The sequence below is a fragment of the Mucilaginibacter ginkgonis genome (assembly GCF_009754905.2).
Classification (GTDB): Bacteria; Bacteroidota; Bacteroidia; order Sphingobacteriales; family Sphingobacteriaceae; genus Mucilaginibacter; species Mucilaginibacter ginkgonis.
The window spans coordinates 1,729,617-1,785,903 of record NZ_CP066775.1 but is presented as its reverse complement, the minus strand read 5'-3'; the positions used below and the strand labels follow the sequence as shown (position 1 = coordinate 1,785,903).

General features: G+C 44.3%; 59 protein-coding genes (2 of these 59 only partly in view). 24 read left to right on the top strand and 35 right to left on the bottom strand.

What is annotated here, in order from left to right:
* The 4 genes in view from GO620_RS08285 to GO620_RS08270 are tightly spaced (at most 56 nt apart) and all read left to right on the top strand, a layout consistent with a single transcriptional unit that may run on beyond the window.
* Nucleotides 1-383, top strand: the 3' portion of a protein-coding gene (locus GO620_RS08285) for a DNA-3-methyladenine glycosylase (RefSeq protein WP_157524152.1). It extends 220 nt beyond the left edge of the window; the window shows 383 of its 603 coding nt (coding positions 221-603); its start codon lies off the left edge, out of view; the stop codon is at nt 381-383.
* Nucleotides 384-439: 56 nt separating this feature from the next.
* Nucleotides 440-946: a pyridoxamine 5'-phosphate oxidase family protein gene (locus GO620_RS08280; RefSeq protein WP_157524151.1), complete on the top strand. Its 507-nt coding sequence runs from the start codon at nt 440-442 to the stop codon at nt 944-946.
* A gap of 43 nt (nt 947-989) precedes the next feature.
* Nucleotides 990-2,276, top strand: coding sequence for a kynureninase (kynU, locus tag GO620_RS08275; RefSeq protein ID WP_157524150.1), 1,287 nt, complete (start codon nt 990-992; stop codon nt 2,274-2,276).
* 1 nt (nt 2,277) lies between these two features.
* A complete protein-coding gene (locus GO620_RS08270; RefSeq protein WP_157524148.1) occupies nt 2,278-3,180 on the top strand; it encodes a histone deacetylase family protein in 903 nt (300 codons plus the stop codon).
* 427 nt (nt 3,181-3,607) lie between these two features.
* On the opposite strand, the gene GO620_RS08265 is transcribed toward GO620_RS08270, so the two are convergent.
* The 11 genes from GO620_RS08265 to GO620_RS08215 all read right to left on the bottom strand — a co-directional run bounded on the left by GO620_RS08265 (nt 3,608) and on the right by GO620_RS08215 (nt 11,138).
* Nucleotides 3,608-4,090, bottom strand: a complete 483-nt coding sequence (locus GO620_RS08265; RefSeq protein ID WP_198173527.1) for a 2'-5' RNA ligase family protein — start codon at nt 4,088-4,090, stop codon at nt 3,608-3,610.
* A 22-nt stretch (nt 4,091-4,112) separates the two neighbouring features.
* Nucleotides 4,113-5,492 (bottom strand): MATE family efflux transporter, encoded by a 1,380-nt coding sequence (locus GO620_RS08260; protein ID WP_157524144.1) that lies wholly within the window; start codon nt 5,490-5,492, stop codon nt 4,113-4,115.
* A gap of 42 nt (nt 5,493-5,534) precedes the next feature.
* Entirely contained in the window at nt 5,535-6,158 is a 624-nt protein-coding gene (locus GO620_RS08255) for an AlbA family DNA-binding domain-containing protein (protein ID WP_157524142.1), read from the bottom strand.
* 6 nt (nt 6,159-6,164) lie between these two features.
* On the bottom strand, nt 6,165-6,626 hold the full coding sequence (locus GO620_RS08250) for a GNAT family N-acetyltransferase (protein WP_157524140.1): 462 nt from the start codon (nt 6,624-6,626) through the stop codon (nt 6,165-6,167).
* Nucleotides 6,616-7,098, bottom strand: a complete 483-nt coding sequence (locus GO620_RS08245) for a PaaI family thioesterase (protein ID WP_157524138.1) — start codon at nt 7,096-7,098, stop codon at nt 6,616-6,618. Before GO620_RS08245 ends, GO620_RS08250 begins: the two co-directional genes overlap by 11 nt.
* Before the next feature lie 83 nt (nt 7,099-7,181).
* Nucleotides 7,182-8,057 carry a glutamate--tRNA ligase family protein gene (locus GO620_RS08240; RefSeq protein ID WP_157524136.1) on the bottom strand — a complete coding sequence of 292 codons (876 nt, stop codon included), beginning with the start codon at nt 8,055-8,057 and terminating at the stop codon, nt 7,182-7,184.
* Between the two features lie 4 nt (nt 8,058-8,061).
* Nucleotides 8,062-8,361 (bottom strand): HigA family addiction module antitoxin, encoded by a 300-nt coding sequence (locus GO620_RS08235; RefSeq protein ID WP_157524134.1) that lies wholly within the window; start codon nt 8,359-8,361, stop codon nt 8,062-8,064.
* 11 nt (nt 8,362-8,372) lie between these two features.
* Nucleotides 8,373-8,651, bottom strand: a complete 279-nt coding sequence (locus GO620_RS08230; RefSeq protein WP_157524132.1) for a type II toxin-antitoxin system RelE/ParE family toxin — start codon at nt 8,649-8,651, stop codon at nt 8,373-8,375.
* Nucleotides 8,652-8,674: 23 nt separating this feature from the next.
* Nucleotides 8,675-9,580 (bottom strand): sterol desaturase family protein, encoded by a 906-nt coding sequence (locus GO620_RS08225; RefSeq protein WP_157524130.1) that lies wholly within the window; start codon nt 9,578-9,580, stop codon nt 8,675-8,677.
* Between the two features lie 141 nt (nt 9,581-9,721).
* Nucleotides 9,722-10,777, bottom strand: a complete 1,056-nt coding sequence (gene aroB, locus GO620_RS08220) for a 3-dehydroquinate synthase (RefSeq protein ID WP_200230846.1) — start codon at nt 10,775-10,777, stop codon at nt 9,722-9,724.
* A 154-nt stretch (nt 10,778-10,931) separates the two neighbouring features.
* A complete protein-coding gene (locus tag GO620_RS08215; RefSeq protein ID WP_157524128.1) occupies nt 10,932-11,138 on the bottom strand; it encodes an RNA-binding S4 domain-containing protein in 207 nt (68 codons plus the stop codon).
* Between the two features lie 64 nt (nt 11,139-11,202).
* Here GO620_RS08215 and GO620_RS08210 point away from each other — a divergent pair, with 64 nt between their 5' ends.
* The gene (locus tag GO620_RS08210; RefSeq protein ID WP_157524126.1) at nt 11,203-12,408 is read left to right on the top strand and encodes a proline dehydrogenase family protein; all 1,206 of its coding nucleotides are present in this window, start codon (nt 11,203-11,205) and stop codon (nt 12,406-12,408) included.
* A gap of 18 nt (nt 12,409-12,426) precedes the next feature.
* Here GO620_RS08210 and GO620_RS08205 read toward each other — a convergent pair whose 3' ends face one another.
* The 4 genes from GO620_RS08205 to GO620_RS17210 form a co-directional block, all read right to left on the bottom strand.
* Nucleotides 12,427-12,708, bottom strand: coding sequence for a hypothetical protein (locus tag GO620_RS08205; protein WP_157524124.1), 282 nt, complete (start codon nt 12,706-12,708; stop codon nt 12,427-12,429).
* A complete protein-coding gene (locus GO620_RS08200; RefSeq protein WP_157524122.1) occupies nt 12,689-13,225 on the bottom strand; it encodes an RNA polymerase sigma factor in 537 nt (178 codons plus the stop codon). Before GO620_RS08200 ends, GO620_RS08205 begins: the two co-directional genes overlap by 20 nt.
* Nucleotides 13,226-13,380: 155 nt before the next feature.
* On the bottom strand, nt 13,381-13,764 hold the full coding sequence (locus GO620_RS08195) for a DUF1573 domain-containing protein (protein ID WP_157524121.1): 384 nt from the start codon (nt 13,762-13,764) through the stop codon (nt 13,381-13,383).
* A gap of 914 nt (nt 13,765-14,678) precedes the next feature.
* Entirely contained in the window at nt 14,679-15,326 is a 648-nt protein-coding gene (locus GO620_RS17210; RefSeq protein ID WP_157524119.1) for a bacteriocin fulvocin C-related protein, read from the bottom strand.
* A gap of 113 nt (nt 15,327-15,439) precedes the next feature.
* On the opposite strand from GO620_RS17210, the gene GO620_RS08185 reads away from it, so the two are divergent.
* Both GO620_RS08185 and GO620_RS08180 read left to right on the top strand, forming a co-directional pair.
* A complete protein-coding gene (locus tag GO620_RS08185; protein ID WP_244139484.1) occupies nt 15,440-16,762 on the top strand; it encodes an MFS transporter in 1,323 nt (440 codons plus the stop codon).
* A 2-nt stretch (nt 16,763-16,764) separates the two neighbouring features.
* Nucleotides 16,765-17,121 (top strand): VOC family protein, encoded by a 357-nt coding sequence (locus GO620_RS08180; protein ID WP_157524115.1) that lies wholly within the window; start codon nt 16,765-16,767, stop codon nt 17,119-17,121.
* A gap of 3 nt (nt 17,122-17,124) precedes the next feature.
* On the opposite strand, the gene GO620_RS08175 is transcribed toward GO620_RS08180, so the two are convergent.
* Complete coding sequence (locus GO620_RS08175) at nt 17,125-17,565, bottom strand: pentapeptide repeat-containing protein (RefSeq protein ID WP_157524113.1); 441 nt, start codon at nt 17,563-17,565, stop codon at nt 17,125-17,127.
* Nucleotides 17,566-17,667: 102 nt separating this feature from the next.
* Between GO620_RS08175 and GO620_RS08170 the strand changes: the two genes are divergently transcribed.
* On the top strand, nt 17,668-18,231 hold the full coding sequence (locus tag GO620_RS08170; RefSeq protein ID WP_157524111.1) for a DUF1543 domain-containing protein: 564 nt from the start codon (nt 17,668-17,670) through the stop codon (nt 18,229-18,231).
* Between the two features lie 5 nt (nt 18,232-18,236).
* On the opposite strand, the gene GO620_RS08165 is transcribed toward GO620_RS08170, so the two are convergent.
* The 5 genes from GO620_RS08165 to pxpB are packed head-to-tail and all read right to left on the bottom strand — an operon-like array spanning nt 18,237 to nt 24,458.
* The gene (locus GO620_RS08165; protein WP_244139483.1) at nt 18,237-20,783 is read right to left on the bottom strand and encodes a M1 family aminopeptidase; all 2,547 of its coding nucleotides are present in this window, start codon (nt 20,781-20,783) and stop codon (nt 18,237-18,239) included.
* Between the two features lie 4 nt (nt 20,784-20,787).
* Nucleotides 20,788-21,975: an NRAMP family divalent metal transporter gene (locus GO620_RS08160; protein ID WP_244139482.1), complete on the bottom strand. Its 1,188-nt coding sequence runs from the start codon at nt 21,973-21,975 to the stop codon at nt 20,788-20,790.
* Nucleotides 21,972-22,733 (bottom strand): LamB/YcsF family protein, encoded by a 762-nt coding sequence (locus GO620_RS08155; protein WP_157524107.1) that lies wholly within the window; start codon nt 22,731-22,733, stop codon nt 21,972-21,974. Before GO620_RS08155 ends, GO620_RS08160 begins: the two co-directional genes overlap by 4 nt.
* On the bottom strand, nt 22,730-23,728 hold the full coding sequence (locus GO620_RS08150; RefSeq protein ID WP_157524105.1) for a 5-oxoprolinase subunit C family protein: 999 nt from the start codon (nt 23,726-23,728) through the stop codon (nt 22,730-22,732). The genes GO620_RS08155 and GO620_RS08150 overlap by 4 nt, the downstream gene beginning before the upstream one ends.
* Nucleotides 23,709-24,458 (bottom strand): 5-oxoprolinase subunit PxpB, encoded by a 750-nt coding sequence (pxpB, locus tag GO620_RS08145; protein WP_157524103.1) that lies wholly within the window; start codon nt 24,456-24,458, stop codon nt 23,709-23,711. Before pxpB ends, GO620_RS08150 begins: the two co-directional genes overlap by 20 nt.
* 240 nt (nt 24,459-24,698) lie before the next feature.
* On the opposite strand from pxpB, the gene trxA reads away from it, so the two are divergent.
* The gene (trxA, locus tag GO620_RS08140; protein WP_157524101.1) at nt 24,699-25,019 is read left to right on the top strand and encodes a thioredoxin; all 321 of its coding nucleotides are present in this window, start codon (nt 24,699-24,701) and stop codon (nt 25,017-25,019) included.
* A 66-nt stretch (nt 25,020-25,085) separates the two neighbouring features.
* Nucleotides 25,086-26,003 carry a DUF58 domain-containing protein gene (locus GO620_RS08135; RefSeq protein WP_157524099.1) on the top strand — a complete coding sequence of 306 codons (918 nt, stop codon included), beginning with the start codon at nt 25,086-25,088 and terminating at the stop codon, nt 26,001-26,003.
* Between the two features lie 361 nt (nt 26,004-26,364).
* Here GO620_RS08135 and GO620_RS08130 read toward each other — a convergent pair whose 3' ends face one another.
* Both GO620_RS08130 and GO620_RS08125 read right to left on the bottom strand, forming a co-directional pair.
* The gene (locus GO620_RS08130) at nt 26,365-27,687 is read right to left on the bottom strand and encodes a sensor histidine kinase (protein WP_157524096.1); all 1,323 of its coding nucleotides are present in this window, start codon (nt 27,685-27,687) and stop codon (nt 26,365-26,367) included.
* A 5-nt stretch (nt 27,688-27,692) separates the two neighbouring features.
* On the bottom strand, nt 27,693-28,370 hold the full coding sequence (locus GO620_RS08125) for a response regulator transcription factor (protein WP_157524095.1): 678 nt from the start codon (nt 28,368-28,370) through the stop codon (nt 27,693-27,695).
* Nucleotides 28,371-28,515: 145 nt separating this feature from the next.
* Between GO620_RS08125 and GO620_RS08120 the strand changes: the two genes are divergently transcribed.
* On the top strand, nt 28,516-30,012 hold the full coding sequence (locus GO620_RS08120; RefSeq protein ID WP_157524093.1) for a glycoside hydrolase family 130 protein: 1,497 nt from the start codon (nt 28,516-28,518) through the stop codon (nt 30,010-30,012).
* Between the two features lie 78 nt (nt 30,013-30,090).
* Here the strand turns inward: GO620_RS08120 and GO620_RS08115 are convergent, their stop codons facing one another.
* The gene (locus GO620_RS08115) at nt 30,091-30,678 is read right to left on the bottom strand and encodes a DUF4142 domain-containing protein (RefSeq protein WP_157524091.1); all 588 of its coding nucleotides are present in this window, start codon (nt 30,676-30,678) and stop codon (nt 30,091-30,093) included.
* Between the two features lie 207 nt (nt 30,679-30,885).
* Here GO620_RS08115 and GO620_RS08110 point away from each other — a divergent pair, with 207 nt between their 5' ends.
* The gene (locus GO620_RS08110; protein WP_157524089.1) at nt 30,886-31,083 is read left to right on the top strand and encodes a hypothetical protein; all 198 of its coding nucleotides are present in this window, start codon (nt 30,886-30,888) and stop codon (nt 31,081-31,083) included.
* A 130-nt stretch (nt 31,084-31,213) separates the two neighbouring features.
* On the opposite strand, the gene GO620_RS08105 is transcribed toward GO620_RS08110, so the two are convergent.
* Nucleotides 31,214-32,068, bottom strand: coding sequence for a DUF6438 domain-containing protein (locus GO620_RS08105; protein ID WP_157524087.1), 855 nt, complete (start codon nt 32,066-32,068; stop codon nt 31,214-31,216).
* A gap of 157 nt (nt 32,069-32,225) precedes the next feature.
* Here GO620_RS08105 and mtaB point away from each other — a divergent pair, with 157 nt between their 5' ends.
* From mtaB to GO620_RS08085, 4 genes are read left to right on the top strand one after another with little or no spacing between them, the layout of a single operon-like run.
* Entirely contained in the window at nt 32,226-33,545 is a 1,320-nt protein-coding gene (gene mtaB, locus GO620_RS08100; RefSeq protein ID WP_157524085.1) for a tRNA (N(6)-L-threonylcarbamoyladenosine(37)-C(2))-methylthiotransferase MtaB, read from the top strand.
* A gap of 28 nt (nt 33,546-33,573) precedes the next feature.
* A complete protein-coding gene (locus GO620_RS08095) occupies nt 33,574-34,743 on the top strand; it encodes a prolipoprotein diacylglyceryl transferase (RefSeq protein WP_157524083.1) in 1,170 nt (389 codons plus the stop codon).
* Nucleotides 34,733-35,212 (top strand): GtrA family protein, encoded by a 480-nt coding sequence (locus tag GO620_RS08090; protein ID WP_157524081.1) that lies wholly within the window; start codon nt 34,733-34,735, stop codon nt 35,210-35,212. Before GO620_RS08095 ends, GO620_RS08090 begins: the two co-directional genes overlap by 11 nt.
* Nucleotides 35,181-35,969 carry an inositol monophosphatase family protein gene (locus tag GO620_RS08085; RefSeq protein ID WP_157524079.1) on the top strand — a complete coding sequence of 263 codons (789 nt, stop codon included), beginning with the start codon at nt 35,181-35,183 and terminating at the stop codon, nt 35,967-35,969. The genes GO620_RS08090 and GO620_RS08085 overlap by 32 nt, the downstream gene beginning before the upstream one ends.
* A 139-nt stretch (nt 35,970-36,108) precedes the next feature.
* Here the strand turns inward: GO620_RS08085 and GO620_RS08080 are convergent, their stop codons facing one another.
* The 3 genes from GO620_RS08080 to purB form a co-directional block, all read right to left on the bottom strand.
* A complete protein-coding gene (locus GO620_RS08080) occupies nt 36,109-36,492 on the bottom strand; it encodes a VOC family protein (RefSeq protein WP_157524077.1) in 384 nt (127 codons plus the stop codon).
* Nucleotides 36,493-36,624: 132 nt separating this feature from the next.
* The gene (locus GO620_RS08075) at nt 36,625-37,176 is read right to left on the bottom strand and encodes a NifU family protein (protein WP_157524075.1); all 552 of its coding nucleotides are present in this window, start codon (nt 37,174-37,176) and stop codon (nt 36,625-36,627) included.
* A 178-nt stretch (nt 37,177-37,354) separates the two neighbouring features.
* Complete coding sequence (gene purB, locus GO620_RS08070; RefSeq protein ID WP_157524074.1) at nt 37,355-38,698, bottom strand: adenylosuccinate lyase; 1,344 nt, start codon at nt 38,696-38,698, stop codon at nt 37,355-37,357.
* A 217-nt stretch (nt 38,699-38,915) separates the two neighbouring features.
* On the opposite strand from purB, the gene GO620_RS08065 reads away from it, so the two are divergent.
* Genes GO620_RS08065 through GO620_RS08050 form a run of 4 tightly spaced genes read left to right on the top strand, consistent with a single transcriptional unit; the run spans nt 38,916 to nt 45,492 of the window.
* Nucleotides 38,916-39,533, top strand: a complete 618-nt coding sequence (locus tag GO620_RS08065; protein ID WP_157524072.1) for a TetR/AcrR family transcriptional regulator — start codon at nt 38,916-38,918, stop codon at nt 39,531-39,533.
* Between the two features lie 18 nt (nt 39,534-39,551).
* Nucleotides 39,552-40,904, top strand: coding sequence for a TolC family protein (locus tag GO620_RS08060; protein WP_244139481.1), 1,353 nt, complete (start codon nt 39,552-39,554; stop codon nt 40,902-40,904).
* 30 nt (nt 40,905-40,934) lie between these two features.
* Entirely contained in the window at nt 40,935-42,041 is a 1,107-nt protein-coding gene (locus tag GO620_RS08055; protein WP_157524070.1) for an efflux RND transporter periplasmic adaptor subunit, read from the top strand.
* A gap of 22 nt (nt 42,042-42,063) precedes the next feature.
* Entirely contained in the window at nt 42,064-45,492 is a 3,429-nt protein-coding gene (locus GO620_RS08050; protein ID WP_157524068.1) for an efflux RND transporter permease subunit, read from the top strand.
* A 143-nt stretch (nt 45,493-45,635) separates the two neighbouring features.
* Here the strand turns inward: GO620_RS08050 and GO620_RS08045 are convergent, their stop codons facing one another.
* The gene (locus GO620_RS08045) at nt 45,636-46,187 is read right to left on the bottom strand and encodes a hypothetical protein (RefSeq protein ID WP_198173526.1); all 552 of its coding nucleotides are present in this window, start codon (nt 46,185-46,187) and stop codon (nt 45,636-45,638) included.
* Between the two features lie 136 nt (nt 46,188-46,323).
* Here GO620_RS08045 and GO620_RS08040 point away from each other — a divergent pair, with 136 nt between their 5' ends.
* A complete protein-coding gene (locus GO620_RS08040) occupies nt 46,324-46,806 on the top strand; it encodes a DUF4126 family protein (RefSeq protein ID WP_157524066.1) in 483 nt (160 codons plus the stop codon).
* Nucleotides 46,807-46,843: 37 nt separating this feature from the next.
* Here the strand turns inward: GO620_RS08040 and GO620_RS08035 are convergent, their stop codons facing one another.
* The 3 genes from GO620_RS08035 to GO620_RS08025 are packed head-to-tail and all read right to left on the bottom strand — an operon-like array spanning nt 46,844 to nt 49,209.
* Complete coding sequence (locus GO620_RS08035; RefSeq protein WP_157524064.1) at nt 46,844-47,446, bottom strand: bifunctional nuclease family protein; 603 nt, start codon at nt 47,444-47,446, stop codon at nt 46,844-46,846.
* Nucleotides 47,447-47,468: 22 nt separating this feature from the next.
* A complete protein-coding gene (locus tag GO620_RS08030; protein WP_157524062.1) occupies nt 47,469-48,446 on the bottom strand; it encodes an electron transfer flavoprotein subunit alpha/FixB family protein in 978 nt (325 codons plus the stop codon).
* Between the two features lie 25 nt (nt 48,447-48,471).
* Nucleotides 48,472-49,209, bottom strand: coding sequence for an electron transfer flavoprotein subunit beta/FixA family protein (locus tag GO620_RS08025; RefSeq protein ID WP_157524060.1), 738 nt, complete (start codon nt 49,207-49,209; stop codon nt 48,472-48,474).
* A 45-nt stretch (nt 49,210-49,254) separates the two neighbouring features.
* Here GO620_RS08025 and GO620_RS08020 point away from each other — a divergent pair, with 45 nt between their 5' ends.
* Complete coding sequence (locus GO620_RS08020; RefSeq protein WP_157524058.1) at nt 49,255-49,596, top strand: tetratricopeptide repeat protein; 342 nt, start codon at nt 49,255-49,257, stop codon at nt 49,594-49,596.
* Between the two features lie 9 nt (nt 49,597-49,605).
* Nucleotides 49,606-50,805 carry a chromate efflux transporter gene (gene chrA, locus GO620_RS08015; RefSeq protein WP_244139480.1) on the top strand — a complete coding sequence of 400 codons (1,200 nt, stop codon included), beginning with the start codon at nt 49,606-49,608 and terminating at the stop codon, nt 50,803-50,805.
* 227 nt (nt 50,806-51,032) lie between these two features.
* On the opposite strand, the gene dnaB is transcribed toward chrA, so the two are convergent.
* Nucleotides 51,033-52,583: a replicative DNA helicase gene (gene dnaB / locus GO620_RS08010; protein WP_157524056.1), complete on the bottom strand. Its 1,551-nt coding sequence runs from the start codon at nt 52,581-52,583 to the stop codon at nt 51,033-51,035.
* Between the two features lie 294 nt (nt 52,584-52,877).
* Between dnaB and rlmB the strand changes: the two genes are divergently transcribed.
* On the top strand, nt 52,878-53,642 hold the full coding sequence (gene rlmB, locus GO620_RS08005) for a 23S rRNA (guanosine(2251)-2'-O)-methyltransferase RlmB (protein ID WP_244139479.1): 765 nt from the start codon (nt 52,878-52,880) through the stop codon (nt 53,640-53,642).
* Between the two features lie 202 nt (nt 53,643-53,844).
* Here the strand turns inward: rlmB and GO620_RS08000 are convergent, their stop codons facing one another.
* On the bottom strand, nt 53,845-54,723 hold the full coding sequence (locus GO620_RS08000; RefSeq protein ID WP_157524054.1) for a bifunctional 5,10-methylenetetrahydrofolate dehydrogenase/5,10-methenyltetrahydrofolate cyclohydrolase: 879 nt from the start codon (nt 54,721-54,723) through the stop codon (nt 53,845-53,847).
* Between the two features lie 112 nt (nt 54,724-54,835).
* Nucleotides 54,836-56,287 carry the 3' portion of a translation elongation factor 4 gene (lepA, locus tag GO620_RS07995; RefSeq protein ID WP_157524052.1) on the bottom strand. It continues 336 nt past the right edge of the window, so only the last 1,452 of its 1,788 coding nucleotides appear in the window; its start codon lies off the right edge, out of view; it ends in the stop codon at nt 54,836-54,838.

Genomic DNA, 56,287 nt, shown 5'->3' with positions numbered 1-56,287 from the left:
ATGTTTATCTGTGTTATGGCATTCATGAAATGCTCAATATTGTGACATCAGTTGAGGATCAGCCGCACGCTGTATTGATACGCGCGGTTGATCCAACCATAGGTCTTGACGTTATGCGATACCGCCGTAATATGGCGGTCATCAAGCCTACTATTACTTCGGGCCCGGGTTCGGTTGCAAAGGCGCTGGGTATATCACGTAAGATCAATGCCATAAGCCTGCAAAGCGATGTTTTGTGGCTGGAAGACAGGGGTTTGTCATTCGCGGATGAAGAGGTGGCAACAGTGCCGAGGGTAGGCGTTGACTATGCCAAAGAGGATGCCTTATTGCCTTACCGTTTTTATGTAAAGGGCAACAAATATGTGAGCAAACCAAATCGATAATATTTTAAACTAAAAGTAAATATTGATGGTTGTATGAATAACAAACAATCACCAATATGGAATTTGAAGACGAACTAAAACGTTTAGAAAATATTGAAAAGCTGCGCAAATTGGTCGACAGCATACGCACCGGCATGCTCACCACTTACAATGCTGCAGAGGGCTTTCACAGCCGCCCAATGGGTACCGCCCAGGTTGATGTAGACGGCAATTTTTGGTTTTTCACCAATGAATTTTCTCCAAAAGTGCAGGAAATTTCTGTCGATAATACGGTTTCGATCACCTATTCAGACATCGCGCAAAATATATACGTCAGCTTAACCGGCGTTGCCACTACGGTGGACGACCGCGCGAAGATGAAAGAGTTGTGGAACCCGTATGTAGAAATATTTTTCCCCGACGGTATTGACGATCCAAAGTTGACCTTGTTAAAGGTTGAGGCGCAGAATGCCGAATATTGGGATAGCAGCGCCGGCATTATCGCTATAACATTTAAAAAGCTGGCTGCCGCCGTCACCGGAAAAAAATACGTAGAAGGCGAGCATGATAAGTTAGCCTTATAATTATACAAGCAGGTTCGGCCTGCTTTTTTTGTATAATTGGCACATGGAGTGGCACAATAGTTTGGCCTTCGCGCAAGATCAGGATATTAACGACGAGTTTGCAGCATTCAGGGAAGAATTCCTTTTTCCGCAGAATAACGGTAAGGATGTTATCTATCTGTGCGGTAACTCTTTGGGGTTGCAGCCGAAAGCTGTTGTTGAGGAAATAACAAAACAACTAAGTTCCTGGCAGCAACTGGGGGTAGAGGGGTGGTTTAACGGAAGTGACCCATGGCTGCAATACCATCGCAAACTTGCGGCACCTATAGCAAACATAGTAGGCGCTAAGGACAGTGAAGTGACGGTAATGAGTTCGCTGACCGTTAACCTTCACTTGCTGCTAGTTAGTTTCTATAAGCCCGCAAAGAAGAAATACAAAATATTGATGGAGGGCGGGGCCTTTCCGTCTGACCAATACGCCATTGAAAGCCAGGTTAGGTTTCACGGCTTCGACCCGGAAGATGCGATCATCGAGGTATTTCCCCCTGAAGGAGAATACACACTCCGGACAGAGGATATAGTCGCCGCTATTGAAGCCAATGCAGACGACTTGGCACTGGTGCTGTTCAGCGGCATAAATTACTACACGGGCCAGTTTTTTGATATCGAAACCATTACGCAGGCTGCTCATGAACGTGGTATTCCCGCCGGATTTGACCTGGCTCACGCTGTGGGGAACGTAAACCTAAAGCTGCACGACTGGAATGTTGATTTTGCCTGCTGGTGTTCATACAAATACATGAATTCCGGTCCGGGTGGTATCAGCGGAATATTTGTGCACGAGCAGCACCACAGAGACAGCACCTTAAACCGTTTTGCAGGGTGGTGGGGTTATAAGCTAAACGAGCGTTTTAAAATGACCCAGGGTTTTGTACCCGAGGCTGGCGCCGAAGGATGGCAGGTGAGCACAAGCCCCATTCTGCTGATGGCATCTTTACACGCATCTTTGCAGCTATTTGAGCGCGCCGGTAGCGTGGCAAAACTGAGACAAAAAGCTGACAGGCTAACCGCTTATCTGGAATATCTCATCAATGGAATAAATAAAGACCTGGGTACAGAACAGTATAAGATCATTACTCCTGCGCAGCAAAGCGCGCGCGGCAGCCAGTTATCGATCATTTGTAAAAGCAACGGTAAAAAGATATTTGACAAACTTCTAGATCAAGGCGTTATTGGCGACTGGCGCGAACCTGATGTAATACGCCTGGCACCGGTGCCGCTGTATAATACATTTACAGACGTGTACCACGCGGCGGAGATCATGAAAGAAGCAGCGTCTGCAACAGCCTGATATGCTTAAGATAGCCTTTGACCCAATATACGCGCATCCATTGCCGGAAGGTCACCGTTTCCCGATGCTGAAATATGAATTAATACCGGGGCAGTTACTGCATGAAGGGTTGATCACAAAAGACAACCTGTTTTCTCCCGACGAGCTCGACGAAGAAACGATATTGCGGACGCATGACCGCGAGTATTGGCATCAATTACGTGATCTGACGCTGAGCGCGAAAGAGCAGCGCAGAATTGGTTTTCCGCTTTCGGCTAAGTTGGTTGAGCGGGAGATACGTATTGCCAAAGGAACGATAGATGGCTGCAAGTACGCCTTTGAGTATGGCGTGGCATTTAATGTTGCAGGTGGTACACACCATGCCGGTACTAATTGGGGCGAAGGTTTTTGTATGCTGAATGACCAGGCCATAGCGGCAAATTATCTGCTGCATCATAAATTAGCGTCGTCGGTACTGGTCGTCGATCTGGATGTGCATCAGGGGAATGGTACAGCACAAATATTTGAGAACCAGCCGCAGGTTTTCACATTTTCTATGCATGGTGCTAACAATTTTCCGGCGCGTAAAGAACACTCGGATTTAGACATTCCATTGCCGGACGGCACCGATGGAGAAAGCTTCCTTACAATCTTAAAGGATACGTTACCTAAGCTTATAGCGCAACAAAAACCCGACTTTATCTTTTACCTGGCGGGTGTAGATGTTTTGGCTACGGACAAATTAGGTAAACTGTCACTAAGCAAAGATGATTGCAAAGCCCGCGAACGATTTGTGTTTGAACAATGCAAAGCAAATAATATCCCGGTACAGGTGAGCATGGGTGGCGGCTACTCGGCAGACATCAGAGATATCGTAAACGCGCATTGCAATACATACCGCGTTGCCGACGAGCTATATTTCTAGAAGCCAAATTCAATCAAACCGTCGCGCATTAGTCAATTGATTAGCACAAGCCGTGTGCCTGTATCGCCGCCGAGTGCAGTTACCGCTTTAATGACAGGGGTGGCGTCGCCAGTGGGGCGCTCAAAAGCAGTAATAAAGATTGTTCATATAGCGTTGTAAATCAGTTATATAGATTTTTTAGTTTTCGTTGACCTTATAAAAAACATCCATTTGAGCCATAAAATGACCCGCCATCGCCATAGTATCGCCATAGCGTCGCCAGGGGACAATGTAAGATCACCTGCACGTAAGTATAGGCTTTGTTGGAAACGCTTACCGTTATCCGGAGTGGAGAGATTTGCATCCACCGTTACAAACTGATAGATAAAAAGGCAAACTTGATTAGATGAACGTGCGGGCGTCGCTGCGCTCCTTGTAATGACACATTTTATTTAAACTCAAATCCCTGAACAAACCGCCACGGGCCGCCAAGGTATTCCCATAGCGCAAATCCGGTGGCAGTAATCTCGAATGGAGCAAAGCCTGCATCTATTTGTGTCAGTAATGTTTTTACGACGTCGGCGGTTACTTTATTCTGAATTGTAATATGCGGATGTAGCTTATGCCGGTCTTGCGGAATGAGCCACTGCTGCCACGATTGTTGCAGGCGCGCATGTATTGCGGCAAGCTGCCCACTCTTTATCTTGAATGCTACTCCATTACCGATACTAACCGGAGCTTCCACCAGCATGGCAAATGGCTGCGTCATAAGGGCAAGTTCTTTAAGCTGACCCACAATAGATGGTTCGTCTGCCGGCAATTGATGAAATAAAGTGAGGTGTGCGCCAAGGAAATTACGTTCCGGTGGAAAGTGTTGCTTCCTTAATGTGTTGAAATAGGCTTGAGCTTCATCACTGATGGTCAGCGTCAATATTAGCGGGTTTACCATCATCTTAACTATTTAAAGCAGCTATTTCTGCAAGGGCCTGTTGATGTTTAGCTATGCTTCTGAAACGGAAATATAACATCAAAGCGGCGGCTAACAAACCAAAAACCAATCCGTACCAAACTCCGGCCACACCCAATTTAAAATATAATCCTAATAGGTAACCAACCGGGATGCCAACAACCCAATACGCCAAAAAGGTGATAAACGTGGGAATATTAACATCACCCATTCCACGCAGTACACCAAGGCCAATAACCTGCGCACCATCAAACAATTGAAAAACTGCAGCTATCATTAACAGTTGGCCTGCAATAGCAATTACAGATCTGTCGGTGGTATAAATGTAAGGTAGCCATTGATGAAATACGGTGAAGATCAATGCTGTGATGGTCATAAATATTAACACAATGTGATAACTGGCAATAGCCGAAGCCCGCAAGTCTGTAAATTGCTTAGCCCCAAAATAATTGCCAGATTTTATAGCCGCTGCCGCTGCAACTCCGCTGGCCGCCATGTAGGTCATTGCTGCTAAGTTTAAAGCTATCTGATGCGCGGCCTGCGGCACAGCGCCCATTGTACCGATAATTATTGCCGCCCCGCTAAACGCGCTGATCTCGAAAGTATATTGCATGGCAACGGGCGCGCCTATTTTAAGGATCTTTGCGGCCCGCAACTTATTGAAACCGCCAACTACGAAATCTATAAGATAGGCTTTGAACTTTGCAGAACGTAATACATAAGCCGACATGACAATTGCCATGAGGCTGCGATCTATCAGGGTGCTGTAACCAACACCACGCACGCCCATAGGCTGTATGCCAAACATGCCTTTCACAAAGATGATCCCTAATACGATATTGATGATGTTACCCCAAATGGATATAAGCATGGCTTGCTTTGTAAAGCCAAGGCCTTCTGCAAATTGCTTGAATGTATTGAAGATAAGCAGCGGGATAATAGACAAACCCATGAGCAGTAAAAACGGCTTGGCTTGCTCAACCACGGCCGGCACTTGCCCTAAGTGACTGATGATGCTTTCAGCTCCAAAGTATATGAGTACAAATAGCAGAACCGCCGTTGCAATGTTTATCAACAAACTGGTTGACAGCAATCGCCCGCATTCAGCATAATTTTTTTGCCCGTTATATTGCGCGATAAGCGGAGTTATACCATAAGAGATGCCAATACCGATCATCATAATGACCGTAAACATACTGCTTACCAGAGACACAGCAGCTAACGCGATGGTCCCTGCAAACTGACCAACAATGATACTATCAGACGCGGCAACCAGCATATGCCCGAGTTGTGATATCACAACCGGGATAGCTAATTTTAAGTTAGGGCGGTAATGCGGCTTGTAGTGATCAAAGTAGTTTTTCATAATCAGGCAGGTATTGCCAAAGTTATGAAAACAAATGTGCCGTTAACTGGCTGTGTAAAACTCTTCCTTTTCTGTGGTGTGTACACGTATCACACCTGATAGTACGAGGTCAACCATAATGCGCTGCGCACGGCGCCGTCCCAGGTTTAACATCTTGCCATATTCGGTCAGTGTGATGCGCTCATTCTTCTCCAGGTATTCTAACAGCGCTTTTTCTTTAGACGAATACTCGATGAACACACCTTTATCTGCGCCCTGGCGCTTTAAAACATCCACCACGATCTTGCTGGCCAAAACGCTTTTATCTTTCACCCGCACGTATACCCACCATTTGCCATCTTCGCCTAAGGCATAATGCGGTTTGGTGTCGCTTTCTTCTATTTCTACAACCAGCACCAGTTTATCATCTACGTAGATCTCTTCAAAAATGGGTTCAAGCGCAGGCTTGGCATAAAAATGAGCGGCTTTCGTAAGCATGTAACGTTCTTCATCCTCAGACTTAACACCTTTTATGGTTCCATCGTCCAGGATGCCAACCAGCAGTTTGCCGCCTTTGTTATTAGCGAAGGAGACCATTGTTTTTGCGATCTTCTCGCAACTGGTTATTGTCTTTTTAAAATCCTGGGTAACAGTTTCACCCTCAAGGATCATTCTTTTTATGTTCATCTCCGCTCAGCTCCCTTGCTCAATATAAGGCTTATATTTCTCCATCCAAATCTCCGGTTTTGAGATTTCTGCAAACCCAAATTGCTTGTACAGGCCATGTGCATCGCGCGTAGCCAAAGACCATCTTCTAAGCCCCTGCAATTGCGGGTGGTTCACTATTTCATTGATCAGAAATTTGCCCAAACCTTTGCCCCGATAATCTTTCGCAATGAATACATCACATAAATAAGCAAAGGTGGCCTTGTCAGTAATTACCCGTGCGAAGCCTGCCGTGATATCTTCTTTGATAACGCCGAAGACCATTGAATTATTGATAGCGATGCCGAACTTTTCTTTTGGCATGCCTTGCGCCCAGTAGGATTCATTGATCATAAACTGATAAACCGCTTCAGTATCTATCATTGACAGATTATTAGTTACTGAATAGCCTTCGTGTCTAAGCTCTTCAAATGAGTTGTTATTTTCCATCTTCGGGTGCTAAAAAGTTAAGGTTTCGAATGTAAACTTCGTTAGTCACAGCGGCACAAACTTCGCCTGCTTTGTTTTTAATTTCGATGTCGAAAAAATAAGTGTGCTTGCCTTCTGTATTGATGATGTGCTCTATTTCGGAGATATGCGCGTCATCAAGGATTGCTTCAAAAAACAGGTCGGTGTTGCCGGGCTTTACAAACAGTATCTGCGATGATTTGCTCCACACCAATACGTTATAACCTTTTTTGATAAACACCTGGTGGACCATTACGGGATAAAATGGGTCGGTTGCCGAGAAAATGGTGCCGCCAAAAATAGAGTTGTTGTAATTGCTCGTAATCAGGCTTTTGTTGATCTTAACACGTGCTTGTTTAAAGTCGGCAGACAAGCTTTGTACCCAAATGCGCTGAAAGAAAAGCGGCGGATAGATGCGCAATAACCACTTGACCCAAAACGCCGACACAGACATGCAGGCAATATCAGCATTGCGATATAATTCTGCGAAGCGATGTTACTTTTTTACGCCGATGTGGATAAATAGTAAGGGGGTTGTCACAATTTAAAATGATTAGCAATCAGGTCAACGAATTCATCCCAATTATGAGCGTGCCCATTAACTCCCGCATGTGTACATATTCGCCCAAATACCTCAGCCGGAGTAGCTCCGTTTTCGCGTAAATATTTTACAGACGTGTCACCTGCCGATTTAGACAGCTTGTCGCCGGATGCATTTTTAATGAGCGGATGGTGGTAAAAAGCAATTTCTGCAAAATCAGGACGCCCTAATTGTTGAGCTAAGAATTGCTGCGCGAGTGTAGATTCCCAAAGGTCCTGCCCGCGGACAATAAGATCAACCCCTAAATGCAGATCATCAACCACCGAGGCTAGCTGATAGGAAGGATAATCATCTTTTTTTCGAACAATAAAGTTTTGCATGCCTTCCGGCAATTCGGCTTGGATGATGGTACTGTCTAATTGCTTTATTAGCAACTGACAATTGTCAGAAATTATCCGCCAATTGGCAGCTGATGTATCAAAACTTAGGTGCTTATTGCGGCAATCGCAAGCTGCTGGTGAATACGCGGTACGCGAGCATGTGCACGCGAAAAGTTTACCGTCATTTTTTAGTTGTTCAATGGCCTGATCATAGAGCCCTAGTCGTTTGGTTTGCGAAAAATGGTTTTCAAAATCAATTGCGTGTCGGGGGCCTTCTTGCCATTCAATACTTAAGAAATTTAAAGTTTCGAAAATGTCAGCAACAAAAAGCGGATTAGCCCTAACCTTGTCCAGGTCATCGATACGCAACAGCGTTTTTGCCTTATATTTTTTAGCGAGCCCTGCCGTGATTCCGAACGAGAGTATGTTTCCGATATGCAGGTAGCCGCTGGGCGTAGGGGCAAGGCGGGTTTTGGTGAATTTATAAAGCAAAATATCAGGCTGATTCTTTGTAGAACCGATGAATTTCTGAACGTTTTACTTTTCGTTCAGCATGCCATAATTCATAATTATTTTGCAAATTAACCCAAAATTGAGCCGTGTTACCAAAAGCCTCGGAAAGCTTTACAGCAAGTTCGGGACTGATGCCTAAATGACCGTTGATGACAGATGAAAGATTAGCACGGGCCATGTTTAAGCCTTTTGCAACTTCTGTTATTGTTAACCCGCGTTCAACAATAAACATCTCTTTTAATATTTCGCCGGGGTGAGTGGGGGGTAAATTCCTTTTAAGCATAGCCAAATGTTTTAATGATAATCGAGATAATCAACATCGAAGATATTACCATCGTCAAACCTAAAAATGATGCGATAATTAGCTGTCACTTTAATTGACCAAAAATCTTTTAAAGTACCTGTCAACCTGTGAACGCCCAAACCAAGTTGCTTAATATCTTCTTCAGAAGAAACCGCATCTAAAGCAGATAATATTCTCGCGATCTTACTTAATTGCTGCGACGGTAATTTTGCGCCATTCCCCGTTTGATAATAAAGGGTGAGTGCTTTGCTCGTTATCGTCTCGATCATAAATACAAATGTAATACGTAGTACTACATATTACAAGTTTGATTAGCAATCTCATATTCCCTTTGCAACACCTTAGCCGTTTGTGTGCTGCCGTCGTGGCTCCAGCCCGGCGGGTTAAAAATATAGTTTAATTTTTTGCCCAAACCAGGGGCCCGCTTTACATCATGGCTAAGGGCTTTCCACTCGTGGAAAATCGTATTCACTGCACCATTGTCTTTGAGGTTATGGGTCAGGCCATAGCGTATGGGTTCACTAAGGTTTTCTGCCCGGAACGTACCGAACATGCGGTCCCAGATGATGAGCATCATGCCCATATTTTTATCCAGGTAGGGGATATTTGAAGCGTGGTGTACGCGGTGATGCGATGGCGTGACAAATATCCACCCATACCACTTAGGCAAGTTTATCTGATACTGGGTATGTACAATGTTGCCGTAAAGCTGGGTGATCAAATAAGCATATAAAATGTCTATGGCATTAAACCCCATAAATGCCAATGGCAGGTAAAAGAACACGCGGTACAAAGGTTCAAAAACGGTCGACCTGAAACCGGTTGTCAGGTTAAAATGCTCTGACGAGTGGTGCGTAACATGCATGGCCCAAAACAAACGCACATAGTGTCCGGTATAATGCAGCACCCAGTAAAGCAGGTCCTGAACTACAACCAGCAAAAACCAATACAGCACAACGTTTTGTATTTGAAACAGACGGAAACGGTAAAAATATTGAAGTATAAAAAATGTAAATCCTTTAACAGAAAGATTAATAACAAACGCGATGATAGTAAGGTAAATATTGGTTAATGTGTCGCGGCGTTCGTAAAGTTTCTTGTTTTCGCGGTAGCTGAACCACATTTCTGCAAGGGTAAGAATAACCAGCAGCGCGACAAGCACCACCACCGCGTTTGTTTTACCGTCTAAAGAAAACATGCCCAAATAACGTTAAAAAAGGGGTAATTGTTAGTCATGATACAACATTAGATTGTCATTCTGAACGGAGTGAAGAATCTTATGCTCAAATGCACCGGCGCATAAGTCCTTCATTTCACTCAGTATGACAAGCGGGAAAAATCAAAGCCCTGCATAAAATTCCAAACTTTCGCGCAACTCATCTTCGCTGCAGATCTGGTCTATCAGGCAATTGCCGATGGACACTAATAAAGTACAATTAATTTTATTGCCTTCATTCTTTTTGTCCTTACGCATCAGGGTTATGATTTCGTCTGCCCGTTCGAGTTGCAAATTGTATTTAGGATACAGGCGCATCAATACGCCGACGATCTCGTCTAACTCATTTTGGCTCAGGCCACTCTTTTTACAGGAAAGCCAGCTTTCGCACACCATACCAATCGCTATCGCTTCGCCGTGGGTAAGCGAGCGTTTATCATTATCTAATGAAAACGTTTCGACAGCGTGGCCAACTGTGTGCCCAAAATTCAATGCCTTGCGGATCCCTTTTTCGTGCGGGTCAGCAATGACAACTTCATTTTTTATCTCGACTGACCGGTAAACTAATTCTGCAGATGGCAGCGACAGATCGCTGTTTTTCAAATCGTTCCAGTACGCCTGGTCTTTAATAAGTCCGTGTTTCAGCATCTCGGCCAGGCCGGAAAGTATTTGCCTTTCGGGCAGCGTACTTAAATATTCGTGTGCAATAAATACGGCTTTAGGTTGAGTGAACGTACCGATGATATTTTTAATGCTATCCAGGTCGACACCGGTTTTGCCGCCCACTGAGGCGTCCACCTGCGAAAGCAGGGTAGTCGGCACATTTACAAAGTCGATACCGCGTTTGTAAGTAGATGCGATGAAGCCACCCATATCTGTTACCACACCACCGCCGAGATTAATTAGCAGACTTTTACGGTCGGCGTTAAAATCGATGAGCATTTTCCACACGCCAATGCAAAAGTCCAGGTTTTTACATTCTTCACCGGCGCTCACTTCTATCAGATCATAAGTGCGACCCACTAATCTGACTTCAAGTGCAGGCAGGCAATGCACGGTAGTGATCTCATCTGTAAGGATGAAAAATTTTGTGTAGCTGCTGTTGTCAATGAAGCTGATTAGCTGGTTAAGGCTATTTTGAAACGAAATCTCGTACCCTATGCTGTTTATGTTGTTCACTCTTTTAGTGATTGGGTTATTAAGTTATTAGTTATTCCTAGCCTGTTTGTCATTGCGAGTACGTAGCGACGCGGCATACTATGAGCCCCACCTAAATCCTCCCCGGGAGGGAGGACTTCAAAAGCCCTCTCCTTCGGAGAGGGTTGGGTGAGGCTTACACCACCTCTATCTTTTGCCCGTTGTATTCTATTCTGTCGCCTTGTCTTACTTTCAGGCGTTTGCGGTAATCTACTTCGCCGTTATATTTTACTTCGCCTTCTGATACAACTATCTGCGCCTCGCCGCCTGTTTGTACCAGGTTGGTGGCTTTAAGTAATTGTATCAGCGGGATAAATTCGCCCTCCAGTTTAAACTTGATCATACCCGGCAAAAATAAACTATTCGCGTTATAATGGGTTATGATAATGCATTTCTAAATTTGCACCATGCCAGTTGAAAGTGACCCGGGCGCAATGCCCAAATCTAAATTATCGTTCGAGAACACCGAGATCGCGTTCAGGCATCTGAACAATGCCGGGCTTAACCGTGCTTACTGGCTTTTTAGGGCTATAAATATAAATACGCTGGTAAAAGTCGGTCCGCCCATTACCAATTTTGCTATGAAGATTGGCTTGCCTATAAAGGGAATTATTAAGGCTACCATATTTAAGCAATTTTGCGGCGGAGAAACCATTGAGGAGTGCACACCGGTTATACAAGAGCTGGCCGGCGGGAGAGTAGGGACCATATTAGATTACTCGGTAGAGGGTGAAGACGAAGAAGCTGTTTTTGACGAGACCCGCGACGAGATCATTCGTACCATTGTACGTGCCACAGGCGATAATGCCATCCCGCTTACTGTTTTTAAAGTTACAGGTGTAGGCCGCTTTGGTTTGCTTGAAAAATTGGATGCAGGCCGGGGCCTCACCGCCGAAGAAAGCGACGAGTGGCAAAAGGTACAGGCCAGAGTGCTGGCCATTTGCCAGAAAGCATCAGATGCCGGCGTGCCGGTAATGATAGACGCCGAGGAAAGCTGGATACAAAAAACGATCGACCATTTGGCGCTGGAAATGATGCGCCGTTTTAATGCAGATAAGTGCATCGTTTATAATACTTATCAGATATATCGTCACGATAAATTGCAGTCGCTTAAAGATGATTTTGCAGTTGCCGAAGAAGAAGGCTTTATGCTTGGCGCTAAGCTGGTGCGTGGCGCTTATATGGAAAAGGAGCGTAAACGCGCTGCTGAAAAAGGCTATCCATCACCTATACAGTCTGATAAAGCTGCAACCGATAATGATTACGACAAAGCCCTCGATTTTTGTACAGATCACATCGATAAGATCGCTTTTGTAGCAGGCACCCATAACGAACAAAGCTGCAGGGTACTCACCGAACTAATGGAGCGTAAGGGGATAGCACATGACAATAAAAACGTGTATTTCTCTCAACTTTTGGGCATGAGCGATAATTTAAGCTTTAACCTTGCCAGTGCCGATTACAACATTGCCAAATACGTGCCTTACGGACCGGTTAAAGCAGTGCTGCCATACCTTTTTCGCCGTGCACAGGAGAACACCGCCATTGCCGGGCAAATGAGCCGCGAACTGAGTTTGATAGTCAAAGAAAAGAAGCGCAGAAAGTTGTCGTAAGGTTTTCCTAATAATGGATTACTTAAACGGCTCGTCGTTAAACAAGCGCTTCACCCGTTCAGCGAAAATCCTGAAACGACTTTGCGTAAATAATTTTTGGTGAACGGTTTCCAGCTCAGCTTTTAGCTGTTTGCGGCTGTATTGCTTTATAAGGTGATAGGTGCGTGCCTGGGCTGTTACATTTTCCTCAAGCGACGGATTAATCAGCATATCTGCCTTGAAAAGCAAGGCATCATTTGGCTCCATATCGCCTTGCAGAAAAATTTCAGTTTCGGCTATCTTATTCAACGAAGTCCGCATATTGCAATTGTTTTTGTTTTACGGTGTCGCGCACTTTCTCTAAACACTTATATTTCTGCACAGTTGCCGATCTAACACCAGAGAAGCCAAATTGCCCGGCAAGTTCTTCGTGCGGCACTTTGTCATAGTAGAAAGCGCGGAGGAGCTCCAAACATTTCTTACCGGCTTTTTCAAGGAAATTTAGCACGCGTGTCTCAGACAGATCTTCACTTTCCTCTACAGGCAGATCAGTAATCTGTTCGATCGGCGTTGTCATCTTTTCACTGTTAAACTTGCGCAGCCAAAGGTTTTTAGCAACCCCCATCAGGTAAGCCTGCCGGTTATGCGGCTCTGTCTTGTTGTTCACAAAGTGCTCGTAATAAATTACAACCGCATCCTGAAAAATATCTTTTGCATCTTCAAAACTGCCGCCTCTTTTAGCCACATACGCGGCAACGGCAGGGAAGGTTTGTTTATAACACAGTAGAAAAAATTCTTCCCGTTGTTGTGCATCGACAGGAAAGGGATGTGCTTGCATAAAAATAGATTTTGGTGATGTGCATCTATGCTGCGAAATATCACCATTAAAGTGAAAATAAAAAAGGATGGCTTTAGCTATGCCAAATATGCAATGAGCGTCTTTTTTGCTAGACTTAGAATTTTAAGTTTTTAAATTGTGACTCGCAAAGTCTTTTAATTTACACGCATTTTTATAATAAGCGAATGTAGTATAGGTGTAGTATTGCTTTCCACAACCGCTCTCCGTTCAAGGTTGCCTCTTTCTATGATTTGATCACGGTTTACAGTAATTAAAATTTCGCCTTCTTGACCTTGCGAAAGAGAATCTTTGGTAAATTTTGCTACTGTACAAGAACAATCAGAGGCTATGTTTTTGATAACCAATTTGTGCCCACCACGGTTTTTAAACCTGAATGTTTTTGTTGTTATCTTATGCGTGCTATCGAGAACACCCATATTAACTGTTTGATACATGAATACGATTTTCGGGGGTTTTTCTTTACAGCCGCTTGCAATTATCACGGCCAGTGATATAAGACGGATTAATTTATTGCGCATTGTTAATAAATTTTAATGTGTTTTCCTTGTAGAAACTCTCATCAGATTCCTGAAATCCATCCTTAAATCTTAAAATTTTAAGATCGGGACCTATAAAAATTTCACGTGGGAATAGTGTTATACCCATTTTTTTTAGCAATACATTATCGTTTAAATAAGCATAAATAATTTTATCATCGTTTTCGTGCGTTAGATTCTCTTTAAAATATTTATAGGTTTCTGCAATTGATGGCGAAATGTAAACAATCTGCAAATTTGAAGGGCTTTCTTTAGAAAAGCGCTTTAAGAAATCTAATTTGATTCTACAAGGCCTGCAATCGCGATAACTAAAATCGAGTATGTAATACTTTTTATCATTAAACACCAAGTGGTTGCCTAAGGTATCTACTAGTTCATTCTCAATTTGTAAAATATCTTTTTGGTTTTGTTTTTCTTTAAAGACACTTGTTCGCATCTGGCTATCATCGGCAAAGTCCTTTTTAAAAAGATACCAGCAACACACAAATAATACAATTGCACCCGATATGCAAATGGCAGCCTGCTTAAAAAAAGCAGGCTGCTTAAATTGTGATGCCTGTTTGCCTAAAAATAATGCAAAAAGTACGTTTATCGTTTGTAATGGATACTTATATGGAAATGCGTAAGGGTTAGCGTATACCCCAAATACGGATAAAAAAAACACGGGCAAAAACAATAGTAATATCAGGTAATTAGTATTAACAGTGCCAAATACTTTAGTAAATATTATTATTGAAAAAAAATAAAGAAAAAAAAGCGATTGATTACTAGCTAACCTGTTATCTCGTATTATAGAAACTGACGCTAAATAAGCGTTTGCAAACATTATCGCGCAGCTTATTATTACGATTCCAACTATATAAAAAATTCTTGCATAAGGTTTCACAGAATCAAATTTAATAACAAAGACCATTGCAATCATATTGCAATAACGTCCCACAACCGGTGTCATGACTACAAGACCTGCCATAGCAGCCATATGCAGTACCGCACCAATCTGATTGCATACTGCAACCGCAACTTGCTGGCACATTCATTGTTTTAACAACAGCCTGTTGTATTGTAATATCTTCGCTACCCAATTTTACAAAGTCACTCTTATTAAAGATAATTATATCGCTCAACAAATACTTTAATTGAGCCAACGAAAAATGTTCTTTAGCACGAATTTTCCAATCAGCAAAAAAGAAACCGTTAGTATTGCGCACTAATGTATCAGTGAAAAAAACGGGAGTGACTTTTGCAACCACTTCTTTAATGAGTCCTAGCTGTTCCGCATTGAAAGCATGAGAGGAGATAGCATCTTGGAAGCGCGTATTCCAGACAGTGTACTTTTCGTAATCACTAAGCATTTTTACATAAGCAGATTTTCTTTCGCTGTAAGTTGGAAGACTTGTTACCTCTCGAATAAGAGCTGAGTTGATACTTTGTGTGGCAATCGTTTTTGAGGTGTTGACATCATTCGCAACATTGCTTTGTTGTTCTTTTTTACATGAGAAAAAAAGAACTGCGGTTAAGGCCGTTAGGATAATTTTTGATTTCATAATATTGTTTAGTTTAGAGAAACTAATATATATTATATATTAAAATCCAAATTTATTTTATTTTTTGCAGCAGCGCAATTGTTTTTGTCCGCCGCAAATTGATACTTTTAGCCATGCAGCCCGTCAAACTTACCAGGTCACAAATTATAAGGCAACAAGCCAAAGCCATTTTCGGCGGCTCTGTTGGTAACTTGGTGGAGTGGTACGATTGGTATGCCTATTCTGTTTTCGCGTTGTACTTCGGCGCGGCGTTCTTCCCCAAAGCAAATCAGACCGCCCAGTTGCTTAATACAGCCGGCATTTTCGCCATCGGTTTTTTAATGCGCCCTATTGGCGGGTGGATCATGGGCACTTATGCAGATAAAAAAGGCCGCAAAGCGGCCCTAACCTTGTCTGTTTTAATGATGAGCGGCGGCTCGCTAATGATCACCTTTGTGCCCAACTTCAATACCATAGGGATTGCCGCGCCTATCATCCTGGTACTTGCGCGCATGTTGCAAGGTTTAAGCATTGGCGGCGAGTATGGAACGGCGGCAACTTATCTGAGCGAGATAGCCCCCAAACATCGCAGAGGGTTCTACTCCAGCTTTCAGTACGTAACATCATGTTTAGGCCAGATCATCGCGTTAACGATACTACTTGCTTTACAGCGCATATTTTTAACCCCCGCGCAATTGGGCGAATGGGGGTGGCGCATACCTTTTGGCTTAGGCGCGTTGCTGGCTTTCTCTGCCATTTATTTACGCCGCAGTTTACCTGAAACGGAGTCATTTAAAAATGAAACCGTTGCCGAGTCGCGCAAAGGTAGCTTTGCAGAACTGTTGAAATACAAAAAAGAACTGTTATTGATCGTAGGCTTTACCATCGGCACAACAGTGGCGTTTTATACGTTCACAACTTATATACAAAAGTTCCTGGTCAATACGGCAGGCTTCACCAAGAATGAGTCGACCACCATTACCATGATCGCGCTTATTGTGTTCATGATAGCGCAGCCATTATCCGGATTGTTAAGCGATAAGATCGGCCGAAAAAGATTGATGGTGATTTACGGCGTTGTCAGTATGGTTACCACTTATCCTATTATGACAGCGCTTGGCCGCACGCATGATTTTTATACGGCAACCCTGCTCATTGTAGCGGCACTGGTTATCTTAAGTTTTTGCACTTCTATATCTGCCATCATCAAAGCAGAACTGTTTCCGGCCAACATCCGCTCGCTGGGTGTAAGTTTTCCTTATGCCTTATCCGTTGCGATTTTTGGCGGGACTGCCGAGTCTGTTGCCTTAAACTTTAAAGTAGCAGGCCATGCTGAATGGTTCTTCTGGTATATAACGGCCTGTTCTGTAGTATCGTTAATCGTCAGTGCTTTTATTCCTGATAGTGACAAGCATACTAAAATGGAAGATAATCATATAAGCCACATAACCCACTAAATATGAACCACATTAGCATTGTTTCAATCCCGGTAAGCGACCAACAGCGCGCTAAAGAATTTTATCTGAAATTTGGTTTTGAACTGATCATTGAGGCGCCTTTGGGCCCTGATCAAAAATGGGTACAAATGGCTTTGCCCGGCGCGCCGCATACGACAATAGCGCTGGTAACCTGGTTCCCCGAAATGCCCGTAGGCAGCCTCCGTGGATTTGTTATCCACTGCAACGATCTTGATGCCGAGCTTGCCACCCTTCAAAGCAAAGGCATAAAAGCAGAGCCGATAGACCAGACGCCATGGGGCAGATTTGCCGCCGTTATAGATCCAGATGGTAACCGCTTAAGCCTGCACCAGGAATAGACTTTATTTAACGGCGTTACGATAGGCTGCTAACAGGTCCGAAACCAGGATGCCGTTGATGGTCATTCCGGCCAGGTTGCAATCTTCGATCTTCGCGTTAGTGAGGTTACAGTTCGTAATGGTGAAAGATCCGAGGTAACAATCAGACATTGTACTATTATTTAAATTACAATCTTCAAACTTAACTGGGCGCTGTTTAAAGTTTGGGTCGTATGCAGGGTGACCTTCGGGAGGCCCGCCTACATTGTGGATGTACGCGCCGCCCATTTGCGCGCCTTCGATTTCCAGGTCGCTAAGGTTGGCATTAACGATCTTTAGATTGCACATGGCAACATCATTCAGGTCCCAATCGTTCAACATTGCGTTGTGAAATCTGGAACCGGAGAGGTTAGCCTCTTGCGCGAAGATACGCTTGCTTTGTTTTTTTATTTCGATGGTCTCCATAATTGGTAATCCCGGTGAGGCAATATCTTAAGGTAATTAAATTAAAACACGCTCTTCATCTTTTTAAAAGTAAGTAATTTGCCTGCATAATTTCAACCCGCAATGAACAACAAACTATTTATGCTGATGCTTGGCTGCTGCCCGCCGGGACGCCATACAGAACAACACGACATCTTTTTTAGCGTAGGCACCTCGTTAAAAGAACTGGTGCCGGGTATCATTAAGTTTTGGCCCGAAGCCAACGGACGCATCCATGTTGATGCCTGGCGCGAGGTAAATTATGTGGGGGGATATAAAATCGAGGTTGTCGAAAAAGGAAGCAACGAGCAGACAGGTAATACCGATGCTAAACTGTTCTTTATCAACCTTGGCGGTTATCAGCGTGGTTTATTTGACGAGCCGCATAAGAAGCTGGTTACTGTGCAGCCAAACATGAGCAAGGCTATTGCATGGGCTAAAGAGACCGAATTTTTCAAGACCGTACATTTCGAAGGCGCCAACTCGCATATCGATGATAAGTTTGGCGTAGACGTGGATGACATTTACGAAATAGAAGACATTTTGCCGGCTTGGGAAAAGCAACGGTTTACGCTGAGGATAACACCAACAGAAGAGCAAGCAGAAGATGAGATCCATCTTGGCTATTTTAAACTGGCAAATCTTTAGAGCGTTTACCTTACTAAAGTCTGCGCGCGCATCAGGTTATCTGTTGCTTGTTGAATTTTTGCTTTAAGTTTTGGGTTATAGTTTGGGTGGCTTGCTAAAAAGTCCTTCACGATACTAGCGGCCTCTTCGCTTTGGTAGCTGCTGAAAATGGAGGCCAGCCACGACTGCGGGAAAAACAGGTCGCCGGTTTGTTGTATCTCTTCTACCATATCCAAACTCTTTTGTAAATATTTCACAGAAATTGACTGCCGCAACGGGTGGTTAAGGTAACTTAAAGCCGCTGTAACCCAAGCTTCCTTCTGGCGGTTTTTCCGGTCGGCAAGGCTTGCAAAGAATGCGTCGCGTTCGCGCACATCCTGCGATAGTGCAGGCAGCATAAATTCCAAACGTTTTTTGCGCTCATCGTTCTTTACCCGGCCGATCTGTACAGGTAAGATGTCGTGGGCGTTATAGCCCTTTAACGCTAATGAAAGCGCCAGCGAGGTGTAGTCATCTTCAGTCAGTTTAACTCCTTCCGGCGCTTTTTGCGTTTCCCAAATGTTATGTATCTGTTTTAGCGCATCGCCCGAAGTATAAATATCCTGATATGCTTTGAACAATATTTTCTTATTGTTTGCTGCTGTTTGAATTGTCATTGCGTTCCATAACGCTTGCTCCAGACCGGCAGAAACAGCAGCGCGCTGCTGCGCAGTTAAAAACTCCCAATAGATATTGCCGAAATAATTTGTCAGCAAGCGCAGGCTGCTTTCGTTTGTTTCAGCAGTAAGGCCATTCTTGTAAAGTTCTAAAAGTTCGGCAGGTTTAAAATAACGGCCTGCCAGCATATTCTCATAATCACCAATGTAAAGCGATGACCTTTCTGTGGTGTTAGTGCGGTTATATAAACCGGCATTTGCCCCGGCATCATTCGGAAATAGTCCATAGCCATACCCGTCAGAATTATAGATAATGTACAACGGCTTTTCTAAACCAATGGCCTGGCTTACGCTTACCAGTTGCTTATCCATCTTTAGCTTAATCGGGCGTTTTGTATTGGCATAAACCAAGGTGACACTAAAATTTTGCGGCCAAATGCGTTCGGGTTTTTGTTCTGCGGTTTGGGTGATGTCAAAACCTGTTATTTGGTTCCCGCTGTAAGTAATGCGGCTATCAAAAACAGGCCGGCCCGGCTGGTTTACCCAAACTCTGTTCCATTTGTAAAGATCGGCCCTTGTATATTTGCTCAAAATGCCGATCAGGTTATCCCAGGTGGCGTTGCCGTAAGCATACTTTTTAAGATATTCCCGTATGCCGGCGCGAAAGTGCTCTTTGCCCATCAACAGTTCCAGCTGGCGCATCATAATGGGTGCTTTGTGGTAGATAATGTTACCATACAGCGAGCCGGCATCCTGCAGATTATCAAGCTGCTGGCGGATGGGATTTGCTCCCGCTGTACGGTCTACGGCGTAGGCAGCAGGGTAGTGGTCCTGCAAAAAGCGCAGGTTAAACTCATCTGTGCCCAGAACCTTCTCGCTTACCTTGTCGGCCATAAAGTTGGCAAACACCTCTTTCATCCACACATCATTGAACCATTGCATGGTCACCATGTCACCGAACCACATGTGCGCTGTTTCGTGTGAAATTAGCGTGGCACGGCTCAGAAACTGGTCGCGTGTGGCGCCCTCATCCAGGAAAAGGCTCGATGCTTTGTACTGCACCTCGCCCGGATGTTCCATGCCGCCAAATTGAAAATCGGGGATGGCAACAAAGCCAACTTTTTGAAAGGGGAAAGGTCTACCGGTCCAATTCTGTAAAAAGTTAATCGCGTTTTTGTGGTCTATAAAAACCGAATCTACGCTTAGCCTGATCTTCGCGGGATCGGTTTCCCGATACAAAAATTCCGCGTCGCGGTTGCCGATGTTTTGTTTCGCATAGGTATATTTCCCGGCCGTGAAAGAGAATAAATAGGTGGGTAACTTGTCGGAGTTTGCGAAGTGGTAGGTGACGCTTGTACTGTTTTCCCGGTGGTCTGTTTGGCGTCCGTTGGCTAAAACCTGCCAGTATTTAGGGACAGTAAGTGTCAACAGGAATCTGGCTTTCAGATCAGGCTGATCAAAACAGGGGAAGACGGATCGCGCATGATCTGGCACAAACAGGCAATACAAATATTCATTATTTCGGTTTAGCGAAGCATCGCCGGATGTAAACGACAACGCTACCCTGTTAGCACCTTTTACCAAGGCGTTCTTAGCTATTACGAGGTGTTCATTAGTTAAATTTATCATCGATGGCTTGCCATTTACCGTCAACGCCGTCAAGTTTTCTGCAGATTGTTTAAAATCCAATTGCAGCGGCTGACTGTTTTCTGTGAGGTTGAACGTCAGCACCTCTGTCCCGGTTAAAGCAACAGATTTTTCCGCCGGAATGTTAAATGCCAGCTTGTACTGAATGTTGCTAATAATTTTATGCCGGTAAGTTGCCAGCTTTAATGATACACCATTTTCTACAGGAACCTGCGCAATGGCCGCTTTAAGGATCAATAATGAAATAATAAGACAGGCAGCAAATTTCACGATCTTAACTTTTAATGATTTGTATAATAGCGCCATAGCTCATCCACGCCATCGTTAATGTCACGATAACGCCCAGCACGGTAAGCCAGAGAGGTTGGCGATAGTTGGCAACTATTTTACTAGCGTAAGCGGCCACCAGCATCGTTCCCAACGCCAATGGTAATATTAGTCCGTTAACGGCACCTGCCGCTACCAACAATTTTACCGGTTTGCCTACAACCAAGAATATAGCACAGGCAATAATTATAAAAGCGATGATAATGTGCCGGTTATATTTCAGTATAACGGGGCTAAAACTTTTGATGAATGATACTGATGTAAATGCCGAGCCAACAACAGAAGATATACCTGCAGACCACATAATGAGCCCGAAGAGTTTATACCCAATTTGGCCCGCCGATAGTTTAAATATCGACGCAGCCGGGTTAGCAGGGTCTAAAACGTTGCCGGCACTTACCACGCCAAGCGCTGCAAGAAACAATAATATGCGCATAACAGATGCCAATCCTATCGCGCTCAAGGCGCCCTTATTTATTTGCGGCAAGTTTTGGCGGCCTGTTAGCCCGGCGTCTAACAAGCGGTGCGCGCCCGCGAAGGTTATATAACCACCAACCGTTCCGCCAACAATGGTAAGCACCGCGGCAAAACTAAACTGAGTTGGGTTGACCGATCGTGCAGCGGCTTCCGTCAGGGGCGGGCTGCTTATGTAAGCAACATATAAGGCCAGTAAGATCTTTAGGCAGCCGAGGGTTTTGGCAAAGGTGTCCATCGCCTTACCGGCTTCTTTGTAAATGAAAATTCCAATAGCGATTATGGCGCTCATGATCGCACCCTGGCCAACACCTACACCGAGTAAAACATTCAACCCCAAGCCAGCACCTGCGATGTTGCCAATATTAAACGCCATGCCGCCAAGAAAAACTAAAACCGACAATGCATAACCAAGGCCGGGTACCAATTGGTTGGCGATATCTTGCGCGGGTTTATCAGCAATGCATATTACCCGCCATATATTTAGCTGGGCGACGAGGTCAAGCACTATTGACAGCAGGATCACAAAACCAAAACTGGCGCCCAGTTGCGCGGTGAACAACGCGGTTTGCGTTAAGAAGCCCGGCCCGATCGCCGATGACGCCATCAGGAAAACGGCGCCTGTGAGTACGCTCCAGTTAAATTTCTTCGCAGAGCTCAAATTCGCGGCGCTTTAATGGTAAGGCCCTCGGCTTTTAATCGTTCATTTATTTTTTTGGCAAATGGCACCGCGTGCGCGCCATCACCGTGCAAGCAAAGTGTATCGGCATTTAGCTTTACTATTTTGCCGGTTACAGAAACCACTTCGCTTTGCGTAACTATTCGCAGTACCTGCGCTATCGATGCCTCTTCGTCCGTAATCATGGCGTTAGGTTGCGAGCGCGGGGTAAGGGTGCCGTCGTCCTGATAAGTGCGGTCGGCAAAAACCTCCGACGCTGTTTTCAAGCCTAAGCTCTGTGCAGCAGTTAACATTTCGCTATTGGCCAAACCGTAGAATATAAGATCAGCATCAAAATCTTTTACTCCCCGGGCCAAGGCTTTGGCCAGCGCGGCGTCTTTCGCTGCCATGTTATACAAAGCCCCATGCGGTTTCACATGGTTCAGCTTGCCGCCCGCCGCTTGTGCAAAGCCCGCAAGGGCACCTATCTGGTAAAGGGTAATCTGGTAAGCTTCGTCTGCGCTTATTTTCATTTCCCTGCGGCCAAAGCCTTGCAGGTCTTGCAAGCCCGGGTGGGCGCCTATTGCAACGCCCTTTTGCACTGCCAGGGAAACGGTTTGCTGCATAACCGCCGCATCCCCGGCATGGTAGCCACAGGCAATATTTGCCGATGTAATATAATCCATCAAAATAGCGTCGTTGGGCATAGCGTAGTTGCCGAAGGCCTCGCCCATATCGCAGTTTAGATCTATAGAGATCATCCCGGTAAGTATTTAGTTTTTATAGCCAGTTGTAATTGTTTCAATTCTTCGTGCCGTTCAAGATAAAGCATTTCGGCTTCATGGCGGCTTATCTCTTTAAAATAGATATTGTCGCCGGGCTTCAGTTGGGCACATAGGGGTAAGTCTACCGCTGTAACCTGCGCAATGCGCGGGTAGCCACCGGTGGTTTGGCAATCGCCCATTAAAAGGATCGGGCTGCCATCATTTGCTACCTGGATTGTTCCGGGTGTAACCGCCGTCGAGATCATCTCCGCCTTGTTTGTGCTCACTAACTTTTCTCCTGCCAAGCGGTAACCCATCCGGTTACTCTCGGGCGTAAGCGTATACGGCAGTGACAAAAAATTTAAGATAGAGGTTGCGTCAAAGCGTGTAAATTCGGGTCCTGGCACAACGCGTATCAACTTCGTATCCGCAGGTGCAAACATATCGCGGGCTATGCTCCAGTTAGCACACTTAATATCCCTGCCTTTCAATGCAATTAGAATTGCTTCGCTCAATTCGCTTTTATAACCGATGGCCTTTAGCGCGTCACCTTTCTTTATCACCCGTCCGTGATACCCACCAAAACCTGCAACCAGGCACGTGCTTTTGCTACCCATAACCACAGGCACATCCCATCCGCCGGCTATTGCCAGATAAGTGCGGCAACCTTCCGTTTCAGGTATTGACGTAATTGCTGTTCCTTTGGGAATAAAGATGGGCTTGCCTGTGGGTAAAACGCGGCCCTCAACTTTAAAATTAAGTCCGCCTCCGCAATAAGCTACTATCAGATCGTTTTCTGCAGTGAACGTTGCGTCTGCGTAGGTAAATTCTATAACGGCATCATTCATATCGTTTCCACAGGCAATATTGGCAATTGCTGCAGATAACTTGTCCATAGCGCCGCTAACAGGCACACCATTGGCCAGATATTTAAAGCGGCCTAAATCCTGCACTGTACTTAGCAAACCCGGCTTATTGATCCTGATCTGCATACTGGTTGCCGGTTATAAAATTAAATTCGTCACGGGTAATTGGTTTAAAAACTACTTTATCGCCCGCCTTTAGCAAACTTGTTTGTTCGCCTTCGGCATTGAACATTGTTAGGGGCGTTCGCCCGATGATCTGCCATCCGCCGGGGCTGTCTAAAGGATAGATACCTGTCTGGCTCCCCGCTATCCCTACCGACCCTGCAGGTACAAATTTACGCGGCGATGCTTTTCTGGGTGTAGCCAATCGTTCATCCAACCCCATCAGGTACGCGAACCCGGGCAAAAAGCCTATCATCCCCACCGTATATTTTGCGCTATGATGTATGCTTATCACTTCATCCGCACTTAAACCATTAGTTTTAGCTACAAAATCCAGATCAGGACCAAAGTCGCCACCGTAGCATACTGGTACCTCTACTGTGTGAAAGTTGCCGGCTGCGTTTGTGCTTTTTTCAGCAATACGTTCCTTTATAAAATTCGACACTTTCTCAAAGCAGTCTACGCCCTGCATCGCCTGGTCGGCGATCACAATAACAGGATCAAAAAAAACTGATAGCGTAGTATAAGCCGGCACGGTGGAAATCAATCCGTCAAACGGCGACTGACAGACAAGGTTGTTTAAACGCTGCACATTTGCCAGCGCCTGGTTGCTGATCTGGTTTCCAAATTGCACCGTTAACGCGCCTTCACTAAGGTAATAGATCTGTATGTCAGCGTTGTTAGACCCGGCCATTGGCCGGTTAAGTTAGCCTAAAGATGGGTTTAAACCAAACAGACATGATGTTGAAACCTCATGTGGACATTTGTGCCTGATTTTTGTACAAATGTCAGTTACCGGCGGTAGTGGATAAGTTGCCTGTTGTGAAAAACTTTATCAGTAGTTTGTTAATTTATTTGTCAGATTGTCAGATATCCACTTGTGGCAAGCGTTTTGATTACTCTATATTTGTTGAACTTTAAATAAAAAAATATCATGGCTTTAGAAATTACAGACGCGAACTTCGATGAAGTTGTGTTAAAATCAGATAAACCGGTACTAGTAGATTTTTGGGCAGAGTGGTGTGGCCCTTGTCGTATGGTTGGCCCTGTTGTAGAAGAAATTGCAAAAGAATATGACGGCCAGGCAGTAGTAGGTAAAGTTGATGTAGATAGCAACCCCGGCATTTCTATGAAATACGGTATCCGCAACATCCCGGCTTTACTATTTTTCAAAAATGGCGAAATAGTAGATAAGCAAATCGGCGCTGTGCCTAAATCTGTACTTGCAGGCAAACTGCAAAGCCAGCTGGCATAAGCAATTAAAATAAATTGATATTAAAACGCTGTAACGTAAGTTACGGCGTTTTGTATTTTTAGGCAGATGGAACTCAGTGCAGAAAATCAGGTAAGGCAACTAGCTAACTTAGAATTATTAGCCAGGCAAGTGGTAGAAGGTTTTATAACCGGCCTGCATCAAAGCCCGTTTCATGGATTTTCTGTTGAGTTTGCCGAACATCGGCTTTATAACACAGGCGAGTCCGTCAAGAATATCGACTGGAAACTTTTTGCCCGCACAGACAAGTTGTTTGTAAAGCAATACGAAGAGGAGACCAACCTGCGCAGTTACCTTTTGCTGGATACCTCTTCTTCGATGAATTTTCCAGACCGTATTACCAATAAGCTGCAGTTTAGCATTTACGCCATAGCCTCGCTTATGTACTTGTTCAAAAGGCAACGCGACGCCTTTGGTTTAGGCCTTTTCGCGGATGATCTGCAGATGCTTAGCGCAGCCCGTTCAACCACACAGCACCTGTTTTACTTGTATGCCCAGTTAGAGAAAGCATACGAGTCGCCGCGGCTCAACGCGCAAACTAATATAACCGGTGTGATGCACCGCGTGGCCGAAGAGTTACATCAGCGCAGCATGGTCATCATTTTTAGCGATATGCTGGAGAATGCGATCAGCCCCGAAAAAATGAATGCTTTGTTCGCGGCTATACAGCATTTGAAATATAACAAACACGAGGTGATCATTTTTAATGTTGCCGATCATAAGCTGGAAGTAGGGTTTGACTTTGGTAACCGCCCGCACCGTTTTATAGATATGGAAAGCGGCGAAGAAGTGAAGATACATCCAAATAGAGTACGCGACAGTTATGTAAATTCTTTGAGCGAGTACAGGCGGCAGCTGGAACTCAAATGCGCGCAATATAAGATTGATATTGTTGACGCTGACATAAACGGCGGCTACTATGACGTTTTAAAAGCCTATCTTATAAAGCGCAACAAAATGATTTAAGATCGTTCTGGCCTTTTTTGAATTAGTAGCAAGAAAGGCTGTCCAGGTATACTGACGCTATTTTGTCATTGTCACATCCTGTGACAATATGTGACACTTTTCGCGCGAAAACCGCAAACCTGAAACACTGACACTATTGTGCATGATTGAAAATGAGGCGTTCGCAGCGCTGACAATCTATTGTCAGATACCAATAAGTCAGTATTATGGAGAAAGTGTCACATGTGACACTCGGGTAAACATATGGGTTTATATAAAAAAACTGCCCCGATAAAATCGGGGCAGCCGTCAAAATAGGGGTAACTCGAAACTAAAACTTTACGTCTCAAAGGTGAAAATCGAATATGAAGATTTTGTGAAGTTAGCTTTCGGCCTTAAACAGCAGGTTTATAGCTGTTCCCTTGTCTTTTGCGGAGTGGATAGTAATATCGATACCGTGGAAAATGGTGATACTTTTTACGATAGCTAAGCCCAATCCAAAGCTTTCGGGTTCACCCGTATCAAATTTCTCAAAACGGTTAAACGCGTTATCTATTTGCTGCTGGTTCATGCCAATGCCGCTATCGCTGATCACCAGGCTATATCTGCCATCAGCCCATCGATCTTTTACTTTAATTGTCCCGCTTTTATAATTGTATTTAATAGCGTTATTAAAAAGATTAAACAACATTGTATGTATAAGCGCGCGGTTACCGGTAATCTGCGAAGCATATTTCAAATCGTTTTGGAAGGTGATCTCTTTATCTTCTAAACGGTCCTCCAGTTCTTCGGCGGTCTCTGCTATCAGCTCCGCGATATTTACTTTGTCATTTTTGTTGAACTGATTGTTCTCAACCTGCGATATCAGTAACAGGCCGTTTATGATAGACTTTAAGCGGTTTAAAGTTTTCAGCGAAGCGAAGATCTTGTTCTCGGCATCTTCAGAAAGTGTTTCGTGCGAAAGCATATTCTCCAATCGCGAACTGATGATAGAGATCGGCGTGAGTAGCTCATGCGATACATTGGCTATGAATTGCTTTTCCAGCATAAACATGCCTGTTATCTTTTTCATCAGCGAACTAATGCTGTCATCAAGCAAACTAAAGTCATCAGTAGTAGTGGCAACTTTTTCGTAATCGAAATTAAGCGGGTCGTTTACGCGGATAAGCTTTTTATCTATAATGCGATAAAGCGGACTAAGCAGGTATTTAGTGAAAAACATGTCGCTTAAAAGCGATAAGGTAAGGGCCACGCCTAGTATAATCAACGTGTAGCCTTGTATAGTGCTTTTAAGGTCTTCTACAGCGTCGAGCGTATTGCCAACCTCTAATTGGTATGTTTTATTTTTATTATTGAACCTGCACCGTAAAATGCGATAGGTATCTGTTGTGCCTTCGATGGTGCGCTGCCCGGTGCTAAAAGTGTCGACTATTGCAGACGCGGGCATAGATGCGATTTGCTTTACCTGTATGTAATCATCTTTAAGAATATTATAATCGGCATAAAACTTTTGCTGTTCTAATACGCTAGACAAACCTGTCGAGCTCAATTCCCTGAAAAACTCACGCTTTTTATTTTGCAGCCGGACGGAGATATGATGGTAAGAAATCCTTTCGAGCGATAGATAGATAAGGATACCCGAGAATACGATCACAGCCACCTTGGTTAGGGTGTTGTAGAGCGTAAGTTTAATCTGCAGTTTCATGCAGCTTAGATGTTTACACGGTAACCAATACTACGTACGGTTTCAAACCAGTCTATAACGGCAAACTGAGAAAGCTTTTTCCGCAGGTTCTTTACGTGCACATCGACGAAGTTGGAGTCGGAATTGATCTCCAATACATCGCCCCAAACGTGCTCGGTTAAGTTAGTACGGGAGATCACCCTGTTCTTATTCAGTACCAAATAGTTCAATATTTCAAATTCCTTGCGGGTAAGGTTAATACGGTCATTACCATATTGCAAAGTGCGGTTTTGTATATTCATCCTGAAACCTTTGATATCTATCTCGTTGGTTTCCAGTTTATGCTTGCGACGAGTAATGGCGTGCATCCGTGCCAATAATTCATTTAAAGAAAATGGTTTAGGCAAGTAATCATCAGCACCGCCTTCTAAGCCCCGTATACGGTCATCAACCGCCGCACGGGCTGTCAATATGATCACGGCATCTTCACGGTCGCGCAGCCCCTTAAACGTTCTTAGCAGGTCAAAACCGTCACCGTCGGGCAAACCTAGGTCAAGCAGTATAAAATCGTAACTGTTTACAAATATCTTCTCTTCTGCAGAGCGGCTGGTGCGGGCATGTTCAACGGTGAAACCTTCGTGGGTAAGAAATTCATCCATCTCAAGGGCAAGGCTCCGCTCGTCTTCTACAATCAAAACGTTCATACGGCGCAAATTACAAAATTGTAAAACTTAAAACGGTGAACAAACGTGTATGTAATTATTAATACATTGGCACAGCAGAACAACTAAATCAAAAAAGCGCAATCAATTTGTGGCAACCGGTGTTACGTTGTCAGCTATTTAATTTATGAGACTATCCATAGAGCGTAAACCCGTAAGAGTAAATCCCGATCCCAAACGTGTTATAGCCCGCTTTTTCTTCAATGGCCATGACAGGGCCAAAGAAGTTATTCAAAGGGTAATGCAATTGAATGAAGATCAGGCTTTCGAAATCATATCCCCTTTACTGCAAGAGTACTCCAAAAGGCACCGTAACATTACCCGCGTGCTTAACAGGCATTGCAGCAAGCTAAAAAACCTTTTTACCGAACTGAATATCGACTACGACAGCCTGTCGACTTACTTAAGGCTATTAATCGGTTCATATTTTACTCACGAATATTCTATCGAGTCGGCTGCGTTCTTTAATCCGTCAATAGTAGATGACCCGGATCAGGGCGACCTGGAAGACGGTGAGCGCCGCGTGATCATTAGTTTCCGCGCGGTCGGTGAGGGACACATATCTTCTATCACTTTCCGCAGGGCGTTGATAGATAAATACAACAATATCACCGTTATCCCCGCCGGCGACTACATCGATGAGGCAGAAATTGTTCGTAATGCGGTTTACAACAAGAAGTTATTTTTTGAAAAGGCTGTAGTTACCCAAATAAACATCGATGTGCTTAACGAAATTGAAGGTAAGTTAGACCAGCATTTCGAATACGCCAACCTGCGCCGCATATTGATCGATTCACAGGCTGTGCAAAAAGATGATGTTAAAAAACTGGAGTATGACAAGATTCTCTGGCTGGCCGATTCATATTACGAGATAGTATTCTCGCTGGATACCGATATCTCTGACAGGGTAATATTTCCTATCTCTGAATATGAGCGTAAAGGCATTGAGGATGCACGCTTTGTAAAATTCTACCATGAAGATGGCAGCACTGTCTATTATGCAACCTATACAGCATATGACGGTGCGTTGATTATGCCAAAACTTTTGCAGACAAATGATTTTTACAACTTTAAGATAATGCCGCTTTACGGCGATGGTGCACAGAATAAAAACCTGGCGCTGTTTCCGAGAAAGATCAATGGCAAGTATGTGATGATATCTCGTATAGACGGGTGTAACAACTACATCATGTATTCGGATAAAATTAATATCTGGGAAAAACCGATAGAGTTGCAGCGGCCAAAGTTTGCCTGGGAATTTGTGCAGATCGGCAACTGCGGTTCGCCAATTGAAACCAAGGCCGGCTGGCTGATGATAACCCACGGGGTAGGGCCAATGCGCAAATATGTATTGAGTGTGAGCCTGCTCAAACTTGACGACCCGGCAGTAGAAATTGGCCGTTTACGAGAGCCCTTACTGGTGCCAAATGCTGAGGAACGTGAGGGTTATGTACCTAACGTAATTTACTCTTGCGGTGCCATTATCCACAATAATAAGTTGATCATACCTTACGGACTGTCAGACTATTCTACCTCTTTTGCTGAAGTAGAAGTTGACGCGTTGATCGACCGGCTTTTATCTGATGGCGCGATAAACAAAAAAGCCAACGACAAAACGATTTAATCTCTGTAGACAAGCGTAAAAACAAAAAAGCCTCCCGGAAATTCCGGGAGGTTTTTTGTTAGAGATAATGCTTAGCGCTTATTTCATGGTGTCATGGATCTTGTTGATCGCGTCTAAGTGCATTTTCACTATCGGCGCAGTTTTAGCAGCGAATGCTTTAAGGTCGGCGTCTTTACCATCTTTAGCTTCTGAGTTCATCAGGTCTAAAGTCTTTTTGTGGCCGTCTACCATTGCATCAACATACGCTTTGTCAAAGTCTTTACCAGACATTTTGCTTAAGTCATCCGCTTTCTTTTGGTGCTCCTCGTCAACGGTAGCAGGCAGGGTAATGTTTTTTGCTTTTGCTAAAGCCATCAGATCGGCATTTGCTTTACCATGGTCGTTCACCATCATGTTGGCAAAGCCTTTAACATCTGGATTGGTGCTTTTTGTTAAAGCTAATTTGCCTAAGGCAACTTCTGCCATGCCACCATTGGCCGCGTCTGTAGCAAATTTTGCGTCGCCCTGGTCAACAGCGATACCGCCTGTTGCTGCAACGTTAGTTGTAGTGTCTTTAGTTTTGTTTAAGCTGTCTGCTGTTTCCTTTGCATCTTTTTGGCCGTTGCTGCAACCCTGGAATGCCAAAGCTGATGCAGCCAGCATCAATGCGAAACTTAACTTTTTCATAGGATTATAATTTTAAGTGTTTTGTGTATCGCTATAACACATACTTAATCTTAAAAGTTTTAATCAACGTTTTTTACGATGGTACGCATGCTGCATATACTATTAAGTTACGTCTGTGAAGCAATGCTATTTAACTTTTTGTAAAACAATACGATAGGAGGGGTGTTGAACGGGTACAATCATAATTCACCAAGACAACAAGACACTATGAAAAACAACATGTTAAAATTTGCTATCGCAGCAGTGTTTGCAGGTAGCATCGCGGTAGGTTGCAGCTCTGAGAAAGCAGCAAGCTCTACTGATAGTACTAAAGTAGATTCAACAAAAATGATGAGCACACCGGCTCCTGCTGATTCTGTTAAGAAAGACAGCATGATGAAAACAGACACCACCAGGAAACCATAATACTTCTGAATTAATTAACAAAAAGCCACCTAATGGGTGGCTTTTTTTATTTGCTGGAATGTCGAAAATGGTATAAACTAATAGTTAATTAATATTGTTTATCAGCTTTTTATAACGCTCATATAAACTTTTAATTAGGTTGGCTCTTTATCCAATTAGTTGAGGATCTTAGTTCAAATAACATTGCATACAAAGCCCTTAAACCAAATGTGCCCAAGCCTCCATAATCTGAAATCTTTTTTACGCTTCCGTCGTTAAATTTTATCTCAAGGTTGTAAGTTTTATCGTCAGTCCAGTTTACTTGATAGTTTTCCTTCAAATCTCTTAGATGTATATAATCCATAAGTGACAAAATATCGCGAAGCTTCTTTTTGTGTAAATTGCCGGTAAAGTCACCATTTGTAGGATTATAGTATTGTGCTGAATATTCTGCAAATCCATTTTTTGATATTTTAAGCAGAAAGCTTGGACAAGTTCCGAAGCACATACCTGCATGGAATATTATTGTGTCGACATTGTACTCCACTTTTTTTGAATGATATTCAATGAAGTTAGAAAATTTGTAAATAAGGGTATCTACTTGGATATGTTCACTATAGCTTCCAAAAAGTTTGCCGGGCACTTTTGATTTGCCATAAAACATAACCATTAGCTTTTGGTCAACGATAATTGGTTTAGCAAATTGGCAATTCTCGAAAACTTCTTTGGACAGCCTTATAAGCTTATAGCCACTATTGCCGTTATCAATTGCGACGAAAACTTCAATTTTATACCACAATGGCATTGCCAACAGGTCTGTTTTACCGTCTCCATTCAAATCGCATTTACTCCAGCTTTTTAAGTTCAGTACGGTAGCAGTTTCGGGACATCCTAGTTGTTTACGAAATGCACTATCTGTCAAAAATTTAAGCCCGGGGCTGTATTTCGTGGTAAAGCTACCATCTAACCTATTTAAAAAATTGATAACATCTTGCGGAGTTTTCAAACTATCGATAGTATTAGAAAATGCTGATTCCGATATAAAAAGATAGGACAGAATTATTAGTAGTCTTCTCATTTAAATATAAAGTATTAGTATCTTAAAGTTAACCCTTTGCAGACAAAACCAATAAGTCAAATGCGTATATTTGCACCCTTGTAAAATGAACAAAAAGGTAGCGTTATATACTTTGGGCTGTAAGCTTAACTATTCGGAATCGTCCGGGATAGGGAGGCTGTTCAACAATGCCGGTTACCAAACCGTCGGCTTTGCAGAAACGCCTGATGTTTTTGTGATCAATACCTGTTCTGTTACAGAAAACGCCGACAAGAAGTGCAAAAAAATCGTTAAAGAAGCACTTAAGATCTCGCCGCAGGCTTACATAGTGGTAATAGGTTGTTATGCGCAACTTAAGCCCGTTGAGATAGCCGAAATTCCCGGTGTAGATATGGTATTAGGCGCTGCCGAAAAGTTCCAGATCGTAGACCACATTACCGACCTGACCAAGCAGCCGAAAGCTTTGGTTTATAATCAGCCGGTATCAGAAGCCAATCAGTTTGTATCATCATATTCATTTGGCGACCGTACCCGCACTTTCTTAAAAGTACAGGATGGCTGCGATTACTCGTGCTCATTTTGCACCATCCCGCTTGCGCGTGGCAATAGCCGCAGCGATACCATAGCAAACGTTATCGAACAGGCCAAAGTCATCGCGGCTTCCGGTGTACGCGAAATCGTTTTGACCGGCGTTAACCTGGGTGATTTTGGCCTGCAGAATGGTGAGCGCGTAAATAGGTTTATCGACCTCGTAAAGGCGCTTGACGAAGTTGAAGGCATCGACCGCTACCGCATTTCTTCGATCGAGCCTAACTTGCTTACCGATGAGATCATAGACTTTGTCGCATCATCAAAAAGGTTTGTTCCGCATTTTCATATCCCGCTGCAATCTGGCTCAGATAAGATCTTAGGGTTGATGCGCCGCCGTTACAAACGCGAGTTATATGCAAGCCGCGTAGCGAAGATCAAGCAAGTAATGCCGCATTGCTGTATAGGTGTTGATGTGATCGTTGGTTTCCCGGGTGAAACACGCGAAGATTTTATCGATACCTACAATTTCCTGAACAGGCTGGATATTTCCTACCTGCACGTCTTTACTTATTCTGAGCGTGACAACACGCCTGCAGCAGAAATGACCGGGAGCATACCGGGATCTACCCGTGCCGAGCGAAGCAAAATGCTGCATATTCTGTCTGACAAAAAACGCCGCGCGTTTTACGAATCGCAAGTAGGTATTGAAGACGAAGTATTGTTTGAAGGCGATGTAAAGGATGGTTACATGCATGGTTTTACCCGCAATTATGTAAAGGTAAAAACCAAGTATGATCCAATTTTGGTGAATGAATTGCGTAACGTAAAACTTACCCAAATTGCTGCCGACGGCGACGTTGAAATTGCCGAGGCCGAGGAAATATTGGTGCATTAGCCTTATATTCGCCTCAAAATTCTGCCTGATGTTCCCAACCCTTTCAGACCTGATCAGATACTTTACAGGCCTAAACATCCCATTACCTTTTCAAACTTTTGGATTCTTTGTAGCCTTGGCTTTCATTGCTGCATATTGGGCGTTTACAGAAGAGTTTAAACGTAAAGAGCGCCTGGGATATATCCATCCGTTTGAGAAAACAATCACTATCGGCCAGAAGGTTAGCTATGCCGAATTGCTTACTAATGCCATATTTGGTTTTATAGCAGGTTATAAATTGATAGATGCTATTTTAAACTACCGCGACTTGGTAAACAGCCCACAAGACTTTATCCTTTCTACCCGTGGCAATCTTATTGGCGGTATAATACTTTGCGCAGGGTTCGTTTATTGGGCCTGGCGCGATGCCAAAAAGAATGAATTAGCCGAGCCAATAACCAAACGTGTTATGGTCCATCCATATGAATTGATGGGTACTATATTGGTTTGGGCTGCGATATGCGGTTTTGCCGGAGCTAAGCTTTTTAATGCCCTTGAGAATTGGGACGAGTTTATGCACGATCCTGTGGGTATGCTGATTGGTTTTAGCGGTTTAACCTTCTACGGCGGTTTAATTTGCGGAGGAGCTGCCGTACTTTACATTGCCAACAAACACGGGGTAAAGCCGCTTACCATGCTTGATATTGGGGGGCCGGGTATGATGCTTTCTTACGCTATAGGACGCATAGGTTGCCAGATGAGCGGCGACGGCGACTGGGGCATCCCGAACCTAAACCCCAAACCGCAATGGCTTAGCTGGGCACCAGACTGGATGTGGTCTTTCAAATTTCCGCATAACGTAAACCAGGTTGATTTTAACAACCCGATCGCAAATTGCGTGGGTAAGTATTGCAATGAACTGCGCCTGCCGGTTTACCCAACCTCTTTTTATGAGTGCGTAGTTTGCCTGCTGCTGTTCTTCTTTTTGTGGAGCATCCGCGACCGCATTAAAAGCCCGGGCATGTTCTTCGGGATTTATTTGATCCTTAACGGCATAGAACGTTTCTTTATCGAGTTGATTCGCGTAAACACGCGTTATCATATCGGCAGCTTGTCTTTCACCCAGGCAGAAATGATATCCCTTATTTTGGTACTGGCGGGCGTTGCATTATGTGTAAACGCCAGGAGAAATAAATATATACCACAAGGTGCCGCCTAAAGGAATATGGCAGGCTATTTTGGGCAACCAGATGCTAAGATTTGTTCTTTCGGCCGGTATTGGTTTTATAGTCGATATCAGCACTTTTAACATCCTCTATTATTTAGTGTTTAAAAATAATACGCAGGCGGTAATGGGGTTCCGCATAAATTACGGCGTATCATTTTGTATATCGTACGTGCTGGGTGTGGTAGTTAACTTTCTGATTACGCGCTACCTTGTATTTTCCGAATCTAAACTACCCCCGGCACAGCAGTTCATCAGGTTTTTGAGTGTGGCTTGCATAGGTTTTTTTGCCAACCTGTTTATCTTAAAAATTATGGTGATGTACCTGCACTTCCCGCCACCTGTGGCGCGGCCTGCAGCTGCATTAAGCCTGTTCCTTGCCAGTTTCTTTATTCATAAACTATTCTCATTCAACTTAACGCTAAGGCACCATGCTCGAAACAATAACACAAAAGGTAATTGAAGTTGCTAAGCAAGCCGGCGCCTTTATCAGGGATGAGCGCACTAATTTCGACCCTGATAAAATTGAATATAAAGGCCTTAATGATCTGGTGTCTTACGTAGATAAGGGCGCGGAACAAATGATTGTAGATAGCCTATCTAAAATATTACCTGGGGCCGGTTTTATAACAGAAGAAAAAACCAGCAGCCGTATTGGCGAAAGATATAATTGGATAATAGATCCTTTGGACGGTACCACAAATTTCATTCATGGCTTGCCTGTGTTCTCGGTCTCAATCGCTTTAAAAGAATACGATGAATTGGTTCTGGGGGTGGTTTACGAAATAAATCAGGACGAATGTTTTTACGCCTGGAAAGATGCACCTGCCTATCTGAACGGTAGGGAAATACGTGTAAGTAACAAGCCAACTATTGGGGATAGTCTTTTGGCTACAGGCTTCCCTTATTATGACTTTGAAAAGCAGCCGCAATACATAGAACTGTTTACCCACCTTATGCGCAATTGCCACGGCTTGCGACGCTTAGGTTCTGCGGCTGTCGACTTGTGCTACACCGCCTGTGGCCGCTTTGAAGGCTACTACGAATACAATTTAAAACCCTGGGATATTGCTGCCGGAATAGTTATCGTTCGCCAGGCCGGCGGCACGGTGGTAGATTTTAAGGGCACTGCCGACGTTTTAGCTACCTGCGATGTGGCCGCGAGTAATGGTTTGATATCAGAGGAATTGCTGACTGAAATACGAAAATATTTTGGGTAGTTTTTAATTCCCCTCTTGAGAGGGGTTAGGGGTGTGTCTTTATACGAGAACTTACCTCAGCCACCACAGTTCCCACCGCACATCCTCCCCGGTGGAATTAAAACTGATCAATTATGTCAGCCTGATCCTGTTGAATGGACTACTGTAATTTCTTAAATATTTCCCACCTGTGGCCGAAAGGATCTTCAATGCAGCCCAAACGGTATCCATAGCTTTGATCAGCAACAGGGTAAACTTCCTGTGCTCCTGATGCTACCGCCTGCGCGGCAACACCATCCGGGTCATCAACTTCTAGACCCATGCGTATTGTTGTGCCGCTTAAACTTTCCGGACTGTAGTTGCCATAATCAGGGGCCTCATCAGCCACAATAAAATGAACTTCGTCTATTGCCAGTTCAGCAACTATGTTGCCTTCCGGGTCAGCTACCATCATTATTTCAAAAGCATTGAAAGCTTTTTTGTAAAAGTCTACTGCTTCTTTACCTCGGCGGACGGACAGAGTTGGTAATAATCTGGTTGACATAACTTATTGACTTGCATGTAAATATATGCATTTCAGAATGCCGCGATCGGAATGTACTTACATAAAAAAGCGCCCCTATAGAGCGCTTAGTATCTATCAGTGTAATTTCACCAAATCGGTGGAATCATCAAATTACATAGCCTCAGAAACTACTTCCTGTACTTCGGGAACCATGCGTTTTAACAGGTTTTCAATACCGGCTTTAAGGGTAATGGTCGACGATGGGCAGCCGCTGCATGAACCGCGAAGTTCAACAGTAACCACGCCTTCTTCAAAAGATTTATAGGCAATAGCGCCGCCATCCTGCTCAACAGCCGGGCGAACGTAATCATGCAAGATCTGCTGGATCTTTACTTCAGCGTCTGTACCTTCGAAAGTCACGTCAGATTCAACTTCTTCCGCTTTAACTTTTAACTCCGATTCCACCGCGCCTTTAACAAACTCTTTCAGTATAGGCTCTATATCGTCCCATTCACTGCCTTCCGTTTTGGTCACAGTAACAAAGTTGCTGGCGAAAAAGACACCGTTTACAAAAGAGAACTTGTACAATTCTTTGGCGAAAGAAGCATGCTCTGCAGACTCTTTGGTGGGATAGTCCTGGCTGCCGTTTATCAGCAATTTATTGACAATGAATTTCATTGTTGCCGGGTTCGGCGTGCTCTCGGTATATACGTTGATGTTCATTATGTTAAGATTAATTTTCTGGAGACCGTCATGCCGAACTTGTTTCGGCATCTCACTTGCAATTCAAACTGTTCTGAGAGATCCTGAAACAAGTGCAGGATAACAATAACCCCTAAGCAAAGTTAGCTATCTAATTCATCTGGCAATAAAGCCAGGCTTGTTTTGACCCGTTAATGACTTACACCCCTGTATAGTTCTGTGGCGTCATACACTTTAACTCCCCGCGTGTCTCTTCGCTTACGTCCAAGGTATCAACAAAAGCGGCAATGGTAGCAGCATTTATCTGGCTATTGGTACGGGTAAGGTCTTTTAAGGCCTCGTACGGATTAGGGTAGCCATCGCGGCGAAGGATGGTTTGTATAGCTTCGGCAACTACTGCCCAGTTATCTTCCAGATCGGTGTTAATGGCGGCCTCGTTCAAGAGCAATTTGTTTAAACCCCTAATTGTAGATTTAATCGCGATGAGCGTATGGGCAACCGGCACGCCAATATTGCGAAGTACGGTAGAATCAGTAAGGTCGCGCTGCAAACGTGATACCGGCAACTTCGCGGCCAGGTGTTCAAACAAAGCATTGGCGATCCCAACATTCCCCTCGCTGTTTTCAAAGTCAATGGGATTAACCTTATGCGGCATTGCTGATGAACCAATTTCTCCCGCTTTGATTTTCTGTTTAAAGTAATTCATGGAGATATAGGTCCACATATCACGGTCAAGGTCGAGGATGATATTGTTGATGCGTTTCAGCGCATCGCATTTGGCGGCAAAGTTGTCGTAGTGTTCAATCTGAGTAGTATGCTGCGAGCGGCTTAAACCTAAAGTGTCATTTACAAAGGTGTTTCCAAAAGCTATCCAATCATGCTTTGGATAGGCCACTTTATGGGCGTTAAAGTTGCCCGTAGCCCCGCCAAATTTAGCAGAGAAAGGAATTGCATCAAGCAGTTCGAGCTGCTTTTCAATCCGCTCAACAAACACCAGTATCTCTTTTCCCAGGCGGGTAGGTGATGCCGGCTGACCGTGTGTATGTGCCAGCATAGGGATATTAGCCCAGTCTGAGGCGTAGGTTTTAAGCACCTCAACCAGCTCATTTATAGAAGGGTAGTAGACATTATTTAAAGCCTCCTTAAAACTTAATGGTATCGCGGTGTTATTTATGTCCTGAGAGGTAAGCCCGAAATGTATAAACTCTTTGTGCGATGACAAGCCCAACTCGTCGAACTTTTGCTTTAAGAAATACTCAACCGCCTTGACATCATGGTTGGTTGTTTTTTCGATGTCTTTGATGGATTGCGCATCTTCCTCCCTAAACGTTTTATAAATGCCCTGTAACTTTTCTGTTATCACGCTATCTAAAGGCTGAAGCTGCGGCAGCCCATATTGGGACAGCGCGATGAAATATTCAACCTCTACCAATACGCGGTACTTAATGAGGGCAAACTCAGAAAAATAAGCAGCTAGTTCTTTAGTAGTATTTCTATAGCGGCCATCAATAGGCGAGATGGCAGACAGAGCAGTAAGGTGCATGGTTATACGTTTGCACAAAGATAATAATTAGCTTTTGGCGTAAACGATAAAGTTCATGTCGCAATTATCCCCTGTAAATGTCTTAAGCACACGCCGTTTACTAAAGTTTCTTAAGCAAAATTTGCAATGTTCATTTGTTAAGTCAAGAATGTCTGGAAATTGTAATAAACGATGGAAACTTTTTAATCAAAAAATGTTTCCATAGTTTTGCGTCGAAATGAGTCAGTTCGAAAGAATATTAAACGGAGCATTAGACCTGTTTTTAACAGCGGGGATAAAAAGCGTTACGATGGATGATATTGCCCGCCATTTGGGAATGTCGAAAAAGACCATCTATCAGCATTTTGCCGATAAGAATGAGCTGGTAACAGCTTTGGTGAAGATGCGGATGCAGCAAGATGAGACCGAGATGGACAAGATGATGAACGAGGCAGATAATGTTATCGCGCAGTTATCAGAATGGATGCGCTGTTCAGAAGAGATGCTGTCACGGATGAACCCCATTCTTATGCATGATCTGCAGAAATATCATCCGGAAGGCTGGGCCATTATTCAAAAGTTTAAATGGGAGTCTATAGTTCAGCGATTAGAAGAACTGATGCTTAAAGGAATAGAGGAAGGTTATATACGCCCCGAAATTGATGTACGGGTCATTGCGCGCATGCGCATCCTGCAGGTAGAATCGGGTTTTAATCAGCAAAATTTCCCCGCACCTCAATTCAATGTTGTAAAAGTACAGCAGCAGTTTGTGGAGCATTTCAATTACGGTATAGTAACGCTTGAAGGGTACCAGCTCCTCAATGAGTATCAAAATAAATTAAAGAAAACAGCATAAAACCATCACTATCTTGATATGAATAAATTGTTTCTAACATTAATTGTAACAGGTTCGCTTATTACGCGGGTAATGGCGCAGACCCCGCCGCCTGCGGCGCCTACGCACAGTTTTACCCTTGCCGATTGTATCGCCTATGCGTTACAGCACCAGGACACTGTGATAAACGCTAACCTTGACATCAAAAGCGCGCAATACAGGGTGAAAGAGGTTACAGGTCAGGGCTTGCCGCAGTTGACTGCCTCGGCCAGTTTATTAGACTATCTTAAAATTCCTACTACCTTATTACCCGGCGAATTTTTCGGCGCGCCCGGAACCTTCATCCCGGTTAAATTTGGGGTAAAGTACCAGTCTAACTTTGGGGTTGATGCCAGCCAGTTATTGTTCGATGGTACATTCTTTATAGGCTTAAAGGCATCTAAGACTTATCAGGAGTTGTCCCAAAAAAGCCTTACGCGTTCAAAGATCCAGGCAAACGTAAATGTTACCAAGGCATATTACTCTGTTTTGGTTAACGATGAGCGGGTAAAACTGCTTGATGCGAACATCAAACAACTGAAGACACAACTCGACCAAACCACAGCGCAAAACAAGCAAGGCTTTGTAGAGAAAATCGATGTAGATCGTACAACTGTTCAATACAATACTTTGGTTTCTAACAGAGAGAATGCATTACGATTATTAGCAGTAGGCTATCAAATGTTAAAATTTCAAATGGGTATGCCTATCCAGGAGAATCTGATCTTGTTAGATAAACTTGAAGATGTTAAACTGGACGAAACCGCCGCTGCACAAACTACGGACACCACCCTCTATAAAAACCGAATTGAGTATAGTTTATTGGAAACCCAATACAGGCTTAACCAATTGGACGTTAAGCGTAACCAGGCTAACTATTTTCCTAAGCTTTCGGCGATAGGCAACTTTACATCTGCTTACCAAGACAACGCGTTCGGTAATTTGTACGCCAACCAGTTCCCGTCAAGCTATATCGGCTTACGTTTAAGCTGGCAGGTTTTCACGGGATTCCAGCATAAATACCAGGTAGCACAATCTAAGATCACCGTTCAGAAAACGCAAAATGACATGGAAAACGCTAAGAATGGTTTCGCATTACAGGCAGAGTACGCAAGGATCAATTATATAAACGGTTTGCAAACACTTAACAGCCAGCGCCGCAACCGTGATTTAGCACAAGAGGTATTGCGCGTATCGAAGATCAAATATCAGCAAGGCGTAGGGTCGAGCATCGAGGTAACCCAGGCAGAAACTGCCTTGGTTGACGCCGACGATAAATACATACAAGGTTTGTACGATGCCCTGGTAAATAAAGTAGAACTTGACCGCACTTACGGCCGCATTCAATATTAAACTAAACAATCACACACTCAAATAAGCACCATGAAAAAGATTTTATATACCACATTGGCTGTAGTTGCACTGGCAGCTTGCAACAAGCCCAAAGACGCTAAAACAGAGCTTGCCGATCTTAAAAAACAACAAGCAGACCTGACAACCAAGATCACTGCATTAGAAGCTAAAACCGGCGCAGGCCAGGACTCTTCTAAAGTGACAGAGGTGAATGTTTATGATATTAAACCCGGCACCTTCACAAATTACGTAGAGTTGCAAGGTAAGATAGACGCGCAGGACAATGTTACGGCTTATCCGCAATCGCCTGGTACTATTACAGCCATTTATGTAAAAGTTGGCCAGCATGTGTCGCGCGGACAGGTAATGGTTCAATTAGATGATAATGTTTTAAGGCAAAACATTGCCCAATCTCAGGCTCAGTTGCAACTGAACAACACTTTATACCAGCGTCAGAAAAACCTGTGGGACCAAAAAATAGGTACCGAAGTGCAGTTTCTTCAGGCTAAAACTACTTTAGAGGCCAGCCAAAAAGCTTTAGCTTCTTTAAGACAACAAGCGGCGATGTACACCATCAAATCGCCTATCAGTGGTACGGTTGACCAGATGGACCTTAAACTTGGCCAGGTTGCGCAGCCGGGGCAAACAGGCATCCGCGTAGTAAACGCAGACCAATTAAAAGTTAAGGTTGACGTTCCCGAATCATACTCAGGAAGCGTAGGCACCGGCAACAGCGTAAAGGTTGTGGTTCCTGATGCTAATGATTCACTAGTAACTAAAGTGACTTTCGCTGCTAAAGCCATCGATCCAACATCAAGAAGCTTTGCTGCCGAAATTAAATTACCTGCACGTGCTTCTCTTCGTCCTAATATGACAGCCATTATCAAAATAGCAGATTACAACAAGACAAACGCTATTGTTGTACCGGTAAAAGCTATCCAAAAGTCTGAGGGCGGCGATTATGTATTTGTGAACCAAAATGGTGTTGCTAAACGCAAAAACGTAAAAGTTGGCGCAAGTTATGGTGGCAAGTCAGAAATCGTTTCCGGCCTTTCAGCGGGCGATCAATTGGTGACAGATGGCGCGTCTGACATTGAAGACGGCGATAGAATAAAGGTTGCACAAGCGGCTAACTAAACCAAAATCTTATCATAAGAGCATGAAAGACGTTAAAAAAGAATTCGGCCCATCAAGTTGGGCCATAGATAATAAGACAGCTATTTACGTACTGGTGTTCCTGATCACCGTATTGGGGATCATCAGCTACAATACGCTGCCTAAAGAAAACTTCCCTGACATTGCCCAGTCGAAGGTTTTCGTAACCACAACTTTTGCAGGCCAATCGCCACAAAATATTGAGAATCTGGTAACCAGGCAGATAGAGAAGCAACTAAAGTCGCTTAAGGGATTAAAGAAGGTTACCTCAAACTCTGTACAGAACGTATCTATTATTACGGCAGAGTTTCAGGCTAACGTAGATATTAAAGACGCTAAGGTTGATGTAAAAGACGCGGTGGATAAAGCAAAACAAGATTTGCCGCAGAATGACAATAATCTTAAGGAGTCTGTGATATCAGACATCAATGTGGCCGACTTGCCTATCCTTTACATCAATATTTCCGGCGATTATGACCTGAAGAAGCTAAAGGAATATGCAGACCTGTTGAAAGACGAGATAGAAAGTTACAAAGAGATCTCTAAAGTTGATGAGGTAGGCGCGCTGACACCGGAAATTCAAGTAAATGTCGATCTGAATAAAATGGCCGCGGCGCAAGTAACCTTTAACGACATTATTCAGGCTATAGGTAATGAGAACATTCTTACCTCTGCGGGTACAGTAAAGACCGATGGTGTGCGCAGGAGCATAGACATTAAACAGGATTTTAAGAGCGCTGATGAAGTGTCCCGCATGGCTTTGCGTAATCCAAAAGGTCAGGCCATCTACCTGCGCGATATTGCCGAAATTAAAGACTCATTCTTAGAGCAGGAAAGTTATGCGCGTTTAAAAACGCCGGAAAATCCTAATTTCAAGAATGTTATCACGCTAAACGTTAGTAAACGTACAGGAGAGAATCTGATCGAAGCTTCTGACAAGATCAACGCGTTGATCAAGAACAAGCAGAAAACGGTTTTTCCTAAAGGTTTGAATATCACGGTGACAGGCGATCAGTCAGACAAAACCCGCACTACCCTTAATGACCTGATCAACACCATAGTTATAGGTTTCATCTTGGTAACGGTGATCCTGATGTTCTTTATGGGAACTACCAACGCGGTATTCGTAGCACTGTCGGTACCACTGTCGTGTTTCATCGCGTTCCTGGTAATGCCTGTTATTGGTTTCACACTTAATATGATCGTGTTATTCTCATTCCTGCTCGCATTAGGTATCGTTGTGGATGATGCTATTGTGGTAATAGAGAATACACACCGGATATTTGACAACGGCCGCGTACCGATCAAAGAGGCTGCTAAAATGGCTGCTGGTGAGGTGTTCTTACCGGTATTCTCGGGAACGATGACAACCTTGGCACCATTTATTCCTTTGGCTTTCTGGAATAGCCTGATAGGTCACTTCATGTTCTTCCTGCCGATCACGCTGATCATAACCTTGTTAGCGTCTTTAGTGGTGGCTTACATTATGAACCCGGTTTTCGCGGTTGATTTTATGAAACCGCATATTGCCGGTGAGCATGATAATCCAAAGTTTGATAAAAAGACTGCCAAGGTTGTGGGCATTATGACTGTGTTAGCGGCCTTAAGCTATATCATGTTCTTTGCCGGTAAATGGACCATGGGCATGGGTAACTTCCTTGTACTGGCCATCCTGCTTTATCTGCTTAACCACTTTGTTTTGCTGCGGGCTATAGATACTTTCCAAACCAAAGCCTGGCCAAAATTCAGGGACTGGTATGCAAGAATATTAGAAAAAGCCGTGCACAGGCCTGTTACTGTACTGTTTGGTACGCTGGGTCTGTTCATCGTAGCCTTGATAATTAACAGTGTATTAGGTAAAACCCCGGTGTTCTTCCCTTCGGGCGACCCCAATTTTGCCTATGTATATATTACTATGCCAATTGGTACAGACCAGGCAACTACAAATGAGGTAACCAAGAAAATTGAGAAGCGCGTAGCCGAAGTAGTTGAACCTGACAAGGACATTGTATCGTCGGTAATATCAAACGTTACAAAAGGCGTTTCTGATCCAACCGATGAAGATCAAGGCGATTACGAAAATAAAGGTAAGGTAACCGTTGCCTTTGTTGAATTTGGCAAACGTGAAGGCAAAGACACTAAGAAGGTCTTAGAGCGTATCCGTGGTGCCGTCCAAGGTTTACCGGGTGTTAAGATCTCTGTACAACAGGAAAACAGCGGCCCGCCGGTACAAAAGGATATCAGTATTGAGATCATTGGTGATAACCTTGACTCTTTGGTAGCCACAGGTAACCGTTTAAAGAGCTACCTGGCTAAACAGAATATCGCCGGTATAGAAAACCTGGTTGCCGATGTGCAAAATGACAAACCCGAAATTGTATTTGATGTCGACCGTGAGCGTGCAAACCGCGAAGGTATAACTACAGCGCAGGTTAGCCAGGCACTTGGTGCAGCGGTATTCGGCGCTAAAGCAGGTGACTTCCGTAATACCAAAGAAGATGATTACCAGATCAAGGTGCGTGCGCTGGAGTCGCAGCGTGGCAACATCGACCAGTTGCGTAATATGAAGATCACTTACCGCGACCTTGCTACAGGCGGGGCCATTAGGCAGGTGCCAATTTCAGCCTTCACCAATGTTGATTATACCAACACTTACAGCAACATTAAACGCAAGCAGCAACGCAGGGTGTTGACATTGGGATCAAGCGTTGTGAAACCATATAACCCGAATGATGTGAACGCTACCATCTTTAAAGCGATACAAAACTTTAAGAAAGATGATAGTATCATCATCCGTCAGGGTGGTGGTCAGGAAGATCAAATGGAAGCCGTTACCTTTTTGGGCGGTGCTTTGGCAACTTCATTCGGTTTGATCCTGATCATTTTGATGATACAGTTTAACTCGATAGGTAAAACGCTGATCATTATCAGTGAGATCTTCTTCAGTATCATTGGTGTATTACTGGGCGTAAGCTTAACCGGTATGACCATGGCTATTGTGATGACAGGTGTTGGTATTATTGCGTTGGCTGGTGTCGTCGTCCGGAATGGTATCCTGCTTGTAGAATTTACGGATATACTGATGGAAGAAGGCATGAACCTCCACGATGCAGTTGTAGAGGCAGGCCACACCCGTATGACGCCAGTATTGCTAACAGCTACTGCGGCGATATTAGGCTTGGTGCCGCTGGCAGTAGGTTTCAATATCGACTTTGTAGAGATGTTCACGCATTTTGCGCCGCATATTCACTTTGGTGGCGATAACGTAGCATTCTGGGGGCCTTTAGCCTGGACGATGATCTTCGGTCTTGGTTTCGCTACCATCATTACGCTGATCCTGGTCCCATGTATGTACATCATCCGTGTAAATATCAAGAACTACTTTAAGAAGAAACCCGTACAAACCGAAGAGCCAAAATTAGTGACCGAGTAATAGTTTAGTTTATATAATGTGAAACGCCGCCCCGGATTTCCGGAGCGGCGTTTTTTGTTTTTTACAATTCGACAATTTCATCATTGCAATCCGGGATTGCTTCGTCACGTTGTTGCTCGCAATGGTGATGAAAGTGGCTGATTTTAAAACCTCTTCTTGATATTGCTTATGACCCCCCTGTCTTTCAGCTGCGTAAGTAATTTATTGAGTTTACGTTCGTGGCGGCCGCCTGCATCCAGGGCGTCATAAGCTAAACCTGTAGCCAGCGCGTAAACCGCGTGATGAAAACCGTCAATTGCTACCGCTTGCGGTTCTTCTTCAGTTACCGGCGGGGCTACTTTAAGTTTTGGCAGCATCACCATAGATGCCCCCCAAACCAAGCCAAAGTGAAGTGCAGTAGCCTTCCAGCCTTTTAGACCGGTAAGGCCGATCAGTCCGCGTGAAATACCCAGGGCGGTGCCGTAAGTCCAGTGTATTTCATTATTTACTTTTTCTTTTTCATCTTCGTTAACCGGCTTTACGTCAACAACTTTTGACACCGCTTTAGACGGCGCATCGCTGGGTTCGCGTTTGGTAATATTCATCTCGATCATTTGAGATAGTGTCATGGCGGCGGTACCCGCTAAGCCTGCTAATAAACCTTTACCTATGGCGCTTCCTAGTTCGCCAAGTATATTCTCCTCTTTTAATCTCATAATAAAGTGTTTAGAAGGTCAACAACCATACTTAATTATTGATTTAACATTTTACCGATAGAGCTAAAATGTTTGCGGGTACAGGCAAACATAACCCTGTATAACGCAGTTTAGATTCAGGATAATTCAATAAGATATGTCAAAGAAAATGAAGGAGCCGTTTTGGCAAGCAGTTGGTGTGGGAGCATTAGCGGGTATGCGTACTTTTTCTGCACCGGCTGTCACCAGTCATATTCTTAGTCACCATCATAGCAGGAACATCGGCAGATCGGGCTTAAAATTTATGCAAAACGACAAAGTATCCGTCGCTTTAAAGGTGCTCGCTTTGAGTGAATTTGTTGGCGATAAGATGCCATCTGCCCCAAACCGGATACAACCTGCCGGACTGATAGGCCGTGTTGCCGCCGGGATGGTGGCCGGTGCCAGTATCTACAAAGCCGCAGGCAATAAACCTTTAAGAGGGGTTATTATTGGCGGTGTAAGTGCATTGGCATCTACATATGCGAGTTTTTACATCCGTAAGCAAACGGTTAAACAAACAAGAATTTTAGACCCGGTTATCGGACTTATTGAAGACGCCTTGGTTGTGAGCGGCGGAGCGGGATTAGCCGCTGCGTAAGACAGACCTTGATTAAAAAAAGCTTAGGATTAGGCTTCTAGGAAGATTTCCTCCTGTTCAGTTCGTCACGGATTTTTGCGGCTTTCTCATAAGCTTCGTCGCCAAGGGCAGAAGCGAGTTTAGTTTTCAACTCATCAACGCTTAATGAGCCATATCCGCTGCCACCTACAGGAACTGTATTTTTTTCTTCAGCAGGCTCGCCCATATTTTCAAGGTACACAAAGTCGTTGCCTTCAATTACAATACCAGCTGTCGACAAAATAAATTCGTGCGTGTAAATGGGGCACTCGAACCTTACCGCCATCGCAATGGCGTCAGATGTGCGGGCGTCTATCTCCATAGTTTTCTTACCGTCGGAGCAAACCAGCTTTGAGTAAAATATACCGTCGACAAGATTATAGATGATGATCTCTGTAATATTAATGCTGTAAGCCTGGGCGAAGCTTTTAAAAAGATCGTGCGTAAGCGGGCGGCTGGGCGTCATTTTCTCAATTTCAATAGCGATGGCCTGTGCCTCAAAACTGCCGATGATAATCGGCAGCCTGCGGCGGCCGCCAACTTCGCCTAACACCAATGCGTAGGCGCCGGATTGCGTTTGGCTGTAAGAAAGCCCAACAATATCCAGCTTGATCTTTTTCATATTATTCGCCATCACAAATCTTTTAAGCCGACGCTTTGTAAGCTTTAACAGCTTCTATCAATTTTGGCACCACGTCGAAAGCGTCTCCAACAATGCCATAATCGGCTACCTTGAAGAACGGCGCTTCGGCATCTTTGTTGATGACAACAATAACTTTTGATGCGCTGATACCTGCAAGATGCTGTATCGCACCGGAGATGCCTATCGCGATATATAAATTTGGACTTACTGCAATGCCGGTTTGGCCTACGTGCTCGCTGTGCGGGCGCCAACCTGCGTCTGATACCGGTTTTGAACAAGCGGTTGCGGCACCAAGCAGTTCGGCAAGATCTTCAACTAATTTGAAATTTTCAGGCCCTTTTAATCCGCGACCACCAGATACTACGATCTCAGCATCGGGTAAAGAAACCTTACCGCTTGCTTTAGCAATGTCTTTTAGCATTGCTTTAAAATCGTTTTCATCAGTTTCAACGGTAAAGGCTTGCGGTTGCGCACCGGTGGCATTCTCTACAACTTTGTAAGAGTTTGGCGTAAGTGCGATAACCTTCACAGCAGAAGTAAGTTCGACAGTCGCGAACGCTTTTCCGGAAAATGCCGTTTTTTTGATAGTGAACTTGCCGCCACTTTGTTCAGGCAAGGCAACCGCGCCATCTGCAACTCCCGCACTCAATTTCACTGCAACACGCGGGGCTAATCCGCGGCCAGAGAATGAGTTAGATATTACTACAACATCTGCCTGCTCGCTTTTAGCTGCCTGTGCGATAACTGCTGCATAAGCCTGGTTTACAAAGTTTTTAAGTTTGTCATTGCTGACAGTTAAAATCTTCTGCGCACCGTAATTACCTAACTGGCTTAATTCGCTATCAGCAACATCGCCGATTGAAATGGCCGTAACAATTGTATTATTTTGGTCCGCGATGGCGCGGGCATACGTAACGGCTTCATAAACCGATTTCTTGAATTTGCCATCCGCGTTCTCTGCATATACTAAAACCGACATATTTTAAATTTCTAGAATTTTTAAATCAGATCACTTTGGCTTCGGTGTGCAACATGTTTACCAGTTGTGCGGTTTCATCTGTGCTCACTAATTTTACCTGACCGCGTGGGGCAGGAGTTTCATAGCTTAAAATTTCCGAATAAACGGTTGCTTCAACAGGCTCTAAAACGGTTAGGGGCTTGCTGCGCGCGCCCATTATACCGCGCATGTTTGGGATTTTCGGTTCTGCCACACCCTCTGCGCAACCGGCAACAAACGGGTATGGAATGGTCAGCACTTCTTTGCCGCCTTCTATCTCGCGCTCAACTGTCGCTTCACTATCAGTAGTATCCAACTTTTTAATGATCGATACAGATGGGATGTCCAGCAATTCGCCCAGCATCGCTGCTACTTTAGACCCATTATAGTCTATCGACTCACGGCCTGTCAGAATCAGGTCGAAAGGATGCTGCTTTACGTAGGCTGCTATCTGCTCAGCTACAAAAAAGGCATCGTGCGCTGCTGAGTTGATGCGTACGGCATCAGTTGCGCCTATGGCAAGCGCCTTGCGTATCGTTGGTTCGTTAGCGGCTTCGCCCACGTGGATCACCGTAACATTACCCTTGCCACCGTCGGTTAGTTCTATTGCCCGGGCCAGAGCTATCTCATCATAAGGATTGATGATAAATTGAACGCCGGCGCTATTAAATTGCGTGTTGTTATCTGTAAAGGTTATTTTTGTAGTGGTATCGGGCACGTTGCTGATACAGACCAATATGTTCATAATTCACAGGTTTTTGCAAAGGTATTAAAAAAGGACGAGTTAAAGATGGAGCAAACCCGCTTGGAGAAGCTATTAGAATTTATAAAAAACGAACCTAACGACGAGTTTTTGCAATATGCCATTGCTACAGAATACCTTAAGTTGAACGACCATGCCCGCGCGCTTGAATATTATGAAACGCTGGTTAAAGATCATCCCGAATACTTTGGCACCTATTATCACCTTGGCAAATTATACGAATTGCTAAACCGAAAGGATGAAGCTATCGCTACTTATCAGAAAGGGATGGAAATAACCCTGGCATCACGAAATAGCCATGCTTATAATGAGCTGCAAGGTGCATTACGCATGGCGCAGGGGCTTGAAGAGGATGACGATGATTATTAAATGTAACCAGTGAGCAAGCGTTATCTGTTGTTTTTGCGCGATGTGCTGATCTACACATTTACAGCCTTCGGCGGCCCGCAGGCCCACCTGTCTGTTTTACTGCGCGAATTTGTACATAAACGTAAATACATTACCGAAGAGGAGTTGATGGAGCTGAATGCTTTGACACAAATGCTGCCCGGCCCGTCATCTACGCAAGTTGTGGTGGGCATTGGTTACAAAGTAGGGAAAGTGCCGCTGGCTGTCATGACTTTCCTGGTTTGGATATTTCCGTCGGCGGCTATTATGTGTGCAGCAGGTATTGGATATAAAAGTTTATCAGCAGGTGCCCACTTTACAGATATCATCAGGTTTATACAACCCATAGCCGTAGGTATAGTAGCATATGCCACTTACAGTTTCGCCAACAGGTTTTTAACCAGCAAGTTGAGCATCATGTTGGCGGTGGGCTCGGCCATTGTTACCCTTATTTTGCGCACGCCCTACGCGTTTCCGTTGCTGATCTTACTAGGCGGCATAATGTCATCGGCCTTAGAAACTAGACCCCAGGAAGATGAGTTGAGGCAAAAGTTGTTCTCAAACGTTAACCCCAATAAGATATCTTATTTCATAGGCGTATTACTATTCTTTGCCGTTTTGGGCACCATCATCAACCGTACATCTCCGTTTAGTTTACCCGTGCGGTTGTTCGAAAATTTTTACCGCAATGGTATCATGACGTTCGGCGGCGCACAGGTTTTAGTACCACTGATGTACACTGAGTTTGTGGCCCTAAAACATTACCTGGCAAATACCGAATTCCTTGCCGGATATGCCATACAACAAGCCTTGCCGGGGCCTACATTCGCTTTTACATCTTTTGTTGGCAGTGTGACCATGGCCAATCAGGGCTACACTATAGCCGGGCAGATACTGGGGGCCTTAGTCGCGGTTATCGGTATCAACATGCCGGGGTTGATACTTATCTTGTTCATTGTACCGTTTTGGGAAGATTTGAAAAAGATAACCCGCATTAGAAATTCGTTGAGCGGCATAAACGCGGTAGCTGTAGGATTTATGTTTACCGCGATTTTTTTGTTAGCAAAACCAATGGGATTAAATTGGGTCTCCTACCTTATAGTGGTGTTAACCTTTGTACTGTTAAAATTTACGCCGGTTAAGACTCCGTTAATCATTATTGCCGGCGTGCTGATTGGGTGGTTTTTGTAACCCCCTTAACCCCCTGAAGGGGAGAAACGCAATGACTTTGCGTTAGGGATAGCAGCGGAAAGCCCACATCCCGATAAAATCGGGAAAGGACTTGGAGCGAATAGCCCGACCCTGACGAAGTCAGGGAAACGCCCAAGGAGTTTAAGTTGCCTTTAATCTTTATGAACTATTTAACGCATAAGATTCTTCACTACGTTCAGAATGACAGTAATTTTTAAGTTTTATTTTCAAAATGGCGGCGCGTCGTCCTCCATATCATCCATACGGCTTGGGCGAATGATAAAGTTGTTCGGTTTGTCAAAGTCTTGCGAAGGAGTGAGGCCAGTAAATGCGTTTGGCGCAGCGCCAAATGAATCGAAGCCGGTATCCAAGTCTGTAAACTTCACGTACTTACCAACGAATTTCAACCGTACCCGACCTGTCTCGCCGTTACGGTGCTTGGCAATGATCACTTCACCCACACCCTGGGTTGGGTTATTGTCTTCGTCGAATTCCAGGCCGTAATATTCAGGGCGATAAAGGAACAATACCATATCCGCATCCTGCTCAATAGAACCCGACTCACGCAAATCTGAAAGCATTGGCCTTTTAGATCCGCCCGGCCTGTTTTCAACCGCCCGGCTTAACTGAGATAACGCAATTACCGGCACATTCAATTCCTTAGCTACAGATTTTAGAGCACGTGAGATACTGCCGATCTCCTGCTCACGGTTGCCGCCCTTACCATCAGATTTACCGTGCATTAATTGCAGGTAATCGATGATGATCAGTTGGATATCGTACTGAGATTTTAAACGGCGGCATTTAGCGCGGAACTCGAAAATATTAAGCGATGGGGTATCATCAATGATCAACGGCGCTTGCTCCAGGCGGCCGATCTTTGAGTGGATCTGCTGCCATTCCCATTCTTCGAGATTACCCTTACGGATCTTCTCTTGCTCTATCTGTGTCTCACCAGATATTAAACGATTAACCAATTGTACAGACGACATCTCTAAAGAGAATACTACTACCGGCTTAGAAAAATCGACAGACGCGTTGCGTGCGCAACTTAATACGAAAGCCGTTTTACCCATAGCCGGACGTGCCGCGATAATCACTAAGTCTGACCTTTGCCAGCCGGATGTAATACGGTCGAGGTCGGTAAAGCCTGATGGTACCCCGGTTAATCCGTCTTTTTTATCTTTAAGTGCTTCCAATTCTTTCAACGACTCATGCAGAATATCATCCATTTTACGTGAGTCGCGGCGCAGGTTGTTTTGCGCAATGTCGAACAGGTTTTTCTCGGCCTTATCCAACAGATCAAGCACGTCTGTCGTATCCTCGTAGGCATTGTTTATCACCTCGGTTGAGATACGGATCAATTCGCGCTGAATGAATTTTTGGATAATGATACGCGCGTGGTACTCGATATTAGCGGCAGAAGCTACGCGGTTGGTAAGCTCCGTAATGTAATACGCGCCGCCAATCATTTCCAGCTCGCCATTTTGGCGCAGTTGTGCCGTAACAGTTAGGATATCCACCGGCGAGGTTTTTTCGAACAGGGTACGGATGGCATTAAAGATCTTTTGATGTGCTTCTACGTAAAAAACGTCGGCTTTCAGCACGTCGATAACAGATGATAAGGCGTCTTTCTCCAGCATCAATGCGCCTAACACTGCTTCTTCAAGGTCGCGGGCCTGTGGCGGTAATTTGCCTAAAGTGCTAGCTGCGGCTGCGAAATTACGGGTGCGGGTGCCTGTGCGGCCGGTAGTATTGTTATCGTTTTCGAAGATCATCGTGTGGGCTTACTCAAATAGTTTAACGGGGTAACAAAAATATCTAAATCGCCCACCCGAAAATAAACACTATTATTTTTAGCAAATTTACAACAATTATCTGCCAGCCAGAAACGAATTGTGATATCAACATGCTATGTGGAAAAGCTGTGAAGAACAAGGTTATGAAGTTGACAGACAGCTATGTTTATAAAAAATGCTGGTGTTGATGAATATCTTTCAACGAATGCCCTTTGACGTGTTCACTATTATGCTTTGCTAATTTTAGTACCTTCGCCAACTGATATTTAGTAAATGGCATACAGCAATTCAAGAGAACCACGCCGCGAAACCAATCAAATGGTATTTGGTATACGCGCAGTTATAGAAGCCATTAATTCCGGCAAAGAGATAGAAGCTTTGTTTATGCAGCGTGGTTTAGGCGGTGGCTTGATGATGGAATTGAAATCCTTGCTAAACGAAAATGGCATCACCGCCCAGCAGGTGCCGGTAGAAAAACTTAACCGTATTACACAGAAAAACCACCAAGGCGTTATTGCGATAATTTCACCCATTACCTACCAAAGAATTGAGGACATCGTTCCGCAGGTTTTTGAACAGGGTAAGGTGCCGCTGATATTAGTACTTGATGGCGTTACCGATGTGCGCAATATGGGGGCAATTGCCCGCACGGCCGAGTGCGCGGGTGTGGATGCAATTGTAATCCCATCAAAAGGTTCGGCACAAATAAATCCGGATGCGATTAAAACCTCCGCAGGGGCACTGTACAAAATTCCGGTTTGTCGCCACGATAATCTTTTGCAGACCGTTAAGTTTTTGCAGGAGAGTGGCTTACAGGTGGTTTGTTGTACAGAGAAAACAGAAACATCAATTTACAGCATTGACTATTCGCTACCCACAGCCATTGTAATGGGTTCAGAAGAAGACGGCATCCGCAACGAAATCATACGCAGCGCAGAGCACTTGGCCAAGATTCCTATGTTTGGCGAGATTGCTTCTTTGAATGTATCTGTTTCTGCCGCTGTAATCATTTATGAAGCGGTAAGGCAAAGGTCTTAAATGTGCAGATGCGAGAATGTGCGGATGTGCAGATAATTTTGGTTTAAAATAGATAGCGATGTGCAGCCTATTTATCATCTCGAGCAACGAAGCGATCTCAGGGTAAAATCATTATGTCATGCAGAGCGTAGCGAAGCATCTTATTAAGCAATGCATTTACGCATAAGATTCCTCGCTGGCTCGGAATGACACTATCAAAGAATTAATAAACCGTCCCGTTAGCCGAAGCAAGGGTGTTCTTCAGTAAACCAATAATGGTCATTAAACCTACACCACCGGGAACGGGGGTTATCCACGATGTTTTTGGCGCAACGTTCTCGAAGTCGACATCACCGTATAGTTTGTAGCCGGATTTTGTACTTGCAGAGATTTCGCGGTTCATGCCTACGTCTATCACCACAGCGCCCTCCTTTACCATATCGGCGGTAATGAAATTCTTTTTACCGATAGCTACGATCAGGATATCAGCGTCAAGTGTGAATTTTTTAATGTCGGGCGTGCGGCTGTGGCACATGGTAACCGTGCAATTGCCTGGCTGAGCGTTACGCGCCATCAGGATGCTCATCGGCGAACCCACAATATTGCTGCGGCCAACAACCACGCAATGCTTACCGGCGGTTTCGATGCTGTATTCTTTAAGCATTAGCGTAATTCCGTATGGTGTAGCCGGGATGAACGATGGCAAATTACGCTGCATACGGCCCAGATTAATAGGTTGGAAACCGTCTACATCTTTGCGGTAGTCTATACGCGCTGTTACTTTTTCAGGATCGATATGTTTAGGAAGCGGAAGCTGAACAATTATGCCGTCGATGTCTTCGTCGGCGTTCAATTCTTCGACTTTTGCTAATAGTTCTTCTTCGGTAACATCGTCTTCAAACCTAACTGTACCCGACTTAAATCCAACGGCTTCGCAGTTGCGCATTTTGCTGGCCACATAAGTTTCGCTGCCGCCATCGTGCCCAACCAAAACCGCAACCAAATGCGGCTTGCGGCCGGATTTTGCGAGGTATGAAGCCGCGTCTGCGGCGATCTCGCCTTTTAATTTTTCTGAAACGTATTTTCCGTCGAGTAAATTCATGCTCCCTAACCCCTAAAGGGGGGAATTAAAGTTTAGCCCCAACCCCCTGAAGGAAGCAATACAACTTTACCACGTATTCTTACTCCCCCTTCAGGGGGCCGGGGGGTGGCTATTAGTCTAACTTAAGCACAGCCATAAATGCCGATTGCGGTATCTCTACGTTACCAACCTGGCGCATGCGTTTCTTGCCTTTTTTCTGTTTTTCTAACAGTTTACGTTTACGCGAGATATCACCACCATAACATTTTGCTGTAACATCTTTACGCAAAGCCTTCACCGTTTCGCGGGCAATGATCTTGGCACCGATTGATGCCTGTATGATGATCTCGAATTGCTGACGCGGGATTAGTTCCTTTAGTTTCTCGCAGATCTTTTTACCAAAGTCATAAGAGTTGCTGCGATGTATAAGTGATGATAACGCGTCTACAGGCTCGCTGTTCAAACGAATATCTAAACGCACCAGGTCCGACTGGCGGTAACCTATCTGGTGGTAATCGAACGATGCATAACCTTTGGATATCGTTTTTAAACGATCATAAAAATCAAAAACGATCTCACCCATAGGCATTTCAAAGATCAACTCCACACGATCCGACGTGAGGTATGATTGGTTGACAATGGTGCCGCGCTTTTGAATACACAGCGACATGATAGGGCCAACAAATTCGGCCTTAGAAATGATGCTTGCTTTAATATATGGTTCTTCAACGTATTCCAGTTTGCTTGGGTCAGGCAGGTCAGACGGGTTGTTTACCAGTAGCTGATCGCCTTTTGTGGTGTAAGCGAGGTAAGATACGTTAGGCACCGTGGTGATCACCGTCATGTCAAACTCGCGTTCCAAACGTTCCTGGATGATCTCCATATGCAGCATACCCAGGAATCCGCAACGGAAACCAAAACCTAACGCAGCAGAAGATTCGGGCTCGAAAACTAACGAAGCATCGTTCAATTGCAACTTTGCCATCGACTCGCGCAGCTCTTCATAATCTTCGGTATCAACAGGGTAAATACCCGCGAATACCATCGGTTTAACCTCTTCAAAACCTTGAATACCTTCGGCTGCGGGGCGTTCTACTAAAGTAATGGTGTCACCAACCTTAACTTCTCGCGCTTCTTTGATGCCAGAGATGATGTAACCCACATCGCCAGTCTTTATGACGTCTTTCGGTACCTGGTTCAGTTTCAACGTGCCTACCTCATCGGCAAAATATTCCTTCCCGGTAGCCATGAATTTTACCCGGGTGTTCTTTTTTATCTCGCCGTTCACCACTTTAAAATACGCGATAATGCCACGGAAAGAATTAAAAACTGAGTCAAAAATCAACGCCTGTAACGGCGCTTCGGGATCGCCAACAGGGGCGGGGACACGCTCTACAATGGCACGCAACACATCATGTACACCTAAACCGGTCTTGCCCGATGCTGCTAAGATCTCTTCGCGTTTGCAGCCTATCAGATCTACTATTTGGTCTTTCACCTCCTCAGGCATGGCGCCCGGCAAGTCCATTTTATTTAGCACCGGAATGATCTCCAGATCGTTCTCCAGCGCCAGGTACAAGTTTGA

What these genes read in the sequence shown, in the direction of transcription:
- GO620_RS08280 (WP_157524151.1), top strand. Translation starts at nt 440, where the DNA reads ATGGAATTTGAAGACGAACTAAAACGTTTAGAAAATATTGAAAAGCTG.
- kynU (WP_157524150.1), top strand. Translation starts at nt 990, where the DNA reads ATGGAGTGGCACAATAGTTTGGCCTTCGCGCAAGATCAGGATATTAAC.
- GO620_RS08270 (WP_157524148.1), top strand. Translation starts at nt 2,278, where the DNA reads ATGCTTAAGATAGCCTTTGACCCAATATACGCGCATCCATTGCCGGAA.
- GO620_RS08260 (WP_157524144.1), bottom strand. Translation starts at nt 5,492, where the DNA reads ATGAAAAACTACTTTGATCACTACAAGCCGCATTACCGCCCTAACTTA.
- GO620_RS08255 (WP_157524142.1), bottom strand. Translation starts at nt 6,158, where the DNA reads ATGAACATAAAAAGAATGATCCTTGAGGGTGAAACTGTTACCCAGGAT.
- GO620_RS08250 (WP_157524140.1), bottom strand. Translation starts at nt 6,626, where the DNA reads ATGGAAAATAACAACTCATTTGAAGAGCTTAGACACGAAGGCTATTCA.
- GO620_RS08245 (WP_157524138.1), bottom strand. Translation starts at nt 7,098, where the DNA reads ATGTCTGTGTCGGCGTTTTGGGTCAAGTGGTTATTGCGCATCTATCCG.
- GO620_RS08235 (WP_157524134.1), bottom strand. Translation starts at nt 8,361, where the DNA reads ATGCTTAAAAGGAATTTACCCCCCACTCACCCCGGCGAAATATTAAAA.
- GO620_RS08230 (WP_157524132.1), bottom strand. Translation starts at nt 8,651, where the DNA reads ATGATCGAGACGATAACGAGCAAAGCACTCACCCTTTATTATCAAACG.
- GO620_RS08225 (WP_157524130.1), bottom strand. Translation starts at nt 9,580, where the DNA reads ATGTTTTCTTTAGACGGTAAAACAAACGCGGTGGTGGTGCTTGTCGCG.
- GO620_RS08215 (WP_157524128.1), bottom strand. Translation starts at nt 11,138, where the DNA reads ATGATCAAGTTTAAACTGGAGGGCGAATTTATCCCGCTGATACAATTA.
- GO620_RS08210 (WP_157524126.1), top strand. Translation starts at nt 11,203, where the DNA reads ATGCCAGTTGAAAGTGACCCGGGCGCAATGCCCAAATCTAAATTATCG.
- GO620_RS08205 (WP_157524124.1), bottom strand. Translation starts at nt 12,708, where the DNA reads ATGCGGACTTCGTTGAATAAGATAGCCGAAACTGAAATTTTTCTGCAA.
- GO620_RS08200 (WP_157524122.1), bottom strand. Translation starts at nt 13,225, where the DNA reads ATGCAAGCACATCCCTTTCCTGTCGATGCACAACAACGGGAAGAATTT.
- GO620_RS08195 (WP_157524121.1), bottom strand. Translation starts at nt 13,764, where the DNA reads ATGCGCAATAAATTAATCCGTCTTATATCACTGGCCGTGATAATTGCA.
- GO620_RS17210 (WP_157524119.1), bottom strand. Translation starts at nt 15,326, where the DNA reads ATGAAATCAAAAATTATCCTAACGGCCTTAACCGCAGTTCTTTTTTTC.
- GO620_RS08185 (WP_244139484.1), top strand. Translation starts at nt 15,440, where the DNA reads ATGCAGCCCGTCAAACTTACCAGGTCACAAATTATAAGGCAACAAGCC.
- GO620_RS08180 (WP_157524115.1), top strand. Translation starts at nt 16,765, where the DNA reads ATGAACCACATTAGCATTGTTTCAATCCCGGTAAGCGACCAACAGCGC.
- GO620_RS08175 (WP_157524113.1), bottom strand. Translation starts at nt 17,565, where the DNA reads ATGGAGACCATCGAAATAAAAAAACAAAGCAAGCGTATCTTCGCGCAA.
- GO620_RS08170 (WP_157524111.1), top strand. Translation starts at nt 17,668, where the DNA reads ATGAACAACAAACTATTTATGCTGATGCTTGGCTGCTGCCCGCCGGGA.
- GO620_RS08155 (WP_157524107.1), bottom strand. Translation starts at nt 22,733, where the DNA reads ATGATCTCTATAGATCTAAACTGCGATATGGGCGAGGCCTTCGGCAAC.
- GO620_RS08150 (WP_157524105.1), bottom strand. Translation starts at nt 23,728, where the DNA reads ATGCAGATCAGGATCAATAAGCCGGGTTTGCTAAGTACAGTGCAGGAT.
- pxpB (WP_157524103.1), bottom strand. Translation starts at nt 24,458, where the DNA reads ATGGCCGGGTCTAACAACGCTGACATACAGATCTATTACCTTAGTGAA.
- trxA (WP_157524101.1), top strand. Translation starts at nt 24,699, where the DNA reads ATGGCTTTAGAAATTACAGACGCGAACTTCGATGAAGTTGTGTTAAAA.
- GO620_RS08135 (WP_157524099.1), top strand. Translation starts at nt 25,086, where the DNA reads ATGGAACTCAGTGCAGAAAATCAGGTAAGGCAACTAGCTAACTTAGAA.
- GO620_RS08130 (WP_157524096.1), bottom strand. Translation starts at nt 27,687, where the DNA reads ATGAAACTGCAGATTAAACTTACGCTCTACAACACCCTAACCAAGGTG.
- GO620_RS08125 (WP_157524095.1), bottom strand. Translation starts at nt 28,370, where the DNA reads ATGAACGTTTTGATTGTAGAAGACGAGCGGAGCCTTGCCCTTGAGATG.
- GO620_RS08120 (WP_157524093.1), top strand. Translation starts at nt 28,516, where the DNA reads ATGAGACTATCCATAGAGCGTAAACCCGTAAGAGTAAATCCCGATCCC.
- GO620_RS08115 (WP_157524091.1), bottom strand. Translation starts at nt 30,678, where the DNA reads ATGAAAAAGTTAAGTTTCGCATTGATGCTGGCTGCATCAGCTTTGGCA.
- GO620_RS08110 (WP_157524089.1), top strand. Translation starts at nt 30,886, where the DNA reads ATGAAAAACAACATGTTAAAATTTGCTATCGCAGCAGTGTTTGCAGGT.
- mtaB (WP_157524085.1), top strand. Translation starts at nt 32,226, where the DNA reads ATGAACAAAAAGGTAGCGTTATATACTTTGGGCTGTAAGCTTAACTAT.
- GO620_RS08095 (WP_157524083.1), top strand. Translation starts at nt 33,574, where the DNA reads ATGTTCCCAACCCTTTCAGACCTGATCAGATACTTTACAGGCCTAAAC.
- GO620_RS08085 (WP_157524079.1), top strand. Translation starts at nt 35,181, where the DNA reads ATGCTCGAAACAATAACACAAAAGGTAATTGAAGTTGCTAAGCAAGCC.
- GO620_RS08080 (WP_157524077.1), bottom strand. Translation starts at nt 36,492, where the DNA reads ATGTCAACCAGATTATTACCAACTCTGTCCGTCCGCCGAGGTAAAGAA.
- GO620_RS08075 (WP_157524075.1), bottom strand. Translation starts at nt 37,176, where the DNA reads ATGAACATCAACGTATATACCGAGAGCACGCCGAACCCGGCAACAATG.
- purB (WP_157524074.1), bottom strand. Translation starts at nt 38,698, where the DNA reads ATGCACCTTACTGCTCTGTCTGCCATCTCGCCTATTGATGGCCGCTAT.
- GO620_RS08065 (WP_157524072.1), top strand. Translation starts at nt 38,916, where the DNA reads ATGAGTCAGTTCGAAAGAATATTAAACGGAGCATTAGACCTGTTTTTA.
- GO620_RS08060 (WP_244139481.1), top strand. Translation starts at nt 39,552, where the DNA reads ATGAATAAATTGTTTCTAACATTAATTGTAACAGGTTCGCTTATTACG.
- GO620_RS08055 (WP_157524070.1), top strand. Translation starts at nt 40,935, where the DNA reads ATGAAAAAGATTTTATATACCACATTGGCTGTAGTTGCACTGGCAGCT.
- GO620_RS08050 (WP_157524068.1), top strand. Translation starts at nt 42,064, where the DNA reads ATGAAAGACGTTAAAAAAGAATTCGGCCCATCAAGTTGGGCCATAGAT.
- GO620_RS08045 (WP_198173526.1), bottom strand. Translation starts at nt 46,187, where the DNA reads ATGAGATTAAAAGAGGAGAATATACTTGGCGAACTAGGAAGCGCCATA.
- GO620_RS08040 (WP_157524066.1), top strand. Translation starts at nt 46,324, where the DNA reads ATGTCAAAGAAAATGAAGGAGCCGTTTTGGCAAGCAGTTGGTGTGGGA.
- GO620_RS08035 (WP_157524064.1), bottom strand. Translation starts at nt 47,446, where the DNA reads ATGAAAAAGATCAAGCTGGATATTGTTGGGCTTTCTTACAGCCAAACG.
- GO620_RS08030 (WP_157524062.1), bottom strand. Translation starts at nt 48,446, where the DNA reads ATGTCGGTTTTAGTATATGCAGAGAACGCGGATGGCAAATTCAAGAAA.
- GO620_RS08025 (WP_157524060.1), bottom strand. Translation starts at nt 49,209, where the DNA reads ATGAACATATTGGTCTGTATCAGCAACGTGCCCGATACCACTACAAAA.
- GO620_RS08020 (WP_157524058.1), top strand. Translation starts at nt 49,255, where the DNA reads ATGGAGCAAACCCGCTTGGAGAAGCTATTAGAATTTATAAAAAACGAA.
- dnaB (WP_157524056.1), bottom strand. Translation starts at nt 52,583, where the DNA reads ATGATCTTCGAAAACGATAACAATACTACCGGCCGCACAGGCACCCGC.
- rlmB (WP_244139479.1), top strand. Translation starts at nt 52,878, where the DNA reads ATGGCATACAGCAATTCAAGAGAACCACGCCGCGAAACCAATCAAATG.
- GO620_RS08000 (WP_157524054.1), bottom strand. Translation starts at nt 54,723, where the DNA reads ATGAATTTACTCGACGGAAAATACGTTTCAGAAAAATTAAAAGGCGAG.